Source organism: Bacillus sp. CR71, from assembly GCF_003429245.1.
Classification (GTDB): domain Bacteria; phylum Bacillota; class Bacilli; order Bacillales; family Bacillaceae_G; genus Bacillus_A; species Bacillus_A thuringiensis_S.
The window spans coordinates 5,128,034-5,185,704 of the sequence record NZ_CP031748.1 but is presented as its reverse complement, the minus strand read 5'-3'; the positions used below and the strand labels follow the sequence as shown (position 1 = coordinate 5,185,704).

The window sequence follows — 57,671 nt, the reverse complement described above, 5'->3', positions numbered from 1 at the left end:
TGGATTGTAATTGGATAATATTATGCAGAAAAGCGAGAATATGCTACAATTTGTGGTAGGAAAAACTTGTAACCATCAATAGGGGAGTAATGGCATGTACAAATTTAAAGATTATTACCACAACACTGTACAATTATCGTTTGAACGTTATCCATTTTCTCCTGAGCCAAAGCATGTTTGGGTTGTATGCCGGTACGGGGATCAATGGTTATTAACACATCATTTACGTCGTGGTCTTGAATTTCCAGGTGGTAAAGTAGAACTAGGGGAAACACCGGAAGAAGCGGCAGTTCGAGAGGTTCATGAAGAAACTGGCGGCATAGTTTCTGATTTAACTTACTTAGGACAATATAAAGTATCTGGAAAAGACAAAATAATCATTAAAAACATTTATTTTGCAACAATTAGTGCGGTAGAAGAACATACGCATTACGAAGAAACGAAAGGGTCTGTTTTATTAAAAGACATTCCTGACAACATTAAAACGAACAGAAAATTTAGCTTTATAATGCGCGATGACGTATTAGCGCGTACGATGAAACATATAGAAGAAATCGGCTGTTTTACGAAGTAAAGTAGCCGGTTTCTTTTTTTGTATGTAATAATAAATGTAAATATATCTTTATGTTATTTTTGGGTATATTATACAATTTTGCGAAGATATACTTACATTTTAGGAGGGGGAAGATGGATAAAAGAAAAGAAACGACTGTTACTGTTTCGATGGTTAAATTAAACTTTTCTTTATTTTTTATAATAATTGCTTTGTCGTTTGGAATAGGTTATTTGCATATATTTCTTTCAGGTGGGGTCCAAGTTGAAGTTACATTATTAACGATGTTTCTGTTTATTATTGCAATGATTGTTCTCGTCTGTATTCATGAAGCGATACATTTAATAGGATTTCGCTATATCGGAGGTATTCCGTGGAGTGAACTAAAATGGGGCGTTAATTGGAAATTAGGTGTTGCATATGCTCATTCTAAACAGGCGGTTACAGTAAAGCAAATGAAGAAAGTGTTAATGCTTCCGTTTTTACCAACTGGAATTTTGCCAATTGTATTGGGATTAGCTATGAATCTGGAGCCACTCTCATTTTTAGGAATTCTACTAACAGCAGGTTGTATCGGTGACATTGCCTTATATCAAAAAGTTTCAAAGTTTCCAGATGATGCGCTAGTAAAAGATCATCCGAGTAAACCACAGTTTACAGTATATGAATAAAGAAAGAGGAGGCGTTTTTGAGCAACGGCCTCCTCTTATTATGGTCACTTTTTGTTGGTAAATCGCTGATATAATTTATTTGCTATTATTGTATTTTTATCTCTACCTCTAAAAATGAAAGAACCTCTAATAAATCATCTACGATACGTGAATGCTTAAAATCACCCCAAAATGAATCTTTTTTCCAAACACCAAGAATCCCTACTTGTTCAGAACCAAGCACATCGTTTTCTGGATGATCTCCAACATAAAGACATTCTTCTGCCTTAACATCTAGTCTTTGCAAAGCACGTTCGAAAATTTCAGGGTGAGGTTTTTTAATTCCTTCAGTTTCTGAAACGAGAATGGTGTTTGTATACGTATGTATATGTAGTGCTCGAAGGTTGCTCATCTGAAATTCAGTAAAACCATTTGTGATAATACCAATTTTAATGTTTCGCTGTTTTAACTGTTGAAGTAGTTCATGCGTGTTTTTGAAAGAAATACAATGATGTTGGAAGTTTGTAATATAGTCGTGTAGCAGTTGCTCTTGCGTTAAAGTAGTAATGTTGTATTCGGAAAGGAGAGTAGCATACACTTTACCCTTCCACGTATAGCCATTATTATCAAGTTCAAGAAATCGAGAACAATACTCGGATTTTTCTATGCCCATCAAATGTGAGGCGAAGCGATTATATTGGTCACAAATAAATTGTTCTAAAGATTGGCGCCGATCTAATAGTGTGCCATCTAAGTCGAATAAGATTGCACGAATCATGGGAAACCTCCTTGCAGTTTTTATAATTAATTATCGCATAATCACAAAAAAATGATTATGATATTTTGTAGAATGGAATAATGGGGGATTGTATGAAGAAACTGTATGGCAAGTTAATGTGTTGTATGATAGCAAGCAGTTTAGTTGCAGGATGCGATAGTGCTATTGAGGTTACGAAAGAAAAAGAAATTTGTAAAACAGAAGAAGAGTGCACGCAAATAGGAGATAAAACATTACAAAAAGTATATAAAAAGATAGAGGGACTTTCAGAACTTGAAAAAGTAGAGGATTATGACATAGAAGAGTATGAAAGTATGAATATGAAAGAGGCGGAACAGAAAAAAGAAGAGGATGACAATTATTTCTTTTTAGCTTCTTATTATATCGATGATGATGAAATTGTAGATCCTTATTTTGAGAAATTGGATCGTAAGAGATTGAATAAAGCTTTTGCAGATGACGAAGTAGCAAAAGATGATTTGTTAAGCCAGCGGCAAGATAGAGAGTATCATGAAACTTTATGGGACATGTATCGCACTCTCATTCCAGTGAAATATCGTGAGAATATAACAGGGTTTGATCTAATAACGGATGGTTATGATGGCGTTGTTGCTCATGTCATGCCAAGTATGGATGACCCGAGAGATTGGTTGCTTAGTTTAGACGTGCTCGATTCTGGGGTGAATATAGATGAAGTGATGAAAACATTAATTCATGAAACGGCTCACGTATTAACGATTGGGCATAAACAAGTACCAGTGGATAGGAAATATTTAGAGGCGTTTGATGAAGAGAAAGACATTTCATCATATCGAAATAAATGTAAAACGGTGTTCTTGAAAAATGGATGTGCGAGAAAAACTTCGTATATTAACCAATTTTATAATGAATTTTGGAAACCAATTGAACAAGAGTGGACAGAAAAGCAAGTAGAAGAAAGTGAAGAGGCACAAATTAAATTTTATAAAGAAAAGCATGATGAGTTTGTATCGCTGTATGGAACAACAAATGTAACGGAAGATATCGCAGATACATTTACAGCGTTCATTTTACAAGATTCAAAAAAAGTGAAAGAAGGAACAGAGTTAAAATATAAGAAAATTGCTTTCTTCCATCAGTTCCCTGAGCTTGTAAAAATGAGAGCGGAAGTGCTGTCAGGATTATATGATGTTTCGAAAACGATAGAACAACAAAGTGGAGACTAATGTGAGTTATGCGTTCGATATAGTTTCGTTAAAGTAAAGCGTGAAGAATTTTTAATTCTTTACGTTTTTTCATGTTGATAAAATTGAAAATTCTGTATTTTTATCGAAAAGAAGAAGGAACTGGCGGTATAAAATAGAATTAGTATAAAAATGTCACAATTTAGACACAATTATAATGCGCGTGTTGTAGGGACTATAAGTTTACTCTCGAGGAGGTAATGAAACGTATGAAAACGATTCTTGCTGTTGCTGGTCTCATTTGGGTAATGTCTCACGGTTTTCCGATTTTTGAAGGGGAGCAAATTCGTAGTGCTTTGAATGAAAAGTTTAATGATTATCATGTGATAGATCGAAAAGATAATGTCGTTACAGTACGTGTGAAAGACTGTTTTCATACAGTTACGGTTGCGGATGGAAACATTACAAATGAAACGAAAATGTGTGATAAAAGGTAAAAGAAAGAAGCTGACTATAGCGCACTGTTTTGAGTCAGCTTCTTTTTCTTTTTCCAATTAGAATTTTTTCAAATGCCTCGACAAATACATACATAAGAGTTGCAAGAACACATGTGAGTAGTACGCTAAGTAAGACGAGTGTGAAGTTAAAGACTTGGAATCCGTAGCTAATTAAGTAGCCAAGTCCTTGTTTGGAAACGAGAAGTTCTCCGAAAATAACACCGACCCAGGATAAACCAACGTTTACTTTTAACGTTGAGATAATTGCTGGAAAGGATGCAGGGAGAACGACTTGCTTATAACATTGCCATTTATTTGCGCCAAATGTGTCCATCACTTTTATATAGTTAGAATCGACTTCTTGAAACGCACTGTAAATAACGAGAATGGTAATGATGATGGAAATGATTACTCCCATTGCGATAGAAGATGAAATGTTTGGACCGAAAATAACGATGATGATTGGACCGAGTGCAACTTTTGGCATTGCATTTAGGACGACGAGATAAGGATCAAGTACGCGGGCTAGAAGTGGCATCCACCAAAGAAACGTTGCAATAATAGCACCAAGTACTGTTCCGAGAATGAAGCCTACTCCCGTTTCCAGCAATGTCGTCCATATGTGGACCCAAAGTGAACCGTCGATCCATTTCGTTAAGAAGAGATCCCAAATACTTGAAGGAGAGCTAAAGAGTAAAGGATCAATCCATTCTCTTTTGCTAGATATTTCCCATAGTGCAAAGAAAAGAATAAGTAGTAAAAGTTGTAGAGAGCGAGCAATCCAAGCACGCCTACGTTCTTTCTTTCGAAACTGTTCATGTAGTTGTTTTATATTATCCAAGTCGTTCCAGCTCCTTCCATATATCTTGAAAGAGGGCTGGGAAATCGTAGTGATGGCGTGCTTCTAACGGTGATAAAGAACGGATACTTTCCGGGACGATAAAGGTTTTTGCGATTTTTCCAGGATTCGCTTGCAGTAAATAAATACGATCACTCATCGCGATCGCTTCTTCAATATCGTGAGTAACAAGTAGTGATGTTTTCTTATATTTATTTAGCAAGTTGAAAACGAGTTCTTCTAGTTTTAATTTCGTTTGATAATCGAGTGCGGAGAATGGTTCATCTAGTAATAAAATTTTTGGATCAGTCGCTAATGTTCGAACGAGAGCGGCACGTTGACGCATACCGCCGGATAGTTCACGAGGATATTGTCCTTCTACCCCATGTAGACCGACTTGTTTTAAAAGATTTAAAGTATGTTCTTTCATCTGTTCATCATAAATCTTTCGAATATGAAGTCCAAGCATAATATTTTCTTCAATCGTTTTCCAAGGGAATAAGTAATCTTGTTGCAACATATATCCCATAGATGAAGTTTTCGTTGTAATCGGTTCACCATCTAAAAAGACGATACCGTCAATTGGATCAAGTAGCCCAGCAATGATTGAGAGGAGTGTTGTTTTACCACAACCACTTGGACCGAGTATAGAAATAAATTCGCCTTCTTCCACTTGTAAGCTCATATCTTCGAGAATAAGTTTGGCATTCTCTTTTGCAAAAAAGCAGTGAGAAACGTTACGTATTTGTAAAAAACTCATACACTTCGCCTCTATTTCTTAATAACGCTTTCGGCAATTTTTGTATTGACGAGCGCTTCATGTGGAACTTCTTTTTGTAATTCGCCAGCGTCTTTCATAATAGTTTGGAGCTGTTTCCATTCTTCCGCATCTAGTAGTGGATTTGTCGCATAAGAATGCTGTTTTTTATACCGTTCAATTACTTGTATTGTTATGTCTTTTGAAGTGTCTTTAAATAGCGGAGAAACAGCATCAGCAATCTCTTCTGGGCTATGTGTATCAACCCATTGCTGTGCTTTATAGAGCGCACGTGTGAACTTTTCAGCAGCAGCTTTATCTTTCTTTAAGAAACTTTCTTTTGCCATGAACGTTGTATAAGGAACAGTACCAGATTCATTTCCGAATGAAGCGACGATATAACCTTTACCTTCTTTCTCAAGTATACTTGCAGTCGGTTCAAAGAGCTGCACAAACTCTCCAGTACCAGATGCAAAGGCATTTGCAATATTAGCAAACTCAATATTTTGAATTAAGTTTGTATCTTTATGAGGATCAATGCCATTTTTCTTTAAAACGTATTCCCCAACCATTTGCGGCATGCCGCCTTTACGCTGTCCTAAAAATGTAACACCTTTTACGTCATTCCAATTAAAAGAGTCTAGTTTTTTACGTGAAACTAAAAATGTCCCATCTGTTTGTGTAAGCTGTGCAAAGTTAATGATAGGGTCTTTCGCTCCTTGTTGATGAACGTAAATAGAAGTTTCAGAACCGACGAGAGCAATATCAATTCCGCCAGATAATAGGGCGGTCATCGTTTTATCGCCACCGGCTGTTGTTTGTAGGTCAATATCTAGTCCTTCATCTTTAAAAAATCCTTTTTCAATCCCGACATATAACGGGGCGTAGAAGAGAGAATGGGTAACTTCGCCGACACGAATGTTTTGAGTTTGTTCTTTCGTACCTTCTTTTTTATTACTACAAGCAGCAAAAGTAAAAACAGCTAGTAACATGATGCAAAAAATCGCGATTAATTTTTTCACTATATAACACCTCCTAGAAGTCACTCTACAAGCATGATATGTAGGTAAGTGCCTATATGTGAGTGTAGATAGCAGGAATTTTTTGGATGGTAAAGAAGTACAAATATAAGGGGTGATAAAATGGAGTACGAATACGATGATAGCGTACATTTACATCTTGATTATTTTGGGACAGAATGCGACATGGAATCGATTGCTTATAAGAGGAAGAATGAAGACGTATGGGATGTGTATTTTAATTTTGGAGTATACGGTATTCAGAAAGACGATGTAGAGTTAGGGAGGTTTATGGACGAATATGCTGGTCATTACGTTTTTTCTGTACATGCTCGCGATCTTAGCTGGGAATTTGGAAGTGCCCAGTTTGAAGAGTGGGTTTTGAAAAATCGGATAGTAGAAAAAACGCTACAAAAATAGGAGGAATTTTGTGATTGGATTTCTCATCTTATTATTTATTTTTGTGGCCGGATTTTTTATCATGCAAATGCTTATTTACCGATTTGCCAAGAAAAACATTCATAAATATATGAAAATAAAATGGTTTCATATGTGGCTACATATGAATATGAAAAAAGGTCCGAGATTAGATTTTTTTGATTTTGTAGTTATAGTACTCGTATGTATCGTATGGAAAATATGGCTGCTTCCTTTTATATAATACACATGCTAATCATTTTCTCTTTTATCATAAAATAACGAAAAGAACCTGTCTTGTGGCAGGTTCTTTTCGTTATAGTAATAGTTGTTAAAAATGAGCAACGCCTTTTTATTAATTTTTTCGTATTTTTATGTGAAATCTTTAATAGCATTAAGGATTTCTAAAAAGTAGTTATTATATCATAAAGTGGAATGCTGAAATTAAGCTTTTCAAGAATGAGTAATTTGTATGCCACAATTTAACTATTGATTAAGGAAGTATTAAGGAAATATATTTATAGTAGAAGCAAGTTTGCAGACGAAATATAGGATATATGTTATTTTAATAAAAATAGTTTTTTTGATGCGGGGTGAAATTAATACATAGAAAAGAGGGAATGAATTGAAGTATGGTTCTACACTTTTTCATCTTCCGAAAAGAAGTATATTAATTTCTAGCATTATAAGTAGTATGGTGACTTTATTAGTAATAACTATGCTGTTTATGATTTTAAAGGTTTTTAATTTAGACATGATGAAAGATCATTTAAATCAAAAGCTTGTTTTAAGTGTTATGATGATTTTCATATGGGGCATAACATTTTATATTACGCATTTCAATAAAAAAGAGATGTCTATACCTAGGGTATCCCTGCGAGTGCATTTTATATTATTTTTGCTAGCTCATGCAGTAGCATTATTTTATATTGTAATGCAAGTTAATATGAGTTTCATAGAGACAATGAATTGGATTTACATTTATAATATGCAGTTTATATTAAGTTTTGTAGTAATTTATGCAATATATATTCTTGTATATAATTTAATAGGTAAGGTTTTTCTAAGTATGGTTTTATCTAGCTGTACGTTAGTCATTTTAGGTATTGTGAATTATTTGAAGCTTATTTTCAGAGGGGATCCGTTATATCCTTCTGATTTCACACAAATTACGCATATGCAATCTGTTATACCGATGGTGATGGACTATTTTAGCTGGAGTTATATTTTAATCATTATTGTAAGTATCGTAGCTTGTATTGTAGCAGGGATATATATGAGAAGGTATATTCAAAATGTAAAGATTCATCTAGGAATAAGAGCCTTATTAGTAGTAGGATCTATTTTTGTTCTATATGCGTACGGTAATTTTGCGAATACATTTATGAATAAAGTATTTAAAAAATCAGGTGTAGATTTTGTTTTGTGGAATCAAAATGAGAACTATGCTTCAAATGGTTTTGTACTGGGGTTTATTAGCAATTTAGATACAACAGTTATGGAAAAACCAAAAAATTATTCTAAAGAAAATATGCTTCAAATAGCAAACGATATAAAAAAACAATATAGTGGAAATATAGGGAACGAAAAGAAAAAAGAGAAACCGAATATTATTTTTGTAATGAGTGAATCGTTTTGGGATCCGACGAAAGTAACCAACCTTTCTTTTAGTGAAGATCCTGTACCAAATTTACATCATTATATAGAAAACTTTCCTGGTGGACAAACTATTTCTCCTACATTTGGGGGAAATACGGCGAACGTTGAATTTGAGGCATTAACGAGTTATTCAATGAGTTTGTTAAAGCCAGGTTCTATACCATATCAGCAGGTTATTACAAATAAGAAAGAAATTCCATCAATCCCGACGGCTTTGAAAAAAGAAGGCTATTACACAAGTGCAATTCATTCATTTGGACGCACATTCTTTAAACGTGATGATGTATATAAGGTGTTAGGATTTGATAAGTTTAATGCAGAGGACACGATGGAAAATGTGGATATTGATGGAGATTATATTAGTGATTTAGCGATGAGTGAAGAGATAATTGCTGAGTTAGAGAAACAAAAACAACCTACATTTATTCATGCAGTTACGATGCAAAATCATTTTCCATTTACAGAGGGCCGATTTGGTGAAAATCTAATAGAAATTAGCGGGCTAGAAAATGAAGAATCAAAGGGAGAATTAGAGACGTATACAGAAGGGTTAAGACGTTCAGATGAGGCTCTTCAATATTTAATAGAGCAACTAGATAATTTAGATAGACCTACATTATTAGTATTCTTTGGAGATCACCTTCCATCATTAGGAACAAATAAATCTTTTTATAAAGAAAATGGGTATATAACGAATGAAAAAACACCGAGTGAACGTTTAGCAATGGCGCAAACGCCGCTATTAATGTATGCAAACTTTGATATGCCAAATGATAATTTAGGTTTAGTAAGCCCAATTCATTTTTCTAATCTTATTTTTGATTATGCAGGGTTAAATAAATCCTCATTTTATCAATTTTTATCGGGACTTTACAAGGAAATACCAGTGCTTAGAGATGAATTAAAAGTTGATAAAAATGGGGAAGTAATCAATGATTTAACAAAGAAACAAAAAGAAATGTTAGAGCAATATAAAATGCTTCAATATGATTTACTCGTTGGAAATCAATATAGCAAAGAAATCCTCTTTTAATAAAAGAAACAAAAAGAACTTGTATAACGATACAAGTTCTTTTTTCATAGTATTTAACGGGGTAACCAGACAAGCTGGGTTTAGGGAGTATTACTTGTACATTTAGTATATATGAAAATGTAATCGTTTTATTTGTATATTTGTGAGAAATGTGTGAATTTTATGTTTTGTAAAAAATCGATTATGTTAACTTTCAATCTTGTATTGCAGTTGTTATGCATGTAAAAATTTTATCAGTTCTTTATTTAATTCATCCGCTTGATCGATTGGTGAACCATGGCCACTATTTGTAAGAGCATGTAACTGAGAATTTTTAATTCGTTGTTGCGTAAGCTCAGCACTTTTGTAAGGAATTAGTTGGTCGTGAACGCCGTGGAAGATTTTTGTTGGGACGTTAATTTTATTTAAATCTTTCGTTACATCTTCATTTGCAGCTGCTTGTAAAATTTTGATAAGGGCATAAGAAGCGGACTGCATACCGAGATAAGAAAACCATTCAAGGGTTGCAGCTCCTAAGTTTCTATTGAAAAAGGATAAAGATACATCATTTAAAAATTTTGGTAAATTAGCATACATTTGATTAATGAGAGCATCTGCTTGTTCTTTCGGTACACCGTAAGGGGACTCTTGATTTTTAACGAAAGAGGGGGAGACAGCGTCAATTAATGCGAGCTTAGAAATGCGGCGCCCATTATAGCGAGACATATAGCGAATAGAAAGAGCACCACCAACTGAGAAACCGACTAATGTAGCGTTCTCTACTTGGAGTGCTTCTAGAACAATTGCGATATCATCGGCTAATCGATCATACGTGTAACCAGTCCATGGCTTATCAGATTGCCCATTCCCTCGTATATCCATGGCGATACAGCGAAAGCCATGCTCTGGTAAAACATTGAGTTGATATTGATACATTTGATGATTTAAAGGCCATCCGTGAACGAAGAAAACAGTCTTACTACCTGGACTAGGATTAACGTCTTGCACAAAAATATGCACATCTTTCTCGACAGTAACAAACATAAATGTCCCCCTATTTTATGAATATGCTCTATCCCAAAAGCGTTGTTTTGTCATAGCTTTAATAAATTCATTTGCTAGTCGCGTAGGGTCTTGTTCTATTAAAACACCAGGCTTTCCTTCTATATTTAAAGATTGAATAATAGAAGAGCCGTTTTGGAAGGAGCCAATCGGCTTAAAGTGATTATATGATTCTACGACAAAGGAACTTGCTTTGTTAAGAAAATGATCATCCATCTTTCCGCCGATAAGAAGTAATCCATCATAAAGGAGTGGTGAGCCTGTTAAGAAAGTATCATTTACTTCCCAATGTCCATTTGACGTCCCCTGCACTATGCCTAATCGTTCGGAAACGATCACTGGTTGAAGACCTACTTGTTTGAACTGATTTATTATATATTGTGCGCTTGGCCCATCATATCCATTTGCAACAATGACACCTACTCGTAATGTATTAGGACTAAAGGTCGTATTTGCCATACTGAGTGCTGGAGATGATTTTGTAACGTTGGATTCTTGCACATTTGGGACTTTTGCTCCGAGAGCTTCTGCAACTAAAGTAGCCAATTCTGTACTAATATGTCCAATCATATCAACGACTTGTTGGCGGACAGATTTACTTTTGACTTTTCCTAATTCAAAGGAGAAAGCTTGTATAATATGGATTTTTTCGACGTGACTCATACTATTCCAAAATAAACGAGCTTGAGAGAAGTGGTCTTTGAAGCTAGCAGCAGTTTCCCTTGTTTTATGACCAGATACAGTAGAAGGATATGTAACGACCCCCCCCTTTGTCCCAGGTACAGTATAAGGAGAATTATTTGCTAAGGAATTGTTATGGTAGGCAACGTTTCCTTTGTCGATTATATATTTAGATGCACCATCTCTTTGATTGTTATGAAATGGGCATATTGGACGGTTAATCGGTAGTTCTTGATAATTTGTACCAACGCGTGCTAATTGTGTGTCTGTATAAGAAAAGAGTCTACCTTGTAAGAGAGGGTCATTGGTAAAGTCAATACCACGAATGATACTTCCAGGGTGTAGTGCCACTTGTTCAGTTTCAGCGAATACATTATCTACATTGCGATTTAAGGTCATTTTCCCAATGATTTTAACGGGAAAATCTTCTTCAGGCCAAATTTTCGTTGCATCTAATATATCGAAGCCGTATTTAAATTCGTCCTCTTCTTCTAAAATTTGAATGCCAAGTTCGTACTCAGGATAGTTTCCAGCATTAATATTTTCCCACAAATCACGGCGATGGTAATCTGGATCAGCACCACCTAGTTTTTGTGCTTCATCCCAAATTAACGAATGAACGCCGAGCTTTGGCTTCCAGTGGAATTTCACGAATCGTGACTTTCCATTTTTATTAACGAAACGAAATGTATGAACGCCAAATCCTTGCATCATTCGAAAGCTTCTTGGAATTGTACGATCGGACATAATCCACATCATCATTGCAGCTGATTCTTGATTATTGGCGATGAAGTCCCAAAAAGTATCATGTGCTGTTTGTCCCTGTGGAATTTCATTATGCGGCTCTGGTTTAAGGGCGTGAATAAGATCAGGGAATTTAATGCCATCTTGAATAAAGAAAATGGGAATATTGTTTCCTACTAAATCAAAATTTCCTTCTTCTGTATAAAATTTAACGGCGAATCCTCTTACATCTCGATTCGTTTCATTTGCTCCTTTTGATCCAGCTACTTCAGAGAAACGAATGAAAAGCGGTGTTTTTTTTGAAGGGTCTTGTAGAAAATGGGCCATTGTTAGCTCTTCTAAAGATTCATATAACTCAAAAATGCCATGTGCTCCGTATCCTCGTGCGTGAACGACTCGTTCTGGAATTCGTTCACGGTCAAAGTGAGAAAGTTTTTCTCGCATAAGGAAATCTTCTAGAAGGGTAGGGCCACGATCTCCAGCTGTTAAAGAGTTTTCATCATTTGAAATTTTAACACCTGTATTTGTTGTCATCTCCTTTCCTTCATTTTCACGCGTGAAAGATTGGAGTTGTTCTATCTTTTTATTTTTTTTGCCGTCCATAAAAACACCTCCCATAATATACGTATTATTGTTTATGGTTTTTATGCTTGTATATAGCATGAAGATGTTGCATCGTTGGGATGATTTTCCTCAAATGTGCGATTTATCTTTGTTTGTCTATGAAAATCATTTATTATAATAAATGGTATTCTTCGAGATATTATTTTGAAGGGGTGTTGAAGTGAAAGAAAGTTTTCTATCATATAAAGAAGAAGAAAGGAATGCAAAAATCCTTTTATGGGTGTTATATGTTATTGTTATTGTATATCAAATTTTCTATGCAATTGTATTAGACAATAAATCAATAATGGATAAGGGATACAACATAGTATGGCAAGTTATTTGCGGAGTAGCAATACTGTGCGTGAATATATATTTAATGAAAAAAGAGAAGGCAAACCTTGTTAAATATGCATGGATATTTGCATACATAGGGATAGAAATCGCTAATATATTTTCGTATATTTTTTATAATAAGGCGGCGTTTGATGCGACAAATATAATAGAAATTATTCTCATTTTCTTTGTACCCATATTTTTAAATAAAAAATTTTATGTAATCTTACTTTCTTCTATTGTAGGAAAATATTTAATTTATTTATTTGTATTAGAGGAAATAAAAGCATTTATGTTCCTTATTATGTGTACACTTATGTTAATAGCTGCATATATCATTTTAAACCGATTTTTACAATATCTTTCAGCTGTAAAGGAAAGTATTGCGATTGCTAGTGAATCACAAAAATTAGCAGTAATCGGAAAAATGGCAGCGACGGTTGGACATGAAATTAAAAATCCACTCGCTTCATTAAAAGGATTTACGCAATTACAAAGAGAGAAGCATGAAGAGGATCCTGTTTATAAACGTATGATCTTTGAAATAGAAAATATGAATAATATGATAAGTGAGTTGATGGAAGTTGCTACATGCAAGCCTTCTATTTATAAGAAACATGATCTGGGAAAAATTGTATTGCAAGCAACAACAACTCTTCGCGAAAAAATGAATGAATTAAATGTGCAGCTTATTTCTAATGTGGGAGAACAAACAATAGAAGTTGAATGTGATGAACGAAGAATAAGAGGAGTCTTTCTATATACGATAAAAAATGCTTTAGAAGCAATGGAGCAAGGTGGCATATTACATTTACGGTTAGAAAATAAAGGGAAAGAGTATGTGATGATCAGCTTAATTGATAATGGTCATGGTATTAAGCAAGAAAACTTAACCCGTGTTACAGAGGCCTTTTATACAACGAAACAAGATAAAATTGGTCTGGGTCTTACAGTAGCGAATCGAATTGTCGCCGAGCACCTTGGTGAGTTACATATTTCAAGTGAAAGAAATACTGGAACGAGAATAGACATTATTCTGCCAAGGAAGTGTGGAAATACTGAAATTCAAGTGGAAGAAAAGCTAGGAGTTACCATATGAATAAAGGCTATATATTTAAAAATGAAGAAATAAAGGCGTTGAAAGTATTTTTAAGTTTATTTTTTATTATATTTTTTGTGTATGATCTTGCCTATGAATTTATCGTACCTTTAATCGCGGGAGAGCAAGAAGGCGTAGGAAAGTTTGAAGATGGTTTAGGTTTATGGCTTTACTTTTTGATGGTAGTATTGTTTTGCATTGGAATATACTTTATGAAATGGAAGAATGTTTTTGCGGTAAAGTATATTATTCTAATTGGCTATAATGTATTAGATTGTATCCACAACATTATGATTTATTATGGTAGCGATGCGGAATTTGACGGTGGAAATATAGTAGAAGTATTTTTTATTTTGTTTGCACCAATCTTTGTGAATAAAAGATATTTCTGGTTAGTTCCAGCGATACTTGTCGGGAAGTACGCTTTTACAGGAATCATTATTCAATCTTCTCTCGTTTTAATCCCAATGGCATTATATAGTGTATTTACTATTATATGTTGGATTATATTTTTGAGGGTTCAGTCTTACGTTCGTACGCTTGAGATGATGGACAAAGAAATAAAACAAACAGAAAAACTAGCAGCTGTTGGAAAGATGGCAACGGTTATTGGTTATAAGATTAGAAGACCTTTAGCAAACTTAAAAAAACTTGTGAATAAACAAGCAGACAAGCATCCAGAGGATAAAATTTATAGTGATATTATGAAACAAGAAGTAGATCGGATTCATATAATTGCTACAGAACTTAGTGGATTTGAGAAATCTAAATCACTAGAATCAGAAACTCATAACATACAAGAAATTATCTCTTATGTTATTCGAGTTATGGAAAAGCCTGCTTTAAAACAAGGAGTCCACATACAAGGTATTTACAGTAAAGACTTACCATCAATTACATGTGATGAAAAACGATTAAAACAGGTCTTTTTTAATTTAATTAAAAATGCAATTGAAGCAATGTCAGTTGGCGGAACAATTACGATTAAAGTTACTGTAAAAGAAGGAATCATCGTTCAAGTGAAAGATGAGGGATGCGGCATTCCGAAAGATAAAATTCCAAAGTTAAACGAAGCCTTTTATACAACGAAAGAAACAGGAACTGGTCTAGGTTTAGTAGTTACAGAAAAAATTATTAAAGATCACAACGGTAAAATGAGTTTTGAAAGTGAAGTTGGGGTTGGAACGACGGTTGAGGTTATGTTACCACTGCATTAACTACAAAAAACATCACTTATTTGGAAGTGATGTTTTTTTATTTTATCCCGCTATTTGCCGGGCAGCCCGATTGGTGAGGGCTGATTAAAGTTTCACTTTATCTATAAAGAATGTATGATGTGTTTTTAATATCAAAATGTTTTTTGAAAGTTTTCATTATGGATTTTCCGGGGGGAATTTAGACTATAAAAATTAATTATTTTTTTCTAAAAAAACTATTTTCTTTTTTGGGTTTTAATGGTATATTCAAAACACGATAAATAAATTCCTATATTTGGCACACTATTCGAAAGGATAGGTCGCAAAGCTAAGAGTCTAAAGTAATGAAAATTACTATGATAGTCTGGTTGCAGTTTGGATTTTCACACATAGTTGTATGTATGAAAATCGAAGAGGCAACTGGACTTTTTGTTTTCTTAAAAAAAAATAAATGGGCACACTGTTCGAAAGAATAGGTCGCAAAGCTAAGAGTCTAAGGTAATGAAAATTACTATGATAGTCTGGTTGCAGTTTGGATTTTCACACATAGTTGTGTGTATGAAAATCGAAGAGGCAACTGGACTTTTTGTTGTCTCAAAAAAAATAAATAGGCACACTGTTCGAAAGGATAGGTCGCAAAGCTAAGAGTCTAAGGTAATGAAAATTACTATGATAGTCTGGTTGCAGTTTGGATTTTCACACATGTTGTGATATATGAAAATCGAAAAGGCAACCAGGCTTTTTATTTTTTCAGAATACACATTATGATTGTAAATTTAGTCGATTAATACATTTAATGTTCGGAATATTCGGTGCATAAAAAGCGAGGGAGGGAAGTACATTGCAAAATCAAATAGGGAAATTTGGGCGTATACTTCTCGCTGGAGGAATATTATTTACACAAGTTGGTGTGCTAGACTACTCTGCAACGAAAGTTTATGCGGTTACAAATGACGAGCAAGGACGTTTTATCGTTCATATGGATAAACAAGAAATAAAAGTTGATGAAAATGTAGTATTAAAGATTACAAATACAAATAAACAAGATGCTAATATCGAGCTGAAATTATCTAATGAGCAGCTCTTTAATGAAGAAGAAACGAAAAAAATGAATGAAAATAATAAAGCGATTCAAAACATTTCAGTAACAGAAGATCACATTGTAAAAATTGAAAAGAATGAACAAAGTAATTTTATCGGTGACGTATATGTAGTCATTCAAATGAAAAAAGCTGGAGAGTACAAATTTGAACCGATAGTGAAGTTTGAAGGGAATGAAAAGAAAATTGAATCTCCTTCTCTACATGTTGTAGAGAAAAAAGAGGCTTTAAATGTAGCTATTTCTGATGAAAATCCAAAGGCTTCAGAGGAAGTTGTGAAAAAAGAAAAAAATGAAAAAGTAAAAGTATTGGAAGAAAATAAAAAACAAGAAATAAAGCCTACTAATGCTGAAGTTCCAAAAGAAACGAATACTTTAGAGAAAGAAAAGGTTAATGAAGAACTCGTATCAAAGGAAAATGAATTAAAAGAGAGCAATAAGGTAAACGAAAATAATCAGGAATTACCTGCTATTCAAGCTGAGAAGGTATTAAAGAGCCAATCTCTACTAGCTGCTAGTCCTGTTACAAGTATTCTTAGATATCCAAATGTAAAGGTAATAAATAATAGAACAGGTGAAGGGCCTTCTATCCCGGGTAAATATGCTTTTAGATTTGTTTGGAGCCCACAAGTAACATATGAGGTAAAGGGTAGTAGCAATGACAGAACTGGTCAAAGTCAATATACATTTAGAAATTCAAATAGAGAACAGTACGTATTAGTAAAAAAAGCTGGTGAATATCAAGGGAAATGGATTGATGTCCGTATTAATATTCACTCTATGACAGCTTCATCTGTAGATGTTAAAACACCAATAACTAAAGGTGATGCAAAAAACTTTTTACAATTATATGGGAACGGAAGGTCAGGACAAACTTATAATGCTTCCTTTGAATTTTATGAACACGGAACAAGTAAAAAAGTACCATTAACGGCAATGTGGAATTTCAAAAGGATAAATAGTTATAAAAATGTAACGTTACGTAATGATGGTAGTCATTTAACGAATTTATACGTGTATGATACGAGTTCAATTAGGTATCAAGACAAAGGGAATAATAAAATAGAGTTTTCTGGAACAGCAGGCCCAGTAGCTACTCCAGAAGCAGATATGACAATTACATTTGATAATTTAACAGAATTACCGCTAGAAGTTAGATTAAATGCTTCAGGTGTTAATGTATCATACGACCAATTAGCGATTGCACAAATTGAAATTCCAGCTCCAAGTGTAATAGGAGATATCGTGGAAGATAATTCCCGTCAACTTTCTTATAAGGTATATCAAAATATGCCTGCTCAATCGAAAGATATTCACTATGCGAAATCTTTTGTATTAGAAAGTGAAGTGAATAAGGATTTTACTGTGAATGATGTTTCCATTCAAGATGTGGAAAGTGGAGATGATGTAAGTAGCTTCTTTGATATTAGCAGGAAAAACAATAAGGTCACTGCGGTTGCGAAAGCAAATGCGCTAAAAACAGAAGAATTCAACGGGAAAATTTACGAGATGACAATTACAGGTTCTCCTGTAAAAGGTGCTGATGTAATGAAATATTATAAAGATGGTTATCTTGAAATACCGGTGTCAGCTAAAAACTATTTAGATGACGATAAGAATGGGCAAGATAGTAATCGAGATGGAATCGCAAAAATAAGGTATAAAGGTATTCCGACTGGGAAACCAGTCCCACAAAAAGTAGTGCAAGGAACAGATTTAACAAAAATGGATATTTCTAAATTTGTGACAGATTTATCTGTAGATACGAATTTGGATGTAGATAAACCAATATCAGTAATGAAGTTAATCAATATTCCGGATACAAAAACAATAGGGAATCATACTGTAACGGTTGTAATTGAAACGAAGCAAGGTGTACAAGCGGAGATTCAAGTACCGGTTACTGTCGTTGATGGGACTTTAAAGTTAGTAGACGTACCAAAAGAAATTACCTTTGGAGATGTAACAATTCCATCGAAAACAACGACATACACACCGAAGGCGATTTCAAATTCTTTAAAGGTAACCGATAATCGTGTTAAAAAGCAAAAATGGAGTGTATATGTAAAGGAAATTACACCATTAACTTCAGCGCAAAATGACACATTGACGGGAGCATTGATTTACAAACGAAATGGAAAGGATACACCTTTAAGTAATTCTAGTATAGAAGCATTCTCGTATACTTCTAAAAACGACGAGGAGGTTTCATTAAATTGGAAGGAAAACGAGGGAATTCATTTACAAGTAAAACCAGGGCCGAATGTCAAAGCAAATACAAAATATGCTGGACAGCTAGAATGGACATTAACCGATGCTCCTCTCTAAAAATATATGAAATATATAAATTTTAGAAAGGAGAGAGTAATGAAAAAAATAGTTGGTATTATCGTTTCCACAGTTATATGTGTGCCGTTTCTTATGGCAAATGTAGTAACGGCTACAAGTACGAATTCAAAAGCGGGTATTACATTTTCGAATAGCTATACACCAAATACATCAACTGATCTGACAAAGATAAATACAAAAAAAGAGACAGTTGATAAAAATAAAAATGGAGATAAATATTTACCGAAAACAGGAGGCCAGACACGGGACTTCAAACAATATATAGGATTGTTTTCGATTGTTTTATCTCTATATGTATTCAAAAGAATTAGGGGAAAGCAAGTGTATTCAAAATAAAAAATAGATGAAAACAGAGAAAAGGGGAAGGTACATATGAAACTAGCAAAATTAGCATTAATCGGTGCAGTATCATTAACATCAGTTGCAGCAGTAGGAACTTCAGCATTTGCGGAAGAGAAAGCAAATATGAAATCAAAAACCGATGTAACGTTTATTGAAGATACAAGCACAACAGATCCAAACAATCCAGAAAATCCAAATGAAAAAGTTACACCAGAGAACCCTGATGACCATGAAAAAGGAACAAAAGGTCCATTAAGTATTAACTACGTTTCTAACTTACACTTCGGCGAGCAAGTTATCTCTGGTAATGATCAAACGTACTTTGCAAAATTGGATAAAGTGAAACAAGGGAGCAAAACAGTTGAAGTACCTAACTTCGTATCTGTAACAGATAACCGTGGTACAAATGCAGGATGGAAATTGAAAGTAAAGCAAAATGCACAATTTAAAAGTGGTAATAGTGAGTTAACAAATGCAGCTTTAAGCTTAAGTAACCCAGCTGTAAATTCTGTAACTGATGCACAATATGCACCTACAACATTTAAAAATAAAGTAACGCTAGCTCCAGGTGGAGATGCGGTGGAAATTACTACTGCCGCAAAGAATAAAGGTATGGGTGATTGGACGACTGCATTTGGTAAAGGAACAGAACAAGGTAAACAGAGTGTGAGCTTATTCGTACCAGGTACGACGGCGAAAGAAAAAGGTGCGAAATATTCAGCTGAGTTAACTTGGACTTTAGAAGATACACCAAACTAAGCTTATACAAGATTGAAAATTAAGAATGACTGAATTTTAAAAAATGATTATAAAGGGGTATAAAACTATGAAACTAGCAAAAATAGCATTAATTGGAGCGGTAACATTATCATCAGTATCAGTAGGGACGTCTGCATTTGCAGCTGAGAAAGATGGCGGGAAATTAGACTCAAAAGCATTTATTAAATTCGAGAAAAATACAGATAAAATTGATGTTGTTAATCCAGAGAATCCAGATGAAACTGTAGATCCAGTTGATCCAGATAAAAAAGGTACAGATGGTCCACTAAGTATTGATTATGTATCTAACTTCAACTTTAAAACACAAAAAGCATCAGGGAATAACGAAATCTACTTTGCAGAATTAGATAAAGTAAAGAAAAAAGTAGACGGTTCTGTAATTGACGTGCCGAACTACGTTCAAGTAACAGATAATCGTGGTACAAATGCTGGATGGCATTTAACAGTAAAACAAAATGGTCAATTCAAAACTGCAGATGATAAAGCGTTGGATGGTGCAGCATTAACATTAAAAAATTCAGCTTTGAAATCAAACGCAGGTAGCGACGCACCAACAGCAGAACAATCTATCACATTAAATCCAAGTGGTGCAGCATCTGATTTAATCGATGCAAAAGAAAACCAAGGTATGGGTACATGGGTAAATACGTTTGGTAAAGATGCAACAGAAGCGAAACAAAGCGTAGAGTTATCTGTACCAGGTAAAACGAAAAAAGAACAAACACAATACACAACTTCACTAACTTGGGAACTAACAGACGCTCCTATGTAAGTAAGAGGAATTTTAAGATAAAAGAGGAAAATGAGAAGAGATAAGGGAATGGCTTTAACCTTATCTCTTTCTTGTCTATAAAATGGATATGAAGGGGACTACATAAGAGATGGTAAAAAAACTATTTACTAGCTTACTATTAATTACATTCTTCATGGTAAACGCTTTTTCAGTATATGCGGCTGAAATGAAATTCGCTGTGACAGCAGTTATACCAGAAAATCAAATTGATAAAAATCAAACGTATTTTGATTTGAAAATGCAACCTGGACAAAAGCAAACAATTCAAGTCCAAATGAAAAATGATACGAATAAAGAAGTTGTGGTAGAATCGTTTGCTAATACAGCAATTACGAATAGCAATGGTATTACAGATTATAGTACAGTAGAACCAAAAACGGATTCTACTTTGAAATATCCGTTTTCTAAAATTGCTAAAATGCCAAAAGAAACGAAAGTCCCAGCTAACAGCATAGTGACAGTTGATATAAACTTGGAAATGCCAAGTGAGTCGTTTGATGGTGTTATTTTAGGTGGTTTATACTTTAAAGAAAAAGAAGATGAGAATGCAAAGAAAAAAGATGAAGGTGTGCAAATTGAAAATAAATATGCATACGCAATTGGCGTTGTTTTAAAAGAGACGGATGCTGAAGTAAAACCAGACATGAAATTAAACGAAGTAAAGCCAACACAAATTAACGGGCGTAACGTTGTTACTGCAAATTTACAAAACGTAAAGCCAGCAATGTTAAAAAATTTAAGTGTTGATGCAAAGGTATATAAAGAAAAAGGTACAGACGTTTTATTTGAAGCGAAAAAAGAAAATTTAAGAATGGCGCCAAACTCAAACTTTGATTACGCTATTAGCTGGGAAAACAAAGCGTTTGATCCAGGAATGTACCGAGTAGAAGTGAAAGCCACTGATGGCGATCAAAAGTGGGAATGGACGAAGAAATTTACAATTGAAGGAAAGACAGCCGATAAGTTAAATGATACAGCGGTAGAAGCGAAAAAAGACTACACGCTATATTACATTATCGGCGGAGTACTACTGGTAATTATATTATTAGTTCTTGTGTTCTTCTTAGGTAGACGTTCTAAAAAAGAGGACGATAACGAAAAATAATATATTGATAGTGTAAAAAGAAAATAATGGATGTTTTACTACGAAAAATATATAATGGCTTTGTCTGTTATTTGTTGTAGTTCATTTATATTTCTATTTGTTGACCCGAATCTCGGGTCTTTTTTTATGAAATGAATTGCTATATATCAGTAATGAGAAAAACAGAATATACAGCACTTGCAGCATGAATATAAAGAGGGGTTGTATACTCTCTCAAAAATAGGTTTCCAGCTGTAATACTGTTAGCACCAGTAAATTCGGTGCTAACAGTAGGTTCGTTTTCTGGCACAACGAAAGCATTTACGTTGGTACATGTACTTTCTCATTTATCTATTTTTCTGTGGTCAATTGTATTGTGTATATAAATTTAAAAATGATAGCGTTAGAGCCACCATTTCTCCTGCGGAAGTAAAATAACATCCACATCAAAATTCTCTTTAAACCAATCATACATCAATGTCTCTTTCACTAAATATTCAGAGGCAGAGTGTGACACCCCAATTAGAGACATATTTGTTTCTTTTACATAATCCATAATGAGCGAGTATTTATGTCGCCCGTAATCATTGTCGATATGGCAATGGATTTCTCCTGTAATATATGCTTCGGCACCTTTTTTTTCTGCTTCCTTCATTAAAGATACAACATCGCCACATCCAGCGATAATTGCGATTTTTTTGATGGAATCATGTCGTTTACCTTCGAAGTCTGTGTAAGGGATCTGGAAGAGTTGTTTTAGATGTTTTTGGAGTGCTTCTGTTGATGTTTCATCTATTTCACAAATAAGGCCAACTGGTTCTTGTTCTGGACCTCCATATGCAAAGTCGTCCACTACAGTAGCGTTTAATGCTTTTGCAATTGAAATACTCGTTCCATGCGTTTGATGAAAATCCATTGGTACGTGACATGTATATATAGAAAGTTGTTTTTCTTTTATTCCTTGCAAATATTTTTCAGGAATTGGTATGAAACCGCGGCCTGATCTTCCAATTGGATCACCGCACTCCATTACAAGGGGATGGTGCATAAAGAGTAAATCACCGGGTGTGGATTGTGAAATGAATGTTTCAAGAACGTCATCTGTAGGGAATACAGCTAAAAATACTTTGTTTACATTTTCAGATCCGTGCATCATAAGGCCGTTAAATAAATCTACAAAATTTGCTTCGAAAAATTGTTGCCAAGGAAATTTGATAGGATCATATACGGCTGGGATAAATCGACTAAAGGCACTATCTTTTCCGTATTTTTCAATTTGAAATAAGTGATCGAGTGATTGCTCTATTTTTTTTAAGGCTGGCATGTTTAATAATCCTCCTTAAGATGATTCTTGCTTTATGAGTTGTTTGTATTCTTCGTAGCGAAATAAGAAGCGATAGGAAACAAATAAAGCCTAGAATCCAGCCGATAGAAGGAGAATAGGGAAGTACATGCTGTAATAGCATTTCGCTAGAAATGAAGAAACTACCAAATAGACTTAATAAAATAGGATATCGTTGTAGTTTGAACACGGATAGCAAACCTCCTTTCTCCTGTATGAACTACTCATAAAAGCTCGATTGCTGAAACTTTATCACATACATTGTATATTAGTCTTAATTTTCTGTATATAAATTTTAAGAAAAATGGTGATACAATATATGAATGATAAGAGAAGAGAGGATGAAGATTAACATATGTACGTTACTGTAACAGAAGCAGCATATAAAAAGATTATGGATACGATTCCAAGTGAAGCGAAATATATAAAGTTATTTTACGATAATGAGGGTTGCGGTTGTGTCATGAGCGGAATCATCGATTTAGTAGCTGTAGCAGAGAAAGATGAGCGCGATGTGGATATTGAATCAAGCACAATGAATTTTATCGCTGATCGTACAAAGCTTGTATTTATGGACGATAAGTTAACGGTTGATTGGCATGAAGGTGGAGGAACTTTTCAGTTGAAGAGCCCAAGCCAGTTTTATAATCCAAATATGAAATTACACGTTCGAGTATAGTAAAGGAAAGGTGATTCCAAAATGTATTTTGGAATCACCTTTTTTTATTTTATAAGTCGATATATTTGGGAAGTCGCCGATATAAATGGAGTTGCGCCAATATAATTTCATTTACCAAAACGTTTCATATAATAAAAAGTTTTTTCACATAATGAAATGTACACATGATTGAATTTTCTGTATAATTTTCTTTGCGGAGGGGATACGCATGAGAAGATGGGGAATTGAGTTATTAATTTTAAGTGTTGTTATTATTTGGGGGATTAACTATACAATTGCGAAGTATGGACTTTTAGAATTTACAACAATTGAGTTTACCGCACTTCGTATGATGGCGGCGGCACCGCTCCTGTTACTTCTTACTTTTTTTATTGAAAAGTCGGTTTATATGGAGCGAAAGGATATACCTAGATTAATCATCGTTAGCGTTGTAGGTATTGTACTGTATCAAACGTTATTTATGGAAACTGTCAAATATACATCCGCTACAAATGCCTCTTTACTCATTTCTATTTCACCTATTTTTACAACTGTATTTGCGATTTTTCTGAAACAAGAAAAGTTTTCTTCTCGAAAGCTCATAGGTTCTATCATTGCCTTTAGTGGTGCAGCATTAGTTTTAGTAGCAGGACATTCACTTGCTAGTTCTTTTTATGGCAATGGAATTGGACTTATTACATCAATATGCTGGGGGCTTTATCCTGTTTTAGCAGGACCATTAATTAAAAAATATTCAGCACTACGTGTTACCGCATGGTCAGCCTTAGTTGGCGCGATTCCGCTTTTATTGTTAAGTGGACCATATGTATTTATAATGCCATTTCACATTACACACGGAATGACACTATTCGCCTTACTATATTCCATTTTCTTTGTAACAGTATTCGGCTTAGTCATGTGGTATGTTGGTGTTCAAAAAATTGGGGCGTCACATACGATGGTATATATGTATATAACGCCGCTTGTAGCTGTTTTATTTGCAGCTGTCTGGGCAAATGAATATGTATCGTTTCAACAAATCATCGGTGGAATTATTATTTTTTTCGGTCTATGGTTTGTGAAATCAGAGAAAGTAAAAGTTCATTCTACTGCGGGGGAACCTATATCAAAATAGGAAAACAGATCACCTATGATCTGCTTTCCTATTTTTTTATTTTTGGTAAGAAGATGAGAAATAAGATAGCAGTAATAAGTGGAATTAAGTTTAAAAATGGAATACGGAAGAGTGTAATAAGAATAATACCTGGAAGAAGAACACCGAGGACAGCGTAAAAAATGCTATGGTTTTTCGTGTACCAATACAATGAAAGTCCGATAAGTGCAGGGATAATGAGGTGAATGAGAGCCATTAAAAAATAAATCATTAGACGCCCCCTTTATTTGTGTGCTTATTACATCATATCCGTATGTTCATAGATTGATATCATTTTTTTCATAAATGGACGAAAAAAGTTTGGAAAACCGTCACAAAATATGAGAATATGATGTTCGAAATCTTGTATAATATTATTTCCTAAAAACATTTAAACAACATAAACATACGGTTTATGTTGTTTTTAATTTGAGTGAAATGGATGTAAGGAATATGAATTTGAAAGAAATTTTTTGTTGAATAGATAAGAACGAATGAAGAGAGGTACAGCATGATTAGTATGTCACTAAGATCATTTAAAATCCAATCGTATTATATACTAGGTATTTTGTTACTAGGTTGGATGTTAACACCGTTTTCAGCACACTTTTTAGGCGCTGGAATTGGACTTATTGTAAGTATGTATTGCGTTTGGCTTTTAGGGAGACGAATTGAGAAGCTTGGAGATAGTATCGTAAAGAAAACGAAAGCACCGACGCTCGGTATGTTTAACCGTTTTGCCGCTGCCATTTTGGGTGCTATTATTATGTACGAAATTGAGCACCACATGGTTATGTGGGCATTTGCAGTAGGGATTATGGGTGGTTATTTCTTAATCGTTGTGAATTTAGGATACTATAGCATGAAAGATGAGAAAGAATTAACGAAGAGCTAAAAAAGATAAAAAGATAAAAAACCTCTTTTGGATGGAATAGAGGATCCAGCGAGGGATAGAAGCGGTCAGAGCCTCTTTTAGCCTCATGCGATGTGAAACCAGAGAGATGTAATGAGTAGGGATATAATTTATATGTTCGAAACCGTGATTTGTCCCTGTGGAAATAGGTTTACTCTGGGATAAGTGATTCAGTGATGGATAGTACAACAGGAAGCGAAACTTTGCCTGAAATGCAGGTTTCTGCTTCTAATAAGTTAACATGAAATCACGTATTAGTAGGACTTTTATGTTCTTTAAAAAATTTGGATATAATACAACAAATTATTCCGATAATTAGAATAATATATTTTATCGTTTCACTTGTATGCTCAAATAAATTAACGTTAAGCATTACAAGTCCCCAAAAAATTTGGATCGCTCCGTAAATGAATAAAATTTTTCCTGCACGAGAAAAATTTTTCATAGGCTTCACCCTTTCCTGTATATGTAAATTGTATCATAAAAAACTAAAAATGAATGAGTATAAAATGAATTTTCTGTAATTTATTGAACTAAGTCACAGATGAAGAGATTAACGTTTCACTTTATATAAGATATAAAAAGAAGCTTACGTAAAAACGTAAGCTTCTTTTTTATGTAAGTGTGTGTAACCGTTAAGCCGCATTGGGTTTTGTCGGTGAGTACGCGAAACTTTACGGTTACACGACACTTATTCATATGAGTAAAGGGTTATTCCAACAGAAAGTGTTAATTTAAGCGATTGGGCCGCCTAAGTTAATAATATCTTCAGAAACGCTTTCGAACTTTTTGAAGTTCTCTTTGAATTCATTTGCAAGCTCGATTGCTTTTGCTTTGTAAGCAGCTTTATCAGCCCAAGTTTGTTCAGGCATTAACACTTCGTCAGGTACACCTGGTACGTGAAGTGGAACTTCAAGACCGAAGATGTCATGTTTAGCTGTTTCAGTTTTTGCAAGTTCACCGCTTAATGCTGCTTGAATCATTGCACGAGTATAACCTAAGTTCATACGTTTACCAACGCCGTATTCGCCGCCAGTCCAGCCAGTGTTTACTAAGAATACTTTCGCATCGTGTTTCTCGATTTTTTCACCAAGCATTTCAGCGTAGCGAGATGCATCAAGTGGTAAGAATGGTGAACCGAAGCAAGTTGAGAATGTAGCTTGCGGAGATGTAACACCGCGCTCTGTTCCTGCTAGTTTACTAGTGTAACCACTTAAGAAATGATACATAGCTTGCTCTTTTGATAACTTACTGATTGGAGGCAATACGCCAGATGCATCAGCAGTTAAGAAAATAATAGTATTTGGGTGTCCAGCAACACTTGGCAGTACGATATTGTCGATCGCATGCATAGGGTATGCAGCACGAGTATTTTCTGTTAAAGTAGTATCGTTGTAGTCTGCGATACGCGTTTGGTTATTAATGATAACGTTTTCTAAAACAGATCCGAATTTGATTGCATCGAAAATTTGTGGTTCTTTCTCGTGAGAAAGGTTTACACATTTTGCATAGCAACCGCCTTCAATATTGAATACACCGTTATCAGACCAACCGTGCTCATCATCACCGATTAATTTACGGTTTGGATCAGCAGATAAGGTTGTTTTACCTGTTCCAGATAAACCGAAGAATAGTGCTACGTCACCTTCTTCACCTACGTTTGCAGAGCAATGCATAGAAAGAATATCTTGTTCAGGTAGTAAGAAGTTCATAATAGAGAAGATTGATTTTTTCATTTCTCCAGCGTATTCTGTACCACCAATTAGTACAATACGTTTTTCGAATGAAACCATAATGAATGCTTCAGAGTTTGTACCGTCAACAGCTGGATCAGCTTTGAAATTCGGTGCAGAAACAATTGTGAACCCTGACTCATGAGTTGTTAATTCTTCTTCAGTTGGACGAATGAATAATTGATGTACAAATAAATTGTGCCATGCATATTCATTAATAACTTGAATTGGTAGGCGGTAATTGCGGTCAGCGCCTGCAAATCCTTTGAAGACGAATAACTCTTCTTTTTCTTTTAAGTATTCTAAAACTTTAGTATATAATTTATTAAAATGTTCTTCAGAAATCGGTTGGTTCACAGCTCCCCAAGCAATTTTGTCAGCAACCGATGCTTCTTTCACAATAAATTTATCTTTAGGAGAACGTCCTGTATATTTTCCTGTTGAAGCAGAAACGGCACCAGTAGAAGTTAATTTCCCTTCATTTCGCATTAATACTTTTTCCACTAATTGCGGAACACTTAGTTGAATCTGTGCATTGCTTCCGTTCAATAATTCGTGTAAACCAATTTGGACATTCACAGTACTCATATTTATATACCATCCTTTTCATTTAATGAAATATTTCTCGTAATCCCCAACAAGAGTATAACACAATTATATAAATAATGTATACTATTTATTTCTTTTTGTTTGTGTGAATGTATTATTTCCCTATTAATATTTCATTTTAGGCGTATTGAGAAAAACTTTCAGGAAAATGTGAATATTAATTGACAAATGAATATCATTTCTTTAGTATAGGTTGGGACGGATACTCTCTTATCCCGAGCTGGCGGAGGGACAGGCCCGATGAAGCCCAGCAACCTCACTTGTATTGATAAATGCAGGTGAATAGGTGCTAAAACCTGTGCGAGGCTACAGGTCTCGAACGATAAGAGCGAAGGGCAAAAAGCAGTATGCAAGTAGCAAATTAAACCTTTCCTCTATGTAAAGTAGGAAAGGTTTTTCTGTATGCTTGTGTGGGAGAATAAATGTATGTCGCAGTTTGTGGCAAATTAAGGATGAGTTCCGTACAATATATACAATTACTGTAGGGAGGTTTACCACATGACAAAAAAACGTCATCTGTTCACATCTGAGTCTGTAACTGAAGGACATCCAGATAAAATTTGTGACCAAATTTCTGATTCAATTTTAGATGCGATCTTATCAAAAGACGCAAATGCACGTGTAGCTTGTGAAACAACTGTAACAACTGGTTTAGTATTGGTAGCGGGGGAAATTACGACTTCTACTTACGTAGATATTCCGAAAATCGTTCGTGAAACAATTCAAGGCATTGGTTACACACGCGCAAAATACGGATTCGATGCAGAAACTTGTGCTGTTTTAACATCTATCGATGAGCAGTCTGCTGACATCGCTATGGGTGTTGACCAAGCGCTAGAAGCACGCGAAGGTCAAATGACTGACGCTGAGATTGAGGCAATTGGTGCAGGAGACCAAGGTTTAATGTTTGGTTTTGCATGTAATGAAACACAAGAATTAATGCCACTTCCAATCTCGCTTGCTCACAAATTAGCTCGCCGTTTAACTGAAGTACGTAAAGATGATACATTATCATACTTACGTCCAGATGGAAAAACGCAAGTTACAGTTGAGTATGATGAAAATGGTAAACCAGTACGTGTTGATACTATCGTAATTTCTACACAACATCACCCAGATGTTACATGGGAAGAAATCGATCGCGACTTAAAAGAGCACGTAATTAAAGCTGTAGTACCAGCAGAATTAATGGATGGAGAAACGAAATTCTTCATTAATCCAACTGGCCGCTTCGTAATTGGTGGACCACAAGGTGATGCTGGCTTAACAGGACGTAAAATCATCGTTGATACTTACGGTGGATACGCTCGCCACGGCGGCGGTGCATTCTCTGGTAAAGATGCAACAAAAGTTGACCGTTCTGCAGCATATGCAGCTCGTTATGTTGCGAAAAACATCGTAGCAGCTGGTCTTGCTGACAAAGCAGAAGTACAACTTGCATACGCAATCGGTGTAGCACAACCAGTATCAATTTCAGTTGATACATTCGGCACAGGTAAAGTATCTGAAGACGTACTAGTAGAACTAGTTCGTAACAACTTCGATCTTCGCCCAGCTGGTATTATTAAAATGCTAGACTTACGTCGCCCAATTTACAAACAAACAGCAGCTTACGGCCACTTCGGACGTACTGATGTAGATCTTTCATGGGAACGTACAGACAAAGCTGCAGCTTTAAAAGAGCAAGCTGGTCTATAATATATGAAAAAAAGCTTTGCGCGGTGAGCGCAAAGCTTTTTTTATTTCGTTTTACTTACAATTTGAATACATGAACTACAATATACTTCTCCATCTAGCTCAATATACTTTTTCATATTAGTCATGCCACTTGCTGGAAATGGCATATGAATCCAAGCCTTTTCATACGTTTGTATTTCCTTTTTACATGATTTACAAAGGGTGGGTTTCTTCTGGAACATATGTAATCAACCGTTCATTTGACGTGCTTTACCTGCGCAAAAGGCACTGCTTAGTAAAAATAGTGTCGCGAATATAATGCTTACTAATGTAGCGTATGGAATTGCGCCTTTTAAGGAAAAGCCGACAGTGATTGAAGCGACGAATAAGAGGATGAATGTTGTTGTTAATTTTTTATATAGTTCCATAATATGTAGACCTCCAATTTATTTTTTAGTACAAGTTTTAAAATTGAATTCTATTATGTAGAAAATATAAGGAGTAGCTAAAGATGTGTAGTCTAGGAGTATAAGAAAGTGCACTTTCCTTTTTGTGGATTAGTATACTTATATTGTATCATGCCGCATGATTGGCTTCATACATAATTGTGTAAAGATATGTATGATAAAATGAAGAAAAGTCTTTAAGAAAGGAAAGATAAAAAATGAGTGTAACTGAACATAAAAAACAAGCCCCAAAAGAAGTGCGTTGCAAGATTGTTACGATTTCCGATACACGTACGGAGGAAACGGATAAGAGCGGACAACTATTACATGAATTGTTAAAAGAAGCGGGCCATACAGTAACCTCTTATGAAATTGTAAAAGATGATAAAGAAAGTATTCAGCAAGCAGTGTTAGCTGGTTATCATAAGGAAGATGTAGATGTTGTATTAACAAATGGCGGTACTGGTATTACGAAGCGTGATGTAACAATTGAAGCAGTGTCAGCTCTATTAGATAAAGAGATTGTCGGGTTTGGTGAGTTGTTCCGCATGATTAGTTATTTAGAAGATATCGGAAGCAGCGCAATGTTAAGTAGAGCGATTGGGGGTACAATTGGGCGCAAAGTAGTTTTCTCGATGCCAGGATCGAGCGGGGCGGTTCGCCTTGCGATGAATAAATTAATTTTACCGGAATTAGGCCATATTACATTTGAGCTACATCGCCAATGAGTAGGTGGGCTGGAATTGTATTAGCGGGCGGTATGTCGAGTAGATTTGGTGAGCCGAAAGCGTTAGCGAGCTGGCAAGGTAGTACTTTTATTGAGCATATTTTGAAAGAGATGACAAGTGCGCTCCAAGAAGTTGTAGTCATTAGTCATTCTGATATAAAAGAGCGAGTAGAGCAATTCGTACAAGTTCCTGTTATAGAAGATATCCCGCACTATAAAGGGAATGGACCGCTGGCCGGTATTGTATCAGGAATGGAATACATAGAAGCAGATTGGTATGCTATTATGCCTTGCGATGCGCCAAATGTTTCGCATGAATGGTTTACCATTTTACTGGAGCAAACGAGCAATGAATATGATGCAGTTGTACCTATTATTAATGGAAGAAAACAGCCGCTACTTGCAGCGTATCATAACCGCGTGAAAGAAAAGATTTATGCTTTACTTCAGGAAGAGAAAAGAAGTATGGGGCAGCTTTTATCACAATGTAATGTGAAGTATGTTGCTGGAGAAGATGTACAAGCGAATACAGATTGGTTTATAAATGTAAATACAAAAGAAGAATATGTGCAGGCTCAAAAAGACCTTTCAAATGAATGAAAGGTTTTTTGATATACAGAATTGGGGAACAATTGCTGTATAAAGGTATGTGAGTAAGTTGATTTTAAGGGGAATTCTTAAAATCATTATACAGCAAAAACACTGTATAACCATATATTAATTTTTATGGGTTTTTATTACAAGTCTGTTTAGTTATGTTTATTTTTGCTATAATGAATATGGAAATAAATGATATTTCACCTTATGTATCATTCATTCAACTAAAATTTACAAGTGTGTAATAAACTCCCTTCGTTTTTTGAAGGGAGTTTTTCTGTTCAAGCAAGTAACTCTGATGCGGTATGCTGAAGGACTTCTTCATACTGGTTAAGTAAGCCGCGAAAGATCTCATCCCAGCTTTTTGATTTTGCAAAAGATGAAGCTGCTATTCCCATCTGCTCAAGTTTTTCTTCATTTTGCAATAAAGAATAAATGGATGATAGAAATGCATCCTCATTTTTAGGGGGACAAAGAATTCCCGTTTTTCCATCTGTAATAATATTTTTAACCCCGCCACTATTTGCACCAATGACAGGTGTGCCACATGCGAGTGATTCAAGTACGACATTTCCGAATGTTTCAGTAGCTGATGGAAATACCATTATGTTAGAACAAGCATATGCTTCAGCTAAATCTGCACTTTGTAAATAGCCAGTAAAAGTGACATTTGTTTGTGGAACAGCTTCACGCAAATTTGTTGCTAGAGGTCCGTCTCCTGCGATGAGCCAATGAATGTCGTTTCGAGTATGCGATGTTTTAACGATAAGGTTTTGCAACGTATCAATATCTTTTTCAGGAGCAATTCGTCCTACATAGGAAAGAACGTACTTCGCTGTAATATTATATTTTTTTCGGAATAGGTCTGTATTGTAAGCTGGATGAAAGAGTGTGCAATCTACACCACGTCCCCAAATGGAGAGGGCCTGAAAGCCTTTATTTTTTAATTGATGTAATGTTTCAGAGGAGGGAACAAAATTTTTTTGCATATGACTATGAAACCATTTTAAATAGTTCCAAAGCATATTGGAGAGAAATTCAATTTTGTAATAACGTAAATACGCATCGAAATCAGTATGATAAGAACCGACAACTGGGATGTTTAACTTTTTGGCGTAATACAGTCCACAAAGTCCCATGTTGAAAGGTGTGGCAATGTGAATAATGTCAGGTTTAAAGGAATGAAGTTCCCGTTTAATACGCGGAGTAGGAAAAGAAAAGCGACATTCTGGATATAATATTGTTAACGGGATACTTCTCATCTTGTTCACATTAGCTACGAAATTATCTTCAGCTGTATGCTGAGGGGCGAAAACAGAATAGGCGATCTGTTCTTTCTGAAAGTAACTTGTTAATCGTTCTAACGTTTTCGCAACCCCGTTAACTTGTGGCGTAAAAGTATCGGTAAAAATGGCGACTCTCATCATATCACTCCTTTATGTGAAAAGTGGGATGAATTGATAAAAAGAGATGATGCCAGAGCAAGTGCCAAGGCACATGCCGACGAACACATCTGACGGATAGTGAAGTCCTAAATAAATACGTGAAATACCGACGCATAATGCTAACGGTAATAGGAAAGCAAGTAAGCTTGGATTATAGCAAATAAATGGAATGAAGACAGAGAAAACGGCTGTTGTATGACCAGACGGGAAAGAGTGGTCTTTTAATGGATGGACTGGATATTTCGCATCCTGAATTGTTAAATAAGGACGTTTTCGTGGATACCACCTTTTTAATATTTGTACAGGAATATGGCTAATTGCTAAAGAAATAGCAGTAGCGATTGCTGCTTGGTGTAAAGTCCCTTTTGCAAAAATTAAAAAGAAAAGTGTAAGTGCAATGGAGAAAGTAGCACCACCGATATGGGTAATATTGCTGAAAAAGATGTTTAATGTTTTTTGATCAAAGTAGCGATTAATTCCTTTAAAAATGTAACATTCTATTTTATATAATCCACTGACCTTCATGAAAATTCTCCTCCCTCGTTTACATATATATGGAGATATTAGCTTTTATTTTAATAAGATTTTGTTGAGGGAGTAATAATATTTTGTAAAGAAAAAGTTAGATTTTATATAAAAAAAGCTGCCAATCTTATGGCAGCGGAAATTTACTTCTGTAATGATTTATAATATTGACCTTTTTCAACGTATTGCGTACGAATACGCTCCATATCTTTACGGTCTTCTTCTGTTAATTCACGAATGACTTTCGCGGGACGACCGAAAGCTAACGTGTTTGGTGGAATTTTCTTTCCTTGTGAAACGAGGCTTCCGGCACCGATAAAAGCTCCTTCGCCAATTTCAGCACCATCTAATATAATGGATCCCATTCCAATTAAAGCATCCTTTTTAATATGACAGCTATGTAAAATAACTTGATGCCCAACTGTAACATCATCTTCTAAAATAAGAGGATACTGAGGGCTTTGGTGGAGTGTACATTGGTCTTGTACATTTACTCGGTCTCCAATGATTGTTGCTGACACATCACCACGGATGACTGTATTAAACCAAATACTTGATTCCTCGCCAACGGAAACATCGCCTGTAATCGTAACATAGTCAGCGATAAAAGCACTACTCGCAATTTTCGGATTTTTTTCTTTGTAAGGATATATCATGTAAAGTCTTCCTTTCCTAGAGACTAGTTTTAGTGTATCAAATTATGAGAAAGAGTGAAATGGAGGAGGTCCATATGTGGAATTATGAAGCAGAGGAAGCGAAAGCTGTCATTGTTATCGTGCACGGCGCAATGGAATATCACGGACGTTACGAAGCCGTTGCGGAAATGTGGAATCACATCGGCTACCACGTCGTGATGGGGGACCTTCCGTCACATGGAACGACTTCAAGAAATAGAGGACATATTGATTCATTTGATGAATACATAGAGGAAGTTAAATTATGGGTGAAAGAAGCAAGAAAGTATAGGTTACCTATTTTTCTATTCGGTCATAGTATGGGTGGTCTTATCGTCATTCGTATGATGCAAGAAACGAAGAGAGAAGATGTAGAGGGTATTATTTTGAGTTCGCCTTGTTTAGGGGTAGTGACTGGACCCTCTGCTCCGCTTCAATTTGCTGCAAAAATATTAAATGTTGTGGCTCCAAAATTGCAATTTGCAACGAATCTTACGGTGGAAATGTCAACAAGGAATCATGAAGTGAGAGATGCAATGGAGAATGATTCATTGTTCTTGCGCAAAGTATCAGTACGTTGGTATAGTGAATTGATTAAGTCTATCGAAATTGCTCATAAAAAAATAGACGATTTTCCAGACGTTCCGCTCTTGCTAATGCAAGCATGTGAGGATAAACTTGTAGATAAAACACGTGTCCGCATGTGGTTTGATAATGTTAAAATAAGTGATAAGGCATATAAAGAATGGCCGAATTGTTATCATGAGTTATTAAATGAGTATGAGCGTGATGAAATTTTGAATTATATTCAGTCATTTACTGAAATGCATGTCAATAATATAGTAAAAACAAACAAATAAATCATTATTTGTACATTTAATAGAGGAGATGAAGGAAGAAGTGAACGTACCGAGTAATCCCATAACGCTCATGGCGAAAGTATACCGTGATGTGTTTCCGGTTGTACACCATGAGCTAGCGATGTGGAAAGAGCGTGCCTACCATATTCCGAATGATGAGCTTCATAGTCAGGCAATCGCAAGTATTGAGCATAAAACGTTTCATTGTGAGGGTGGTGGCATTTTATCGCTGCTAGCAAATGAACACCGAGAGGAATGTATTCGTTTTATCGTAGCGTATCAAACAATCAGTGACTATTTAGATAATTTATGTGATCGCAGTACATCACTTGATCCGAATGATTTTGCCGCTCTACATGAATCAATGTTAATGGCACTATCACCTGAAGTGGAAGGTGGCGGTAATTATTATCGTTATCGTGATGATCAAGATGATGGTGGTTATTTAGATGAACTTGTTGAAACGTGCCAAGATGTTTTAAAGAAAACGAAGCACTATGACAAAATCGCTCCTGTTCTGCATGAACTTGCTTGTTATTATTGTGATTTGCAAATTCATAAACACGTGAAGTTAGAAGAAAGAGAGCCGCGCCTGAAAACTTGGTTTGAAGCACATAAAGAAAACTTACCTGAGATGAGTTGGTTTGAGTTTTCAGCATGTGCCGGTTCTACACTTGGAATTTTCTGTCTTGTAGCATATGCATTTCATGATGAATTACATGATGAAGATATTGCGAAAATTAGACAAGGGTACTTCCCTTACGTACAAGGACTTCATATCTTACTTGATTATTTCATCGATCAAGAAGAAGACCGTATAGGCGGGGATTTGAATTTCTGTAGTTATTATGAAAACGAGCAAGCTATATTAGATCGTATGAAACACTTTGTAGAAGAAGCAGAGAAGAGCATTGGTGATTTACCTCATGCGAAGTTTCATCGTCTCATAAGCCGAGGATTACTTGGTATTTATTTATCAGATCAAAAAGTATCAGCACAAAAGAATATGCACAAAATGGCACGGCGCATTGTAAAGTACGGAGGCCTCACTTCACGATTCTTCTATTGGAACGGGAAGATGTACCGAAAGAAAATGGCGCAGTGATGAAGAAAACCACTCATGTAGAGTGGTTTTCTTTTTATTATGATCGTATTTTTGAAAATACATATATGAGAAGTTCAATCGCAAAAATAACTAAAACAGATAGTCCGAATAAAGGCATGACAGCGCCTAGTATAATCATCATGATAAAGAAAACGAGTACGCTTTTCTTATCTCTTTGCTTTGGAGGTGCTGCTAATTTTCCTTTTGGCTTTCTTGCTAACCACATTTTTACTCCGTAATAAATAAGAAGTAATAGAGATAATGTCGTTAGTAAGCATAATATTTTATTTGGCCATCCGAATAAATGTCCTTCGTGAAGTGGGATGCCGTAAGTGAACCATTGTGCAAGTAATCCATAATCACGATAGTCCGTTTTTGAAATGAGTTCCCCGCTATATTGATCAAAGTAAGCTGTTATCTCTTCACTTGGTGCAACATGCATACCTGTAATACCAGAACCGCTCGATTTCGAAACAGTGAATACACCTTTCGGATCAGCTGGTAGTGAAATAACATATGGCTTCTTTATTTCAATTCCTTTTTGTAATTCATCGACAGAAATTGCTTTCGGTTCATTTGAATTCGATTCAGGAGGAGCTTCTTTTCTTGTTGCCCACGGCAATTCTTTTACCTTTGATTCAGGCGGTGCCATGTACAATTTTGGATATCCGAGTGATTCATTAGAAGATGCAATTTTATAAATTTGGTTCCCCATAAATCCTGACCATGGCAATCCAGATGCGATTAGCAGAAAGAGAGGAATTGTAAATATAATACCGATAATAGAATGACGTCTTTTTGCCTTTTCTCGCTTATTGGATGATGGTGTGTTTTTGAATTGGCGTATACTCATGTACAATCCGGTTACAATTAAAAAGATTGTCCAGCATGCCGCAAGTTCTACAGTATAGTTGACGACAGTGCCACCAACTAAAAGAGAACTATGTAATTCCCGCATGATATTGGCAAACGTTTCACTTGCGTTTTGATCCCCAACAATTTGATTATTACTATCTAAATACACATATTTTTGTTGCCCAGTATACTCATTTGCAATCGTAAGTCTCGTATTATAATCCCCATTAAACTCACTAATTTTCGCCACGCTATAATGTGGATATTTTTTCTCTGTTAAGGAAATAGAATTAGCCATCGAAATAGATTCTGTTTGAGCGCTCTTTCCAAAATATAAATCTTTATAGATAAAATCTTCAACTTCCTCCCGAAATAAATACCCAATTCCGCTCAGTGACAAAGTAATAAGAAGCGGCGTAATAAAAAGTCCAGCATAAAAATGCCAACGCCAAAAAATGTAATGAAGCGAACGATTTACTTTCATACTTTCAGTTCCCCTAACCTTCCCTATATGAATAACTACTTATTTAATATAGCGAGATTAAGTGTGATTACTTTGAAAGAATTGTGAAGAAAGTTAAAAGTTTTTAGGGGTTTCAACATTTATAAATATTTCTTCTTATTTGATAAATACATCTCAACAACCGCTTTTGCAAGACATTGAGAGGAATCAACAAAATCCTCACTAGCCACTACATTCAAATCAGTGCATGCGATAATTGCAGTATCTATTTCATCTCTCAGTTGTAAAACGAGCGTATTCCACAATTCGCGAGCTTCTTCAATCTCTCCAGATTTAATGCAAGTAATAATTTGATTAATGCTTTCCTGCCATTTTTCATGATGAATGTATTCTATATTACGCTTTGCAATCCCATCTTGGTAAATCCTAGCTTGAACAGTTGCTTCTGTTGCGAGAAGAGCGACTCTTTTTGTATTTTCAGGAATTGCTTGTAACGTTTCATCGACTATATTTAAAATCGGGATAGAAAGCGAACGCTGTAATTCTTCAAAATAAAGATGCGCCGTATTACACGGCATGGCAATAAAGCTTACGCCAGTACTTTCAAGTTTTTGTGTTCCGTCAATAATCGCTTTTTTCATCGCTCCGTGATCAATAGGGCGATCCATGTAAAACGGTGTTGGACACGAGTAGATCATCATATGAGGAAAGTCCATATCATGCTTTGCTCCGTATATTGTTTGGCACCTTGCTACAACTGTATCGACGAATGGACCAGTTGATTTTGACCCCATTCCTGCTAGTATTCCGATCATTGGTTTATCTCCTTTAAGATTGTATATATCCATTATATAGGAGGATATCAAAAAGACGTGCAGTGAATGCACGTCTTTTTTTGTTATGTTTTGTCGAACAATCGATATATCCGAGAAATCGTTGATATATTGTAAGTTATGATAGATATATCGAAAAAATCGTTGATATATCCCGAGTTACGATAGATATAATTGAAAAATCGTTGATATATTCCCCCGCATTAACGGGCAGTAAAACTCCCACCTTAAAATTCGCCTGGAGCAAAGAGGTTAGGTGGGAGTTTTACTGCCCGATTGGTTCAACTAATAATCAGTGGGGATGCCCCCACTGATTAAAGTTTCACTTTATCGCTTTTCAATCGCCACAATAAATGGCGGGTTATTTTGCTGGTTAATGAAGCCATATCGTAGTACGTGAGCTTGTTTTTGGTCTAGTTTTTCAGCAAATGTAAGTACAGCGTCGCGTTCTACTTGTCCTTCTGGATGTCCGTGGTAAATGACAAGAACGATGATACCTTCAGGTGCCATTACTTCTAATAGTTGTTCGATCGCTGAGATTGTTGAGTTCGGTTTTGTAACGATATGCTTGTCTCCGCCTGGAAGGTAACCTAAGTTGAAAATTGCGCCTGTTACTTTTCCTTTTGCATCTTCTGGTAATACGGATAGAAGAGTATCGTGACTATCGTGAACTAAAACAGTACGTTCAAAAAGTTCTTTTTCTTTTAGATGAGTTGTTGAGCTTTCGATTGCCTCTTTTTGAATATCAAATCCAAATACTTTTCCGCTATCTCCAACGATTTCAGCTAGGAAGCAAGTGTCATGGCCGTTTCCTAAAGTTGCATCTACAGCGTAATCGCCTTCTTTTACTGCCGTTTGCAGAAGCGAGCGAGCAAACGGTAATACACGTTCTAATTTCATTTTTGTTTCTCCTCATTTGCATATTTTCCTTGCCAGCTTCCGCGGCGTACAAATTCTGCATCGATGGAATTTAATACTTCCCATTTATTTAAGCTCCACATTGGGCCAATCATTAAATCAGGCGGACCGTCACCTGTGATGCGGTGTACAATTACGTCTTCTGGAATCATTTCAAGTTGGTCAACAACGAGACTTACGTAATCTTCAAGAGAAAGGAACTCGAGTTGTCCTTTTTCATATTGCTTCACCATTGGCGTTCCTTTTAATAAGTGAAGTAAATGAATTTTAATTCCTTGTACGTCAAGCTTTGCTACTTCACGAGCTGTTTCCATCATCATGTCGTAATCTTCAAGTGGAAGACCATTAATAATATGAGAGCAAACTCTAATGCCATGCTTACGTAATTTATTTACACCTTCCACGTAAGATGGGTAATCATGAGCGCGATTAATAAGGTTTGCAGTTCGTTCGTGAACAGTTTGTAAACCGAGTTCAACCCAAAGGTATGTGCGTTTATTTAAGTCCGCTAAATATTCAACGACATCGTCTGGTAAGCAATCTGGACGAGTCGCGATAGAAAGACCGACAACGTCTTTTTCTGCTAGAAGCGGTTCGAATTTTTCTTTTAAAACTTCAAGTGGTGCATGTGTATTTGTGTACGCTTGGAAATAAGCGATACATTTTCCGTCTTTCCACTTTGAGCGCATTTTTTCTTTCATTTCATGATATTGCGTTATAACATCATCGCGGCGATCACCAGCGAAGTCACCAGATCCGGCAGCACTGCAAAATGTACAACCGCCGTAAGCAACTGTACCGTCCCGGTTCGGGCAATCGAAGCCAGCATCTAATGAAACTTTAAAGATTTTTTCACCAAATTCATTTCGTAAATGGTAATTCCATGTATGATAACGTTTATTGTCGTTTGTATATGGAAAAGGGTTTTGAACCTTCATTACTTTCCCTCCTAAGCCGAGTCAAAATGAAACAAAATCCATTATAACATACTCATAAGGTAGAGATGGAAGGGACACACTAAAGGGGAATTGAAGCAAGGAGGGACAATTATGGCAGAGCGTCAATCACTTGAATCGTATATTACACAAGCGGAACAAGCGGTGGAATATGCGAAAGAACAATTAGACCAAGGTATGAGACAAGAGCATTACAATACGATGGAGTATTCGGATGCGCAGTTACAATTAGAACAAGCATATAACGATTTACAAACGATGCAACAACATGCGAATGATGAGCAACGTGAGCAGTTAAATAGAGCACGTATGGCAATTCGCCAATTGCAACATCAAATGATTATTACACCGCACTAATAAGGAGTGAATGTAATGGCGAAACGTTCAGATCAAAATAATCCAGAGCAAAAAACGCAAAATGGACATAACGCTGAATTTTCGAATGAGCTTGATCCGATTGTTCAAGTAAAACAGCGTAATAGTAAAAAAGGACAACCGCAAAAATCGAAACAATCAGAGTAAACCAGGTCGAAATATGACCTGGTTTTATTTTGTTATATGACAATAATGTAAGATTACTGTAAGGTTTGTCGATAGTTGTGAGCAACTTTCTCCAGTAGAGTAAGGAAGGATTAAATTTTATACAAGGAGTTGCTTTATGGGGAACAATATTACAAACAAGCGAATTGATGAGTTAGATTACATTCGTGGCTTTGCACTACTAGGGATTATTTTAGTAAATATTCTCGCACTACTTAACATTAAAATTCCAGATCCTAATACAGTGGATGCTAGCTATCAAAGATTTTTATATTTATTTGTAGAAGGTCGTTTCTTCTCAATCTTCTCATTCTTATTTGGAGTGGGATTCTATATCTTTATTTCAAGAGCGATTGCGAAAGGGAAAAATGGCTATGTTTTATTTTTACGTCGCTTAGTAGCATTATTTATTTTTGGTTTAATTCATCACATGTTTCAGCCTGGAGAAGCATTAGCGTTATACGCAATTTGCGGGTTAATCGTTTTACCGTTTTATAAAGCGAAAAAAGAAGTGAACTTAGTACTAGGAATTATTTTGACAATTGCCTTCAGTGTAATGGGAGTTAAAGAGTTATTACCACTTGGCTTAATTTTATTAGGGCTTGCTGCAGGACAATATCGTGTATTTGAAAATCTCACGCAAAATATAAAGAAAGTCGCTATTTTTACAGGTGTTATGTTTGTTTTAAGTGTCGTAGCTGTATGGTATCAATACGGGCACGTTCCTGCTGAACCATTTATAAATATGATACTTGAGAATGAGGATGGAACAATGAATGCTGCAGGCCAATTTTTAAAAATTGGTGTTACAGTAGGACCTATTATTTCAGCTTTCTATGTTGGAGCTTTAATTTTATTACTTCAATTAAAACCGGTTCAAACATTGTTAGCACCACTGAAATATTATGGACGAATGGCTTTAACAAATTATATTGGACAAACTGCAATGATTTTAATTGCGGGCAGTGTATTTAACTTTGCAGAAAACTTAACGTACATGCAGACGTTATATGTGTGTATTGCAATTTATGCAATTCAAATTTTGTTTAGCGTAATTTGTATGAAGGTCTTTAAAATGGGTCCACTAGAATGGATTTGGCGAGTTGTTACTTACTGGACGGTAACACCTTTAAAGAAATAAAGAGAGAAGTGGGTTGTTCCTTTTGTGGAACAGCCCATTTTTATTGTCATCTTTTTCGGAAAGTCGATATTACTTGTCGAATCGCTAATAAAATTTTCATTTATCAACGAACCTTACACACTCATCTTTTTTATATTACAAAAGTGTAAGGTAAATGTAATGTTAACAAATAGCAGTTCACTTCCAAAAAGCGCAAAATAGGTAATGGAAAAACAAGCGTAGGAGGATATATATGACGAAACCAGTTGTAGACGTGAAAAACGTCCAAAAAGTGTACGGTAAAAAAGGTGAGAACCAATCACATGCGTTAAAAGGTGTTTCATTCTCAATTCAAGAGGGTGAGTTTGTTGGAATTATGGGGCCATCTGGTTCTGGTAAAACGACATTGTTAAATGTAATTTCAACGCTTGATAAAGCAACGGGCGGCGTTGTTGAAATTGCGGGTACGGACATTACGAAAATGAAGCAAGGTGAACTTTCTGATTTTCGTTCACAAAAGTTAGGATTCATTTTCCAAGACTTCAACTTATTAGAGAACTTATCTATTTATGAAAACATTGCACTTCCACTTTCTCTTCAAGGTGTTTCATCACGTAACATTGGACCAAAAGTAGAAAAAGTAGCGGGTATGCTAGGGATTACAGAAATTCTTCAAAAGTATCCATCTGAAGTATCTGGTGGGCAGAAACAACGTTCAGCAGCAGCGCGCGCACTTGTGCATGAGCCAGCAATTATTTTAGGGGACGAGCCAACAGGAGCGCTTGATTCTAAAAATGCAGCGAGTTTACTTGATGCGATGACAAACTTAAATGAAGAACAAGGCGTATCTATTATGATGGTTACACATGATCCGTATAGTGCAAGTTATTGTCAGCGAATTTTATTCATTCAAGATGGTGAGCTGTATAAAGAAATTCATCGCGGTGGTACGCGTGAAGAGTTCTACAAAGAAATTTTAGATGTACTTGCAGATTTAGGTACACAAAAAGCGTAAGAAAGGAGGTTCCAGTATGTTATTTAAACTTTCCATGTCGGGGCTGAAAAGTAAGCTGAAAGATTATATCGTCTTACTTGTCGGTCTTGTCATGTCGATTTCAATTTTTTACATGTTCCAAACGTTAGCGCTGAATAAAGCGTTTATCGAATCTAACTCAGTTATTCAATCAATTGGATTCGTATTCCAAGCAGGTTCATTTTTACTAGCTATTATAACGTTCTTCTATATTTTATATGCGAACTCTTTCTTATTATCTCTTCGTCAAAAAGAGTTCGGTATGTATATGATGCTAGGAGCAAAAAAGCATAAAGTTACATTACTTATGTTTATTGAAACGATCGTATTAGGCGCTGCGTCTCTTGCCATTGGTATTACAGTTGGTGTAGGACTTGCAGAGGGTATCGGACAATTATTAATGAAACAATTAGAATTTGCTGGTGAAGGCTATAAAGCATTTTACCTGCCATCTATGACTGTTACTTGCATCTTCTTCTTTGCGCTATTTGTATTATCAGCAATTATGAACAGTATTAAATTATCACGTATTTCTGTACTGCAACTTGTACATGCAGATGCACAAACAGAACGTGTTGTGGTAAAAGGAAAAATGACAGGTTTAGTTGCATTCCTAGCGGTTATTTTATTAGGTATTGGTTATGCAGCTATGATTAATATGGAAACATTAAGAGAAATGGGAATCCTTATTGCATTAGTTACAACAACAGCAGGTACTTATATGCTATTTGGATCACTCCTTCCAGTTATTATTAAAAAGTTAAAGAGTAATAAAAAGCGTAGTGAAAAAGGACTTAATGCTTTTACATTTGCACAATTAAATTTCCGTATTAATAGCTTAACAAAGGTACTTGCAACAGTAGCGATGTTAGTTGCTCTTGGAGCTGGTGCAATTTCAGGTGGTATGGCATTTAAAAATAACGTTATAAAAACGGTTGATGGATTTGAAATTTACGATTCAATTGTTCATAATCCTACAGCTGAAGAGAAGAAAATTTTAGATGGTATATCATTTAAAAATAAAGCTGAGTACCGTTATAAAGTAGACGACAAATATATTTATTATGTAAAAGAAGATTTAGAGAAACATAAGCCATTTATTCGAGATGGTGTAGGTAAAGAAAGTTTCGGTAAATATAAAGAAGTTTCAGGAGAAGCTCCAGTAGGTACAGTAGCAGGAGTGAGGTCAGAACAAGATAAAAATGAAAAAACAATGCCGGAAGAATGGGATGAGGCATTTAGAACAATCCAACCATATTATATATACCAAGATCGTGCCATTAAAGTTGTAGATCAAAAAATGTACGATACTGTAAATGGTAAAGAAGGAATCGTATTTACTGGAAAAACAGACGATTTCGTAGCATACACAAAAGAATGGAAAAAAATTGACGAGTTGCAGCTAGCTAAATATAAAAATGTAAAAGCTGAGCAAATGAGTAGTAAATATCAAGTGTATGACATGTTCTACGGTGTTGCGAGCGGAACAGTGTTTATGGGCTTCTTCCTTGGAATTGCTTTCTTAGCAATGATGGCAAGCTGTCTTATGTTCAAAATTCTTTCTGGTGCATCAAAAGATATTACGCGTTATCAAATGCTTCGTAAAATCGGTGTACGCCGTGAATTATTAACGAAATCAATTTATAAAGAGTTATTCTTAGTATTCTTATTCCCAGCAATTGTGGGTATCGCTCACGTATTAGTTGGTATGAATATTTTCGGATTTATTTTAGTCGATCCGTACTTCCGTATTTGGATACCAATCGTAATTTTCGTAGTTATTTACACGATTTATTACCTTATTACAGTTCAATTGTATAAAGGAATTGTTCTTCCGAAAGAAGATTAATAAAAAACCGAGCGAAATTGCTCGGTTTTTATTATTTTCAGAAAAAATGCTTTAATGTTACTGAAATATATAATATAATGTAAATAAGTAACGTAATATAAAAGTAGAAGCAGCTGGATAAGGAAAGGAGGAATCCAATCTATAGAAAGAAGCTGAACTTTTATCCCCTATTTCTTTTCTAACCACAACGTATTTGTACAATCGTAAATTTCCAAATTGAAAATTGCTTGGATCACAAAAGTATATTGTGAAAATAATGGATAATACATGGAAATCTCATAGCATGATAAGGTAAAATGGACAACATGATGAGAAAATTACCGTTCATAAGATGAGGAGAATACATGTATGGAAGTTGTAGAGGCATTAAAAGATATAAGCCAAATTGAGGCTATGAAAAAATATTTAAAAGAGCACTCCCAGCGAGACTATCTTTTATTTGTTATTGGAATTAACACAGGATTAAAAATTACAGAACTACTTGGCATGAAATTTGAAGATGTATTAAATGAAGACGGGACTGTTAAAGAGTTTTATTCTCTTCCTGTGAAAGATGAAAAATTTAAACAAGATATTTATTTAAATACAAAAGTAAAAGAAGCGCTTTTAGATTACGTACAATCTATTGGCGTTAAAAGAGAAAATTACGTATTTCAATCTAATAAAACGCCAAATTCAATTACGCGCCAACAAGCGTATCGTGTAATTCATAATGCTGCAGAAGCAGTTGGAGTTGTTGGTAAGATCGGAACGAATTCAATGCGAAAAACGTTTGGATTTCATGCGTACAAAAGAGGGATAGCGATTGCGCTATTGCAAAAACATTTTCATCACGCGACTCCATCAGAGACGCTAAAGTATTTAGGTATCTCAAAGGATGAGACCTTTAAAACGGAGATTGATGTCGATTTATAAAAGCCGTAACTAAAAAAATTAGGAGGCGGAAAATATGAATATTAGAGAGAGTGAACTGCCAGGTATTGGATGTAAGTTTGAAGTGATTACAAAAGGTAATGAAAAGATGGTTATCGTTATTCATGATGATGGCCGAAGAGAAATGTACCATTTTGATGCTGATCATGAGGAGAGTATTTCAAGCGTCTCTCTTCGTGATTCCGAAGCGAGACAAATTGCAGCTATATTGGGCGGAATGGTGTATAGGCCACAAGCTTTAGATACGATTGAAATGGCCTTTGAAGGATTATCAATTGAGTGGTTTAAGGTGGAAAATAATGCACCAGTCGTACAAAAAACAATTGGTAGTTTACATGTCCGAAACACATATAATGTAACGATTATTGCCATTTTGAAAAAGAATATGAAGAAGTTCTTTAATCCAGGCCCAGATTCTATCATTGAAGCTGGCGATATGCTTGTATTATCAGGTGAAAGACATGAAGTAAAAAGAATTATTAATGAGTTGCTTTCAGTAGGAGGGGATTCATAATCGATGGATACTTTAATCTTTGAAGTTGGGACTGCGTTAGTATTAGTCGCTTTTGCAGCTATTCTCGCTGCAAAGTTAAAGTTCTCGATTATTCCGTTTCTCATTATACTCGGTATGCTAGTGGGGCCTCATGCCCCAGATTTAGGGCTTATCGATTTAAGATTTATTGAAAGCGGAGAAGTTATTTCCTTCCTTGGCCGTGTTGGCGTTATATTCCTCTTATTCTATTTAGGCTTAGAATTCTCAATTAAAAAATTAATTAAATCAGGAAAATCAATTGCTTTTGGGGGAACTGTTCATATATCGCTTAATTTTATATTGGGTTTACTTTACGGATATATAATGGGTTTCCCCTTATTAGAAACATTAATTATTGCTGGGATCATAACAATTTCATCGAGTGCAATTGTTGCGAAAGTAATTGTTGATTTAAGAAGATCTGGTAATAAAGAGACGGAACTAATTTTAGGAATCATTATGTTTGACGATATCTTTTTAGCGGTATATTTATCAGTCGTTTCAGGATTAGTACTCGGAGGGGCAACGTCATTTGTAGGTGCTCTCACATCCATTTTAATCGCAGTAGGGTATATGTTACTATTCTTTGTAGTTGCTAGAAAAGCTACAAGGTTTTTAAATAAAATGTTAGATATTTCGTCCAATGAAATTTTTATTATTGTAATATTCGCTATTTTGTTCTTTGTAGCAGGATTTTCAGAAACGATTCATGTTGCAGAGGCGATTGGAGCATTATTACTAGGACTCGTCTTTTCAGAAACGGAGCATAGTGATCGAATTGAACAGCTCGTTGTTCCGTTTCGTGATTTCTTTGGAGCTATATTCTTTTTCAGCTTCGGTTTAAGTATAGATCCATTTTCACTTGGAGGAGCAGTGTGGTTGGCATTAGGAGCAGTTTTTATTACTCTTATCGGTAATTTTACCGCTGGAATGGTTGCGGGGCGTAAAGCGGGATTATCGCATAAGGCTTCTACGAATATTGGTTTAACACTTGTATCACGCGGAGAGTTTTCCATTATCGTCGCGAATATTGGAATTGCGGGCGGCTTAATGGCAACGATTAAACCATTCTCAGCCCTGTATGTTTTAATATTGGCATCGTTAGGACCTTTGTTAACGAAAGAATCTGGGAGAATATATTCCGTATTAGATAAAATATTTAAATGGAGCGCTAAAGAACGTGCGAAGCGAGAAAAAGAAGTTGGATAATATAAATAAGGGGAGACTGTATGAAGTTCATACAGTCTCCCCTTATTTATATATTGTTACTGATGTCGTTTTTGTCGGTAAGTCAATATATTTTCAAACAGGGATCAGTATAATTTCATTTACCGATGAACCATTATCTGAATTTCATCAACTATTAATCAGTTGCCTTCCTATTTAAAAACGACTACAATTTTACTGTTATATATATGAACGAAAAAAATAGAATAGGAGGGGAAACTATGCCAAGGAAAGTATGGCTATTAGTAGCTGGGATGATTATTAATGTCACGGGTGCTTCTTTTTTATGGCCTTTTAATACAATTTATTTGCATGATCACCTAGGAAAATCTTTATCTGTGGCCGGAATGGTATTAATGATCAACTCGCTTACTGGTGTAATCGGAAACTTGCTCGGCGGTGTTTTATTTGATAAATGGGGCGGTTATAAATCAACTTTAGTAGGAATTGTTATTACACTTGTATCAATTTTAGGTCTTGTGTTCTTCCATGGTTGGCCGTTATATGTTGTGTGGCTAGCGTTAATCGGCTTCGGTTCTGGAATGGTCTTCCCATCGATGTATGCGATGGTTGGTACGGTTTGGCCAGAGGGCGGAAGACGGGCATTTAATGCGATGTACGTTGGACAAAATGTTGGTATTGCGATTGGAACAGCGTGTGGTGGATTAGTTGCATCATATCGTTTTGATTATATTTTCTTAGCGAATTTTATTTTATATTTTGTTTTCTTCTTAATTGCTTTTATTGGATTCCGTGGTATGGAAGACAAGAAAGAGCCAGGAGTGCAAAAGGAAATCGAAACGAAAAAAGGTTGGTCACTTACACCTGGATTTAAAGCACTTCTGATCGTGTGTGTAGCATATGCTTTATGCTGGGTTACATACGTACAGTGGCAAGGAGCGATTGCAACACATATGCAAGAATTGAATATTAGCCTTCGTCATTATAGTTTATTATGGACGATAAATGGAGCTATGATTGTTTGTGCGCAGCCACTTGTTAGTATGCTAATTCGCTGGATGAAGCGTTCTTTAAAACAGCAAATTATGATTGGAATCTTCATTTTTGCGGCGTCATTCATTGTGTTAAGTCAAGCGCAGCAATTTACGATGTTCCTCGTTGCGATGGTAACATTAACAATCGGTGAATTATTTGTGTGGCCAGCAGTTCCGACGATTGCAAATATACTTGCACCAAAAGATAAACTAGGTTTTTATCAAGGTGTTGTAAATAGCGCGGCGACTGTAGGGAAAATGTTCGGGCCGGTCGTTGGCGGAGCGATTGTTGATTTATACAATATGGAAGTATTGTTTATAGCAATCATGGTAATGCTTGTAGTAGCGCTTATAGCAACGAGCATGTATGATAAACGAGTAAAAGTAGAAGAAACAGTTGAAGAAAAAATTGCAGTTTAGTTTGACGGAACATGTAACATGTTTTAGAATATATTTAAATAAAACAACCTTTAGAACAAGGGAGATAGCTCGGCTGTCTTAAGACGAATTCGTTAGTTATTAAAAGTAACGATTAACCGAGAAGCCCCGCTTTAAGTAAGCTTTTTAGAGATACTAAGTGGAGGGTAGTTCACATTAACTCATATGTGTAATAACAGTGAGAAGGAGTAGTAGTAATAGAAGCTGGTTTAGAGAGTTGACGGTCGGTGCAAGTCAATCCACGTTTCGTTATGAACTCGCCTTTGAGTTGCAGTTGTGAAACTAATAGTAGCAATTGCCGTTAATCCACGTTACGGATCTAAGCGAATGTATATTTTTACATTAATTTAGGGTGGTACCGCGGGAATCTATAACCTCTCGTCCCTTTCTAGGGATGAGAGGTTTTTTGTATTTTGGGCGGTGAAAATAAATAGAATTTCAAGGAGGGTATCTCATGAGCTTTAATCATCAAGATATTGAGAAGAAGTGGCAAGGGTACTGGGAAGAGAATAAAACATTCCGTACGCCAGATGAGACAGAAAAACCAAAATTTTATGCACTAGATATGTTCCCATATCCATCAGGTGCAGGCCTACACGTAGGACATCCAGAAGGTTATACAGCGACAGATATTTTATCTCGTATGAAGCGTATGCAAGGGTATAACGTTCTTCATCCAATGGGATGGGATGCATTTGGTCTTCCAGCAGAGCAATATGCACTTGATACTGGAAATAGCCCAGCTGAATTTACAGAGCATAATATTAATACGTTCCGTAACCAAATTAAATCACTAGGTTTCTCTTATGATTGGGACCGTGAAGTAAATACAACAGATCCAAACTACTATAAGTGGACACAATGGATCTTCTTAAAACTATTTGAAAAAGGCTTAGCTTACGTTGATGAAGTACCTGTAAACTGGTGTCCAGCACTTGGTACAGTACTTGCAAATGAAGAAATCATTGACGGTAAGAGTGAGCGTGGTGGACATCCAGTTGAGCGTCGTCCGATGAGACAGTGGATGTTAAAAATTACAGCTTACGGAGATCGTCTATTAGAAGATCTAGATGAGCTTGATTGGCCAGAAAGCTTAAAAGATATGCAACGTAACTGGATCGGTCGTTCTGAAGGTGCAGAAGTACACTTCAATATCGATGGTACAGACGAGAAGTTCACAGTATTCACAACGCGCCCTGATACACTATTTGGTGCAACATACTGTGTACTAGCTCCGGAACATGCACTTGTTGCAGAAATTACAACAGCAGAACAAAAAGAAGCGGTAGAAGCTTACATTAACGCTGTAAAAATGAAGAGTGACCTAGAGCGTACAGAACTTGCGAAAGAGAAAACTGGTGTATTCACTGGTGCTTACGCAGTTAACCCAGTAAACGGTGAGAAATTACCAATCTGGATTGCTGACTATGTTCTTGCAACTTACGGAACAGGTGCCGTAATGGCAGTTCCAGCTCATGATGAGCGTGACTATGAATTCGCATCAGTATTCAATCTTCCGATGAAGGAAGTTGTAAAAGGCGGAGATATTACGAAAGAAGTGTACACAGGTGATGGTGCACACGTAAACTCAGCATTCCTTGATGGATTAAATAAAGAAGAAGCAATCGCAAAAATGATTGAATGGCTTGAAGTAACGAGCGCAGGAAATCAAAAAGTAACGTACCGTCTGCGTGACTGGTTATTCAGCCGTCAACGTTACTGGGGTGAGCCAATTCCGGTAATTCACTGGGAAGATGGGACAATGACAGCTGTGAAGGAAGAAGAATTACCATTAGTTCTTCCGAAAACAGAAAACATCCGTCCTTCAGGTACAGGTGAATCACCACTTGCTAACATTGACGAGTGGGTAAATGTTGTTGATCCTGAGACTGGTAAAAAAGGTCGTCGTGAAACAAATACAATGCCACAATGGGCTGGTAGCTGCTGGTATTACCTACGTTACATCGATCCAAACAATAGCGAAGCACTTGTAGATCCTGAAAAAGTAAAACAATGGCTTCCAGTTGATATTTATATCGGCGGAGCAGAGCATGCTGTACTTCACCTACTATATGCTCGTTTCTGGCATAAAGTATTATACGATATCGGTGTAGTTCCAACGAAAGAGCCGTTCCAACAATTATTCAACCAAGGTATGATTTTAGGTGAAAACAACGAGAAAATGAGTAAATCAAAAGGTAACGTTGTAAACCCTGATGATATCGTAGCAAGCCACGGTGCAGATACACTTCGTCTATACGAAATGTTCATGGGACCATTAGATGCTTCAATCGCTTGGTCTGAAAATGGTCTTGACGGAGCTCGTCGTTTCCTAGACCGCGTATGGCGTCTATTCGTTCAAGATAACGGTGAATTAAGTGAGAAAATTACTGACGCACCAAATAAAGAGCTTGAAAAAGCTTACCACCAAACAGTGAAGAAAGTAACAGAAGACTATGCAGAGCTTCGCTTCAACACAGCGATTTCTCAAATGATGGTATTCATCAATGATGCATACAAAGCTGAAACACTTCCGAAAGAATATGTAGAAGGTTTCGTAAAAATGATCGCACCAGTTGCACCTCACATCGGGGAAGAGCTATGGAGCAAACTTGGATATAATGAAACAATCACATATGCAAGCTGGCCAATATTTGATGAGTCTAAACTTGTAGAAGATGAAGTTGAAATCGTTGTTCAAGTTATGGGTAAAGTTCGCGCAAAACTAACAATGAGTAAAGACGCATCAAAAGAAGAAATGGAACAACTTGCACTTGAAGCAATTCAAGACCAAATTGAAGGGAAAACAGTTCGTAAAGTAATTGTTGTTCCTGGAAAACTTGTTAACGTTGTTGCAAACTAATTCATTCTAAATAAAAGCTCAGAGCATTTATGCTCTGAGCTTTTTTGTGTAGAAAATAATCTCTGGATCACTTTAGTCTAAGTTTTCAATTATTCCACTACGTATAAATAAAAGAGCGGAATTCCCATACAGACAAACACCTATTTTTCTATAGGAAATATGATAAAAAAGGTAGGCTAAATTGAGTAGAAGAGGTGAAAGGAATGAAAGGGATGGACAATAATGCACCACATGGCTTCTTCGGAGGTGAATCGGATAGTTATGAACAAATGATGTTAATGGGAGGGGCTGGCCAACAAGGATACGGTGGAATTCCGAGCTGGATGGGTGGAGCAGCAGGAGGGTTCCAAACATCGGTAGCTGGCATGCAAACTGGAATGCCTACATCAATGGGGGGCTTTTCGACATCAGGGGGTGGAATGCCTACAGTAACAGGAGGATTTCCGACATCAGTAGCTGGCGTACAGACAGGATTTCCAGTAGGAGCACCAACTACATTTCCTTCTTTCGTTGGAGGAGTGCAGGCAGGATTCCCGGTACCGGGAGTGGGTGTTGTAGCTGGAGGAATAGGTGGGTATCCGCAAGTTGTTCACGGTCATCATGGACATCACCATCATCAAGGCCAACATGGTCATCATGGACACCATCATCACCAAGGTCACCACGGTCATCATGGACATCATCATCACCAAGGTCACCACGGTCATCATGGACATCATCATGACCAAGGTCACCACGGTCATCAACAACAAGTACATCACCACGGTCACCACCACATTCATCCGCAAGCTGTTCTTTATCAAACTCACCAAGGCCATCAAGGCCATCAAGGCCATCAAGGCCATCAAGGCCATCAAGGCCATCAAGGCCATCAAGGCCATCAAGGCCATCACGGCCACCAAGGTCACCACGGTCACCAAGGTCACCAAGGTCACCAAGGTCACCAAGGTCACCAAGGTCACCAAGGTCACCACGGTCACCACGGTCACCACGGTCAACACGGTCATCAAGGCCAACATGGTCAACAGCACCAACAGCACCAACAATATCAACAATATCAACAGCAACAATCTTCTCCTTGGGCAGGTGGAATTGGAGCAGGAGCAGCAGGGGCAGCGGCAGGAGCAGCTAGCATTAGTGGAGCAGCAGGACACGCGGGACACGTGGGTCATTAATGAATTGCAGAAAAAAGACATAATAAAAAACTGCTAGGAAATCCTAGCAGTTTTTTTCAGCTTCTTTGCGCTGACGTTCGATTTCAGCACGAAGTTGTGGTTCTGGTGCTTGCCAGCCTTCTGGTTTTAGAATTTTGCCATCGCCTTCACGGAATCGGGGTTTTCCATCAGGGAATAGTTTTGCCATGTTTGCGTTATTTACAATTTCAAATCCTTTATCAGGACGTACGCCCATTTCGGCAAACGTTCCGAATGCAAAGTAAATAAGGTCAATCAGTGCATCGTATTGATCTTCAACAGTCGTTGCTTCTAGAAATTCTTCTAGCTCTTCTTGCATAAAACTTGCACGAATTTTTGCACGCTCTTCTGTTAGTTTTGTTGGAGTATTTTTCACAGGATGTCCGAACTCTTCATGCATTTTTGCAACAAGTTCGAATCCTTTATCTAAACCTTTTTCGTTTGCCATGTTGTTTCATCCTTTCTCGTTTTCTGCCGAATTTCATTGTAACATAAGGTGATTATGAAATGAAAAGAACATCTTATCGAAATAAGATGTTCGCTTGTTATTCTTCTTTTTTTATTAAAAGGGATAAAATAAGATCGATGCCAAAAATACCGACGAGTAACATTGGTATAACGACAAGTAAATAACGTGTGAAGGAAACATTTTTTAAGTATGTATGAGCAAATAAAAAGACGCCGAGAAATAAAATACCATTTAAAATAGGCTTTACTAATTTTTTAGACATAAGCTCCCCCATAAATATCTTCTCTCTCTATTTGATAATAAAAAACTCCTCTCTCCGTTGTATCATGCTGGAGAGAGGAGTTCAATCATTTCTCATTCAATTACACCAGAATTTGTAATGTCTACGGTGTATTTTATAGTAACTGGAACATCTTTGTACATTTGTTTCCACTCCTCTAATTTGAATGGGCGATAATGTTGCTTATATTTAGCTCCTAGCCCAAGAGGATCGACATCTAAAGATTTAAACTGCTTAATTAATTTCTTACCTTGTGTCTCCAATTGTTTTTGAACGACCTTCTCAATCTTTTTTGTGTTCTTAGCATTCTCTAAGTTAATCTGTTTCGATACTTCTTGAATACGAGCCTCAAGTTTAACATGAATGGAAAAGGAAGGCTTACCATTTTTTATTTTTATATCGTATGTTGGAATAGAACGAATATTATTAATCATTACGTACCCAGGATCTGCTTTAAATTCATGTGAATCTAACTTATGTTTTTCTAAAAGTCCTTTGAATATAAACATATCTTTTTCCGCGATTTTACCAACATATTTATCCTTTTTAAAAAGACCAATTCCCGTGATTTTTATTTTATCACCATGTTTCTTTAAAATTGGAATATAGTAGTCTTGCCCTTCTTGATAATAACGGAAAGCTCCTACATGCAGATTATCTGTTGGTAAAGGACCGGTCTCCATATTATGTTCTAGCATTTTTTTTATATAAATTGCAACGTTGGATGAAGTCGTGTACTTTCCTTTTAAGAGTTCAGTACCATTACCTTCAAGTAAAGCAACATATAAGGCATTCCCAATGTTTACATCACGAATTAATGTATCGAAGGAAGCAACCATTCCTTTCTTAGCAATTCGGGTGGTAAATAGAGCAACCCGCATTTGTCCGCTCGCAAATGGTTGAGAAGACTCTAAAGATGTGTCAGCTTTTACTTGTTTTACCGCATTTGCTGTTCCTTCAAAAACTTGAACTTTGTTCCCTTTTTGCTGAATAGGACAAACAAATGTTACCTTTATTTTATTATCTTTTGCTACATCGAAGACAGTTCCTTGGATAAGGTGTACGTCATCGATAATATTTTTTTGTAAACATCCAGTTAGACTAAAGAGTGTTATACAAGAGATAAGTATTAATTTATTTTTGATTTTTTCCATTTTCTTTTCACCCACACAATAATAAATAGAATTGGGATGTATACATAAATGAGCCAAAAGCTTCCTTTTGATGCATTACTAATAAAATTATTAATATCGTGTCTGTTTGTTAAAAGTTGTGAAACAATGAGGGTGATAAACATAAAAGCGATTAAAACACCTCTTTGTTTTACACGGAATATTTCGTGCGTTGCTCTCGTTGCCGCCCACAAAGGTAGAATGAAACTTGTAATAATAACGAGGGCATAAGCTGAAATTGCGATATATTCTAGCCTTTCTATGAATGGTAATTGAATAACTTGGGTCATAGAAAGTTGGGCCCATATCGTTTTTAATAATTGTTTTTCACTAAAAAACGAAAAGGCTAAAAGGGTGCTAAATAAATATAGAAGGTTTGAAAATAGTGCCCCATATTGAGCAAATTTATGAGATTGTTTAGGGTTTTTCACAAATGGATAAACCATGAGGTAAATCTCAAAACCAGTCATACTGTAGATTGACAGTTGAGCGGATTTTAAAATATCTGAAAAAGAATGTGTGAAAATAGGTAGTAAATTCTCCCAATGTGAGTATTTCAAAACAAATAAGCTTAGAAATAAATACCCTAGCGTACCACCAACAGAGATGACGCAAATGCCAGTAATGACACGAAATCCAGAAGAAATGATGTAATAGCTAACTAGGCATAAAAAGAGTGTTAACATAAAGGTGGAGGCAGTTGGGAACATCCATACTTGAATAATTTCAACGTATGTTCGAATAACCGAAATACTGACGATTAAAAAATAAGTTGCAAAGATGATATTAAAGACGTTTCCTATCCACTTTCCAAAGGTTTGTCGTTGTAAATCAATTAAATTCCCGTTTGTTTCTTTTAATAAAAAATACATCATCCATATAAGAATTTGGATACAGAGTCCTGTGATTAGAACGCCCATCCAGCCGTCGTATCCAGCGGCCTTTGCGGTGATTCGAGCAAATCCGAGAACGCCAGCTCCAAACTGTGCACCGTGAATTAAGAAGAAAACAAAGGTAGGAGATATTTGATATTTTTCTTGAACTTTACTCATCAATGCACCTCATCTCTTAATCATCAAAGTCTGATCTATGTTTTGTTGAAATTCCTTTAGCAGCTTTTTTTACATGTTGTGGTCTTGCCTGCACATCTCTTGTATCAATCATTGTTAATGGGAAACGAATCCAAGAATCTTTAACCGATTGTTGTCTTGTCGGATAAAACAAAGCGTACGGCTTGCGTAAGGAAGTAAGTCTAAATAGATGAGTAAATAAAAAGATAAATCCAAGAGAAATACCGAAAAGTCCACCTATTTCTGCAAATATGAGAAACGGGAAGCGTAGTAATCGAACAGCATTCCCCATTTTATAAATAGGTGTAATAAAGGAAGCAAGTGCTGATAAGGCAACGATAATTAATAAAATGTTACTCGTTAAACCAGCTTGTACAGATGCTTGTCCGATTACGATACCGCCTACAATACCGAGCGTTTGACCAACTTTCATCGGTAACCTCGCGCCAGCCTCTCTTAATAAATCGATTGCGAGTTCTAAAAAGAGTGCTTCAATTAAAGGTGGGAATGGTACTTGCGCCCTTGATAAAATCAAAGTTTCAAGTAAATCACTTGGAATAAGTTCATAATGATAATTTAAAACTGCAACGTATAACGGTGTAGCACAGATAGAAAATAGAACAGCGATAAGGCGTAAAATGCGTGAAAATGTAGCGTATAACCAAGAGACGTTATAGTCTTCTGGTGAAATGAAAAAATCGAAATAGGATACAGGTGTTAGTAAAACACTTGGAGAACCATCCACAAAAATAGCAATTTTCCCATCAATGAGTGCTTTTGTCACCCTATCAGTACGTTCTGTATTGATATAGAGAGGGAAAATCGACTTTTCACCCATAAGTTCTTGTATATAAGCGCTATCATTAATTTGATCATATTCAAGAGCACGTAATGACTCCTCGAGAAAATCTATATTATCTTTTTCGGCGAGGTTGTCTAAATACATCATGACAACTTTCGTTTTGGAAAATTCGCCGACAATCATTTCTTTTGTTTGTAAATCTAAAACAGGAAGGCGTTTTCGTACTAAATTAATATTCGTATCAATAGCTTCTACAAAGCCTTCTTGTGGACCGATAACTGTTGATTCATTTAATGGAGGGCTTGGTGCCCGGTAAGTATCAATTGCAATGTTTGCAAGCATACACTTTTGATCTTGCTGATTCAATTGAATAATCGCATGTCCCTTTAAAACCATGTCCTCAATTTTTTGTAAGTCGTTCGTAATTGTAATGCCGCTCATCGGAATATGTTCTTTTAGTTGTTCTAGAGAAGCACAGGGTTTCTCTAAAAGAGTGGGCATTAAATATTTCTGTAATTTCTCTCCATCAAGTGAAGGGCGATAGTAAGAAATCCAATAAGGCATCGTTTCATCGTCAGATGTATGGTAATTAATAAAATCACTAGACTTTTTAAGTTTCTCTATTAAATCTTGTAGAGAATGAATACGGTCTTTTTCTGGTTTGGTAAAGTCATAAATACTATTACCTCCAGAGCTTTGTTGCTTACTTTGAGAAGAATCATCTTGTTTAGAGCTTTGTTGTTTATTCTGAGAAGAATCATTTTGTTTAGAGCTTTGTTGTTTATTCTGAGAAGAATCATTTTGTTTAGAGCTTTGTTGTTTATTCTGAGAAGAATCATTTTGTTTAGAGTTTTGCTGTTTATCTTGAGAAGAATCATCTTGCTTAGAGTTTTGCTGTTTATCTTGAGAAGAATCATCTTGCTTAGAGTTTAGTTGTTTCTCCTGAGAAGGGTCATCTTGCTTAGAGTTTTGCTGTTTCTCTTGAGAAGAGTCATCTTGCTTAGAGTTTTGCTGTTTCTCTTGAGAAGAGTCATCTTGCTTAGAGTTTTGCTGTTTCTCTTGAGAAGAGTCATCTTGCTTAGAGTTTTGCTGTTTATCTTGAGAAGAGTCATCTTGCTTAGAGTTTTGCTGTTTCTCTTGAGAAGAGTCATCTTG

58 protein-coding genes, 4 riboswitches and 1 other annotated feature (1 of these 63 cut by a window edge) are annotated in these 57,671 nt (G+C 35.9%); of the genes, 34 read left to right on the top strand and 24 right to left on the bottom strand.

Annotated elements, in window-relative coordinates:
- The 3 genes from DOS87_RS26165 to DOS87_RS26155 form a co-directional block, all read left to right on the top strand.
- Positions 1–10, top strand: partial view of a hypothetical protein gene (locus DOS87_RS26165; protein WP_000448411.1) — the 3' end only. Its footprint begins 308 nt before the window's first position; the window shows 10 of its 318 coding nt (coding positions 309–318); its start codon lies beyond the left edge, outside the window; its stop codon occupies positions 8–10.
- Between the two features lie 84 nt (positions 11–94).
- Entirely contained in the window at positions 95–574 is a 480-nt protein-coding gene (mutTA, locus tag DOS87_RS26160; protein WP_000276385.1) for an antimutator 8-oxo-(dGTP/GTP)ase, read from the top strand.
- 113 nt (positions 575–687) lie between these two features.
- The gene (locus DOS87_RS26155; protein WP_000361285.1) at positions 688–1,224 is read left to right on the top strand and encodes a DUF3267 domain-containing protein; all 537 of its coding nucleotides are present in this window, start codon (positions 688–690) and stop codon (positions 1,222–1,224) included.
- Between the two features lie 85 nt (positions 1,225–1,309).
- Here DOS87_RS26155 and DOS87_RS26150 read toward each other — a convergent pair whose 3' ends face one another.
- Positions 1,310–1,981 carry an HAD family hydrolase gene (locus tag DOS87_RS26150; protein WP_000617247.1) on the bottom strand — a complete coding sequence of 224 codons (672 nt, stop codon included), beginning with the start codon at positions 1,979–1,981 and terminating at the stop codon, positions 1,310–1,312.
- Between the two features lie 92 nt (positions 1,982–2,073).
- Here DOS87_RS26150 and DOS87_RS26145 point away from each other — a divergent pair, with 92 nt between their 5' ends.
- Entirely contained in the window at positions 2,074–3,186 is a 1,113-nt protein-coding gene (locus DOS87_RS26145) for a hypothetical protein (protein WP_000737816.1), read from the top strand.
- Between the two features lie 227 nt (positions 3,187–3,413).
- Positions 3,414–3,641, top strand: a complete 228-nt coding sequence (locus DOS87_RS26140) for a hypothetical protein (protein ID WP_000849112.1) — start codon at positions 3,414–3,416, stop codon at positions 3,639–3,641.
- A gap of 34 nt (positions 3,642–3,675) precedes the next feature.
- On the opposite strand, the gene DOS87_RS26135 is transcribed toward DOS87_RS26140, so the two are convergent.
- Genes DOS87_RS26135 through DOS87_RS26125 form a run of 3 tightly spaced genes read right to left on the bottom strand, consistent with a single transcriptional unit; the run spans position 3,676 to position 6,258 of the window.
- Positions 3,676–4,482 (bottom strand): ABC transporter permease, encoded by an 807-nt coding sequence (locus DOS87_RS26135; protein ID WP_000368777.1) that lies wholly within the window; start codon positions 4,480–4,482, stop codon positions 3,676–3,678.
- Positions 4,475–5,239, bottom strand: a complete 765-nt coding sequence (locus tag DOS87_RS26130) for an ABC transporter ATP-binding protein (RefSeq protein WP_000009025.1) — start codon at positions 5,237–5,239, stop codon at positions 4,475–4,477. The genes DOS87_RS26135 and DOS87_RS26130 overlap by 8 nt, the downstream gene beginning before the upstream one ends.
- 11 nt (positions 5,240–5,250) lie before the next feature.
- Positions 5,251–6,258: an ABC transporter substrate-binding protein gene (locus DOS87_RS26125; RefSeq protein WP_000733138.1), complete on the bottom strand. Its 1,008-nt coding sequence runs from the start codon at positions 6,256–6,258 to the stop codon at positions 5,251–5,253.
- A 120-nt stretch (positions 6,259–6,378) separates the two neighbouring features.
- Here DOS87_RS26125 and DOS87_RS26120 point away from each other — a divergent pair, with 120 nt between their 5' ends.
- The 3 genes from DOS87_RS26120 (at position 6,379) to DOS87_RS26110 (ending at position 9,364) form a co-directional block, all read left to right on the top strand.
- The gene (locus tag DOS87_RS26120) at positions 6,379–6,675 is read left to right on the top strand and encodes a DUF3986 family protein (RefSeq protein ID WP_000455579.1); all 297 of its coding nucleotides are present in this window, start codon (positions 6,379–6,381) and stop codon (positions 6,673–6,675) included.
- A 10-nt stretch (positions 6,676–6,685) separates the two neighbouring features.
- On the top strand, positions 6,686–6,916 hold the full coding sequence (locus DOS87_RS26115; protein ID WP_000578979.1) for a hypothetical protein: 231 nt from the start codon (positions 6,686–6,688) through the stop codon (positions 6,914–6,916).
- A gap of 381 nt (positions 6,917–7,297) precedes the next feature.
- Positions 7,298–9,364 (top strand): LTA synthase family protein, encoded by a 2,067-nt coding sequence (locus DOS87_RS26110; protein WP_000873641.1) that lies wholly within the window; start codon positions 7,298–7,300, stop codon positions 9,362–9,364.
- 213 nt (positions 9,365–9,577) lie between these two features.
- Here DOS87_RS26110 and DOS87_RS26105 read toward each other — a convergent pair whose 3' ends face one another.
- Together DOS87_RS26105 and DOS87_RS26100 are read right to left on the bottom strand one after the other, a co-directional pair.
- Positions 9,578–10,387 carry an alpha/beta fold hydrolase gene (locus tag DOS87_RS26105; RefSeq protein WP_208730144.1) on the bottom strand — a complete coding sequence of 270 codons (810 nt, stop codon included), beginning with the start codon at positions 10,385–10,387 and terminating at the stop codon, positions 9,578–9,580.
- A 15-nt stretch (positions 10,388–10,402) separates the two neighbouring features.
- The gene (locus tag DOS87_RS26100) at positions 10,403–12,433 is read right to left on the bottom strand and encodes a catalase (RefSeq protein ID WP_079246055.1); all 2,031 of its coding nucleotides are present in this window, start codon (positions 12,431–12,433) and stop codon (positions 10,403–10,405) included.
- A 181-nt stretch (positions 12,434–12,614) separates the two neighbouring features.
- On the opposite strand from DOS87_RS26100, the gene DOS87_RS26095 reads away from it, so the two are divergent.
- The 7 genes from DOS87_RS26095 (at position 12,615) to DOS87_RS26065 (ending at position 21,532) form a co-directional block, all read left to right on the top strand.
- Positions 12,615–13,868 carry an ATP-binding protein gene (locus DOS87_RS26095; protein ID WP_000664883.1) on the top strand — a complete coding sequence of 418 codons (1,254 nt, stop codon included), beginning with the start codon at positions 12,615–12,617 and terminating at the stop codon, positions 13,866–13,868.
- Positions 13,865–15,085, top strand: coding sequence for an ATP-binding protein (locus DOS87_RS26090; protein ID WP_001032631.1), 1,221 nt, complete (start codon positions 13,865–13,867; stop codon positions 15,083–15,085). The genes DOS87_RS26095 and DOS87_RS26090 overlap by 4 nt, the downstream gene beginning before the upstream one ends.
- 266 nt (positions 15,086–15,351) lie before the next feature.
- Positions 15,352–15,440, top strand: a riboswitch (cyclic di-GMP riboswitch).
- A gap of 68 nt (positions 15,441–15,508) precedes the next feature.
- Positions 15,509–15,597, top strand: a riboswitch (cyclic di-GMP riboswitch).
- 67 nt (positions 15,598–15,664) lie between these two features.
- Positions 15,665–15,753: riboswitch (cyclic di-GMP riboswitch) on the top strand.
- A 152-nt stretch (positions 15,754–15,905) separates the two neighbouring features.
- Entirely contained in the window at positions 15,906–18,491 is a 2,586-nt protein-coding gene (locus tag DOS87_RS26085) for a WxL domain-containing protein (protein ID WP_208730143.1), read from the top strand.
- A 39-nt stretch (positions 18,492–18,530) separates the two neighbouring features.
- Complete coding sequence (locus tag DOS87_RS26080; RefSeq protein WP_208730142.1) at positions 18,531–18,848, top strand: EF2685/EF0750 family sortase-dependent surface protein; 318 nt, start codon at positions 18,531–18,533, stop codon at positions 18,846–18,848.
- A gap of 36 nt (positions 18,849–18,884) precedes the next feature.
- Positions 18,885–19,613, top strand: a complete 729-nt coding sequence (locus tag DOS87_RS26075) for a WxL domain-containing protein (RefSeq protein WP_000761529.1) — start codon at positions 18,885–18,887, stop codon at positions 19,611–19,613.
- Positions 19,614–19,680: 67 nt separating this feature from the next.
- Positions 19,681–20,406, top strand: a complete 726-nt coding sequence (locus tag DOS87_RS26070) for a WxL domain-containing protein (RefSeq protein ID WP_000761506.1) — start codon at positions 19,681–19,683, stop codon at positions 20,404–20,406.
- Between the two features lie 109 nt (positions 20,407–20,515).
- Complete coding sequence (locus DOS87_RS26065) at positions 20,516–21,532, top strand: WxLIP family cell surface protein (protein ID WP_000239426.1); 1,017 nt, start codon at positions 20,516–20,518, stop codon at positions 21,530–21,532.
- Positions 21,533–21,914: 382 nt separating this feature from the next.
- On the opposite strand, the gene DOS87_RS26060 is transcribed toward DOS87_RS26065, so the two are convergent.
- Positions 21,915–22,835 (bottom strand): Nif3-like dinuclear metal center hexameric protein, encoded by a 921-nt coding sequence (locus DOS87_RS26060; RefSeq protein WP_001111119.1) that lies wholly within the window; start codon positions 22,833–22,835, stop codon positions 21,915–21,917.
- Between the two features lie 373 nt (positions 22,836–23,208).
- Here DOS87_RS26060 and DOS87_RS26055 point away from each other — a divergent pair, with 373 nt between their 5' ends.
- Positions 23,209–23,532 carry an iron-sulfur cluster biosynthesis family protein gene (locus tag DOS87_RS26055; RefSeq protein WP_000289570.1) on the top strand — a complete coding sequence of 108 codons (324 nt, stop codon included), beginning with the start codon at positions 23,209–23,211 and terminating at the stop codon, positions 23,530–23,532.
- Positions 23,533–23,740: 208 nt separating this feature from the next.
- A complete protein-coding gene (locus tag DOS87_RS26050; protein ID WP_016077180.1) occupies positions 23,741–24,646 on the top strand; it encodes a DMT family transporter in 906 nt (301 codons plus the stop codon).
- 28 nt (positions 24,647–24,674) lie between these two features.
- Here the strand turns inward: DOS87_RS26050 and DOS87_RS26045 are convergent, their stop codons facing one another.
- Positions 24,675–24,896, bottom strand: a complete 222-nt coding sequence (locus DOS87_RS26045; protein ID WP_000639042.1) for a hypothetical protein — start codon at positions 24,894–24,896, stop codon at positions 24,675–24,677.
- Positions 24,897–25,175: 279 nt separating this feature from the next.
- Here DOS87_RS26045 and DOS87_RS26040 point away from each other — a divergent pair, with 279 nt between their 5' ends.
- Complete coding sequence (locus DOS87_RS26040) at positions 25,176–25,559, top strand: ATP synthase subunit I (RefSeq protein WP_000624926.1); 384 nt, start codon at positions 25,176–25,178, stop codon at positions 25,557–25,559.
- A gap of 265 nt (positions 25,560–25,824) precedes the next feature.
- Here the strand turns inward: DOS87_RS26040 and DOS87_RS26035 are convergent, their stop codons facing one another.
- Together DOS87_RS26035 and pckA are read right to left on the bottom strand one after the other, a co-directional pair.
- Positions 25,825–26,022, bottom strand: coding sequence for a hypothetical protein (locus tag DOS87_RS26035; protein WP_000788101.1), 198 nt, complete (start codon positions 26,020–26,022; stop codon positions 25,825–25,827).
- A gap of 289 nt (positions 26,023–26,311) precedes the next feature.
- Positions 26,312–27,898 carry a phosphoenolpyruvate carboxykinase (ATP) gene (pckA, locus tag DOS87_RS26030; protein ID WP_000108813.1) on the bottom strand — a complete coding sequence of 529 codons (1,587 nt, stop codon included), beginning with the start codon at positions 27,896–27,898 and terminating at the stop codon, positions 26,312–26,314.
- Positions 27,899–28,126: 228 nt separating this feature from the next.
- Positions 28,127–28,248: riboswitch (SAM riboswitch) on the top strand.
- A 169-nt stretch (positions 28,249–28,417) separates the two neighbouring features.
- Between pckA and metK the strand changes: the two genes are divergently transcribed.
- Positions 28,418–29,617 carry a methionine adenosyltransferase gene (metK, locus tag DOS87_RS26025; protein ID WP_000163117.1) on the top strand — a complete coding sequence of 400 codons (1,200 nt, stop codon included), beginning with the start codon at positions 28,418–28,420 and terminating at the stop codon, positions 29,615–29,617.
- Positions 29,618–29,658: 41 nt separating this feature from the next.
- On the opposite strand, the gene DOS87_RS26020 is transcribed toward metK, so the two are convergent.
- Complete coding sequence (locus tag DOS87_RS26020; protein WP_014895354.1) at positions 29,659–29,838, bottom strand: hypothetical protein; 180 nt, start codon at positions 29,836–29,838, stop codon at positions 29,659–29,661.
- 6 nt (positions 29,839–29,844) lie between these two features.
- A complete protein-coding gene (locus tag DOS87_RS26015) occupies positions 29,845–30,024 on the bottom strand; it encodes a hypothetical protein (RefSeq protein WP_000424807.1) in 180 nt (59 codons plus the stop codon).
- Between the two features lie 236 nt (positions 30,025–30,260).
- Between DOS87_RS26015 and DOS87_RS26010 the strand changes: the two genes are divergently transcribed.
- Both DOS87_RS26010 and DOS87_RS26005 read left to right on the top strand, forming a co-directional pair.
- Entirely contained in the window at positions 30,261–30,770 is a 510-nt protein-coding gene (locus DOS87_RS26010; RefSeq protein ID WP_000117130.1) for a MogA/MoaB family molybdenum cofactor biosynthesis protein, read from the top strand.
- Positions 30,767–31,369, top strand: a complete 603-nt coding sequence (locus tag DOS87_RS26005) for a molybdenum cofactor guanylyltransferase (RefSeq protein ID WP_000092360.1) — start codon at positions 30,767–30,769, stop codon at positions 31,367–31,369. Before DOS87_RS26010 ends, DOS87_RS26005 begins: the two co-directional genes overlap by 4 nt.
- 278 nt (positions 31,370–31,647) lie before the next feature.
- On the opposite strand, the gene DOS87_RS26000 is transcribed toward DOS87_RS26005, so the two are convergent.
- The 3 genes from DOS87_RS26000 to DOS87_RS25990 all read right to left on the bottom strand — a co-directional run bounded on the left by DOS87_RS26000 (position 31,648) and on the right by DOS87_RS25990 (position 33,992).
- On the bottom strand, positions 31,648–32,790 hold the full coding sequence (locus DOS87_RS26000) for a glycosyltransferase family 4 protein (protein WP_001261652.1): 1,143 nt from the start codon (positions 32,788–32,790) through the stop codon (positions 31,648–31,650).
- Positions 32,791–32,802: 12 nt separating this feature from the next.
- Positions 32,803–33,336 carry a phosphatase PAP2 family protein gene (locus DOS87_RS25995; RefSeq protein WP_000868582.1) on the bottom strand — a complete coding sequence of 178 codons (534 nt, stop codon included), beginning with the start codon at positions 33,334–33,336 and terminating at the stop codon, positions 32,803–32,805.
- 143 nt (positions 33,337–33,479) lie between these two features.
- Positions 33,480–33,992: a gamma carbonic anhydrase gene (locus tag DOS87_RS25990; protein ID WP_000640205.1), complete on the bottom strand. Its 513-nt coding sequence runs from the start codon at positions 33,990–33,992 to the stop codon at positions 33,480–33,482.
- 74 nt (positions 33,993–34,066) lie between these two features.
- Here DOS87_RS25990 and DOS87_RS25985 point away from each other — a divergent pair, with 74 nt between their 5' ends.
- Positions 34,067–34,870: an alpha/beta hydrolase gene (locus DOS87_RS25985; RefSeq protein WP_063675885.1), complete on the top strand. Its 804-nt coding sequence runs from the start codon at positions 34,067–34,069 to the stop codon at positions 34,868–34,870.
- A 40-nt stretch (positions 34,871–34,910) separates the two neighbouring features.
- Positions 34,911–35,975 (top strand): tetraprenyl-beta-curcumene synthase family protein, encoded by a 1,065-nt coding sequence (locus DOS87_RS25980; protein WP_001102475.1) that lies wholly within the window; start codon positions 34,911–34,913, stop codon positions 35,973–35,975.
- Positions 35,976–36,012: 37 nt separating this feature from the next.
- Here the strand turns inward: DOS87_RS25980 and DOS87_RS25975 are convergent, their stop codons facing one another.
- The 4 genes from DOS87_RS25975 to DOS87_RS25960 all read right to left on the bottom strand — a co-directional run bounded on the left by DOS87_RS25975 (position 36,013) and on the right by DOS87_RS25960 (position 39,982).
- Positions 36,013–37,314 carry a PepSY-associated TM helix domain-containing protein gene (locus DOS87_RS25975; protein ID WP_098578167.1) on the bottom strand — a complete coding sequence of 434 codons (1,302 nt, stop codon included), beginning with the start codon at positions 37,312–37,314 and terminating at the stop codon, positions 36,013–36,015.
- Positions 37,315–37,433: 119 nt separating this feature from the next.
- A complete protein-coding gene (locus DOS87_RS25970) occupies positions 37,434–38,108 on the bottom strand; it encodes an aspartate/glutamate racemase family protein (protein WP_098578168.1) in 675 nt (224 codons plus the stop codon).
- A 345-nt stretch (positions 38,109–38,453) separates the two neighbouring features.
- Positions 38,454–39,026 carry a tRNA 5-(aminomethyl)-2-thiouridylate-methyltransferase MnmM gene (locus DOS87_RS25965; protein WP_000764475.1) on the bottom strand — a complete coding sequence of 191 codons (573 nt, stop codon included), beginning with the start codon at positions 39,024–39,026 and terminating at the stop codon, positions 38,454–38,456.
- Positions 39,023–39,982: a tRNA modification radical SAM protein MnmL/YtqA gene (locus tag DOS87_RS25960; protein ID WP_000868035.1), complete on the bottom strand. Its 960-nt coding sequence runs from the start codon at positions 39,980–39,982 to the stop codon at positions 39,023–39,025. The genes DOS87_RS25965 and DOS87_RS25960 overlap by 4 nt, the downstream gene beginning before the upstream one ends.
- A 111-nt stretch (positions 39,983–40,093) precedes the next feature.
- Between DOS87_RS25960 and DOS87_RS25955 the strand changes: the two genes are divergently transcribed.
- The 11 genes from DOS87_RS25955 (at position 40,094) to DOS87_RS25905 (ending at position 52,705) form a co-directional block, all read left to right on the top strand.
- The gene (locus DOS87_RS25955; protein WP_000840869.1) at positions 40,094–40,357 is read left to right on the top strand and encodes a YtzC family protein; all 264 of its coding nucleotides are present in this window, start codon (positions 40,094–40,096) and stop codon (positions 40,355–40,357) included.
- Positions 40,358–40,372: 15 nt separating this feature from the next.
- Positions 40,373–40,522, top strand: coding sequence for a hypothetical protein (locus DOS87_RS25950; RefSeq protein WP_001129340.1), 150 nt, complete (start codon positions 40,373–40,375; stop codon positions 40,520–40,522).
- 136 nt (positions 40,523–40,658) lie between these two features.
- On the top strand, positions 40,659–41,681 hold the full coding sequence (locus DOS87_RS25945) for a DUF418 domain-containing protein (protein WP_098578169.1): 1,023 nt from the start codon (positions 40,659–40,661) through the stop codon (positions 41,679–41,681).
- A 232-nt stretch (positions 41,682–41,913) separates the two neighbouring features.
- On the top strand, positions 41,914–42,675 hold the full coding sequence (locus DOS87_RS25940) for an ABC transporter ATP-binding protein (RefSeq protein WP_000165855.1): 762 nt from the start codon (positions 41,914–41,916) through the stop codon (positions 42,673–42,675).
- Positions 42,676–42,691: 16 nt separating this feature from the next.
- Positions 42,692–44,542, top strand: coding sequence for an FtsX-like permease family protein (locus DOS87_RS25935; protein ID WP_000897786.1), 1,851 nt, complete (start codon positions 42,692–42,694; stop codon positions 44,540–44,542).
- A gap of 348 nt (positions 44,543–44,890) precedes the next feature.
- Complete coding sequence (locus DOS87_RS25930) at positions 44,891–45,457, top strand: tyrosine-type recombinase/integrase (RefSeq protein WP_000454200.1); 567 nt, start codon at positions 44,891–44,893, stop codon at positions 45,455–45,457.
- A gap of 34 nt (positions 45,458–45,491) precedes the next feature.
- Entirely contained in the window at positions 45,492–45,989 is a 498-nt protein-coding gene (locus DOS87_RS25925) for a cation:proton antiporter regulatory subunit (RefSeq protein ID WP_001026053.1), read from the top strand.
- A gap of 3 nt (positions 45,990–45,992) precedes the next feature.
- Positions 45,993–47,216 (top strand): cation:proton antiporter, encoded by a 1,224-nt coding sequence (locus tag DOS87_RS25920; RefSeq protein WP_000380177.1) that lies wholly within the window; start codon positions 45,993–45,995, stop codon positions 47,214–47,216.
- Between the two features lie 239 nt (positions 47,217–47,455).
- Complete coding sequence (locus DOS87_RS25915) at positions 47,456–48,649, top strand: MDR family MFS transporter (protein ID WP_001137549.1); 1,194 nt, start codon at positions 47,456–47,458, stop codon at positions 48,647–48,649.
- A 187-nt stretch (positions 48,650–48,836) separates the two neighbouring features.
- Positions 48,837–49,056 (top strand) — a binding site (T-box leader).
- Between the two features lie 65 nt (positions 49,057–49,121).
- The gene (gene leuS / locus DOS87_RS25910) at positions 49,122–51,530 is read left to right on the top strand and encodes a leucine--tRNA ligase (protein ID WP_000009441.1); all 2,409 of its coding nucleotides are present in this window, start codon (positions 49,122–49,124) and stop codon (positions 51,528–51,530) included.
- Positions 51,531–51,733: 203 nt separating this feature from the next.
- On the top strand, positions 51,734–52,705 hold the full coding sequence (locus DOS87_RS25905) for a hypothetical protein (protein WP_208730141.1): 972 nt from the start codon (positions 51,734–51,736) through the stop codon (positions 52,703–52,705).
- Between the two features lie 43 nt (positions 52,706–52,748).
- Here DOS87_RS25905 and DOS87_RS25900 read toward each other — a convergent pair whose 3' ends face one another.
- The 5 genes from DOS87_RS25900 to DOS87_RS25880 all read right to left on the bottom strand — a co-directional run.
- Positions 52,749–53,171 carry a pyrophosphohydrolase domain-containing protein gene (locus tag DOS87_RS25900; RefSeq protein ID WP_001262632.1) on the bottom strand — a complete coding sequence of 141 codons (423 nt, stop codon included), beginning with the start codon at positions 53,169–53,171 and terminating at the stop codon, positions 52,749–52,751.
- Positions 53,172–53,268: 97 nt separating this feature from the next.
- Positions 53,269–53,454, bottom strand: a complete 186-nt coding sequence (locus tag DOS87_RS25895; RefSeq protein ID WP_000038780.1) for a macro domain-containing protein — start codon at positions 53,452–53,454, stop codon at positions 53,269–53,271.
- A 92-nt stretch (positions 53,455–53,546) separates the two neighbouring features.
- Positions 53,547–54,626, bottom strand: a complete 1,080-nt coding sequence (locus DOS87_RS25890; RefSeq protein ID WP_000411348.1) for a Ger(x)C family spore germination protein — start codon at positions 54,624–54,626, stop codon at positions 53,547–53,549.
- Complete coding sequence (locus tag DOS87_RS25885; protein ID WP_000049080.1) at positions 54,602–55,696, bottom strand: spore germination protein; 1,095 nt, start codon at positions 55,694–55,696, stop codon at positions 54,602–54,604. The genes DOS87_RS25890 and DOS87_RS25885 overlap by 25 nt, the downstream gene beginning before the upstream one ends.
- A gap of 16 nt (positions 55,697–55,712) precedes the next feature.
- Positions 55,713–57,671 (bottom strand): spore germination protein (locus DOS87_RS25880; protein WP_208730140.1); only part of this gene is annotated, 1,959 nt, incomplete at its 5' end.

Bases quoted from the DNA above. Each gene is read 5' to 3' on its own strand.
- DOS87_RS26060 (WP_001111119.1), bottom strand. From the start codon at position 22,835: ATGCCAGCCTTAAAAAAAATAGAGCAATCACTCGATCACTTATTTCAA.
- DOS87_RS26020 (WP_014895354.1), bottom strand. From the start codon at position 29,838: ATGTTCCAGAAGAAACCCACCCTTTGTAAATCATGTAAAAAGGAAATA.
- DOS87_RS25930 (WP_000454200.1), top strand. From the start codon at position 44,891: ATGGAAGTTGTAGAGGCATTAAAAGATATAAGCCAAATTGAGGCTATG.
- DOS87_RS25985 (WP_063675885.1), top strand. From the start codon at position 34,067: ATGTGGAATTATGAAGCAGAGGAAGCGAAAGCTGTCATTGTTATCGTG.
- DOS87_RS26065 (WP_000239426.1), top strand. From the start codon at position 20,516: ATGGTAAAAAAACTATTTACTAGCTTACTATTAATTACATTCTTCATG.
- DOS87_RS25895 (WP_000038780.1), bottom strand. From the start codon at position 53,454: ATGTCTAAAAAATTAGTAAAGCCTATTTTAAATGGTATTTTATTTCTC.
- DOS87_RS25955 (WP_000840869.1), top strand. From the start codon at position 40,094: ATGGCAGAGCGTCAATCACTTGAATCGTATATTACACAAGCGGAACAA.
- DOS87_RS25905 (WP_208730141.1), top strand. From the start codon at position 51,734: ATGAAAGGGATGGACAATAATGCACCACATGGCTTCTTCGGAGGTGAA.
- DOS87_RS26040 (WP_000624926.1), top strand. From the start codon at position 25,176: ATGATTAGTATGTCACTAAGATCATTTAAAATCCAATCGTATTATATA.
- mutTA (WP_000276385.1), top strand. From the start codon at position 95: ATGTACAAATTTAAAGATTATTACCACAACACTGTACAATTATCGTTT.
- DOS87_RS26045 (WP_000639042.1), bottom strand. From the start codon at position 24,896: ATGATTTATTTTTTAATGGCTCTCATTCACCTCATTATCCCTGCACTT.
- DOS87_RS26050 (WP_016077180.1), top strand. From the start codon at position 23,741: ATGAGAAGATGGGGAATTGAGTTATTAATTTTAAGTGTTGTTATTATT.
- DOS87_RS25915 (WP_001137549.1), top strand. From the start codon at position 47,456: ATGCCAAGGAAAGTATGGCTATTAGTAGCTGGGATGATTATTAATGTC.
- DOS87_RS25920 (WP_000380177.1), top strand. From the start codon at position 45,993: ATGGATACTTTAATCTTTGAAGTTGGGACTGCGTTAGTATTAGTCGCT.
- DOS87_RS25945 (WP_098578169.1), top strand. From the start codon at position 40,659: ATGGGGAACAATATTACAAACAAGCGAATTGATGAGTTAGATTACATT.
- leuS (WP_000009441.1), top strand. From the start codon at position 49,122: ATGAGCTTTAATCATCAAGATATTGAGAAGAAGTGGCAAGGGTACTGG.
- DOS87_RS26055 (WP_000289570.1), top strand. From the start codon at position 23,209: ATGTACGTTACTGTAACAGAAGCAGCATATAAAAAGATTATGGATACG.
- DOS87_RS26105 (WP_208730144.1), bottom strand. From the start codon at position 10,387: ATGTTTGTTACTGTCGAGAAAGATGTGCATATTTTTGTGCAAGACGTT.
- DOS87_RS25890 (WP_000411348.1), bottom strand. From the start codon at position 54,626: ATGGAAAAAATCAAAAATAAATTAATACTTATCTCTTGTATAACACTC.
- DOS87_RS26015 (WP_000424807.1), bottom strand. From the start codon at position 30,024: ATGGAACTATATAAAAAATTAACAACAACATTCATCCTCTTATTCGTC.
- DOS87_RS25995 (WP_000868582.1), bottom strand. From the start codon at position 33,336: ATGAAGGTCAGTGGATTATATAAAATAGAATGTTACATTTTTAAAGGA.
- DOS87_RS26070 (WP_000761506.1), top strand. From the start codon at position 19,681: ATGAAACTAGCAAAAATAGCATTAATTGGAGCGGTAACATTATCATCA.
- metK (WP_000163117.1), top strand. From the start codon at position 28,418: ATGACAAAAAAACGTCATCTGTTCACATCTGAGTCTGTAACTGAAGGA.
- DOS87_RS25940 (WP_000165855.1), top strand. From the start codon at position 41,914: ATGACGAAACCAGTTGTAGACGTGAAAAACGTCCAAAAAGTGTACGGT.
- DOS87_RS26100 (WP_079246055.1), bottom strand. From the start codon at position 12,433: ATGGACGGCAAAAAAAATAAAAAGATAGAACAACTCCAATCTTTCACG.
- DOS87_RS26150 (WP_000617247.1), bottom strand. From the start codon at position 1,981: ATGATTCGTGCAATCTTATTCGACTTAGATGGCACACTATTAGATCGG.
- DOS87_RS25885 (WP_000049080.1), bottom strand. From the start codon at position 55,696: ATGAGTAAAGTTCAAGAAAAATATCAAATATCTCCTACCTTTGTTTTC.
- DOS87_RS26140 (WP_000849112.1), top strand. From the start codon at position 3,414: ATGAAAACGATTCTTGCTGTTGCTGGTCTCATTTGGGTAATGTCTCAC.
- DOS87_RS26080 (WP_208730142.1), top strand. From the start codon at position 18,531: ATGAAAAAAATAGTTGGTATTATCGTTTCCACAGTTATATGTGTGCCG.
- DOS87_RS25950 (WP_001129340.1), top strand. From the start codon at position 40,373: ATGGCGAAACGTTCAGATCAAAATAATCCAGAGCAAAAAACGCAAAAT.
- DOS87_RS26035 (WP_000788101.1), bottom strand. From the start codon at position 26,022: ATGAAAAATTTTTCTCGTGCAGGAAAAATTTTATTCATTTACGGAGCG.
- DOS87_RS26120 (WP_000455579.1), top strand. From the start codon at position 6,379: ATGGAGTACGAATACGATGATAGCGTACATTTACATCTTGATTATTTT.
- DOS87_RS25935 (WP_000897786.1), top strand. From the start codon at position 42,692: ATGTTATTTAAACTTTCCATGTCGGGGCTGAAAAGTAAGCTGAAAGAT.
- DOS87_RS25965 (WP_000764475.1), bottom strand. From the start codon at position 39,026: ATGAAATTAGAACGTGTATTACCGTTTGCTCGCTCGCTTCTGCAAACG.
- DOS87_RS25990 (WP_000640205.1), bottom strand. From the start codon at position 33,992: ATGATATATCCTTACAAAGAAAAAAATCCGAAAATTGCGAGTAGTGCT.
- DOS87_RS26155 (WP_000361285.1), top strand. From the start codon at position 688: ATGGATAAAAGAAAAGAAACGACTGTTACTGTTTCGATGGTTAAATTA.
- DOS87_RS25925 (WP_001026053.1), top strand. From the start codon at position 45,492: ATGAATATTAGAGAGAGTGAACTGCCAGGTATTGGATGTAAGTTTGAA.
- DOS87_RS26000 (WP_001261652.1), bottom strand. From the start codon at position 32,790: ATGAGAGTCGCCATTTTTACCGATACTTTTACGCCACAAGTTAACGGG.
- DOS87_RS26145 (WP_000737816.1), top strand. From the start codon at position 2,074: ATGAAGAAACTGTATGGCAAGTTAATGTGTTGTATGATAGCAAGCAGT.
- DOS87_RS25960 (WP_000868035.1), bottom strand. From the start codon at position 39,982: ATGAAGGTTCAAAACCCTTTTCCATATACAAACGACAATAAACGTTAT.
- DOS87_RS26010 (WP_000117130.1), top strand. From the start codon at position 30,261: ATGAGTGTAACTGAACATAAAAAACAAGCCCCAAAAGAAGTGCGTTGC.
- DOS87_RS26090 (WP_001032631.1), top strand. From the start codon at position 13,865: ATGAATAAAGGCTATATATTTAAAAATGAAGAAATAAAGGCGTTGAAA.
- pckA (WP_000108813.1), bottom strand. From the start codon at position 27,898: ATGAGTACTGTGAATGTCCAAATTGGTTTACACGAATTATTGAACGGA.
- DOS87_RS25970 (WP_098578168.1), bottom strand. From the start codon at position 38,108: ATGATCGGAATACTAGCAGGAATGGGGTCAAAATCAACTGGTCCATTC.
- DOS87_RS25900 (WP_001262632.1), bottom strand. From the start codon at position 53,171: ATGGCAAACGAAAAAGGTTTAGATAAAGGATTCGAACTTGTTGCAAAA.
- DOS87_RS25975 (WP_098578167.1), bottom strand. From the start codon at position 37,314: ATGAAAGTAAATCGTTCGCTTCATTACATTTTTTGGCGTTGGCATTTT.
- DOS87_RS26075 (WP_000761529.1), top strand. From the start codon at position 18,885: ATGAAACTAGCAAAATTAGCATTAATCGGTGCAGTATCATTAACATCA.
- DOS87_RS26005 (WP_000092360.1), top strand. From the start codon at position 30,767: ATGAGTAGGTGGGCTGGAATTGTATTAGCGGGCGGTATGTCGAGTAGA.
- DOS87_RS26130 (WP_000009025.1), bottom strand. From the start codon at position 5,239: ATGAGTTTTTTACAAATACGTAACGTTTCTCACTGCTTTTTTGCAAAA.